This window comes from Halorubrum sp. CGM5_25_10-8B, from assembly GCF_005435095.1.
GTDB classification, from domain to species: domain Archaea; phylum Halobacteriota; class Halobacteria; order Halobacteriales; family Haloferacaceae; genus Halorubrum; species Halorubrum ezzemoulense.
Genome location: NZ_SGTY01000008.1, coordinates 111,272 through 166,853, shown reverse-complemented (window position 1 = coordinate 166,853; position 55,582 = coordinate 111,272). Strand labels below are relative to the sequence as shown.

The window sequence follows — 55,582 nt, the reverse complement described above, 5'->3', positions numbered from 1 at the left end:
CTCCAGCGGACCCCAAGTCGGACGACCCGTCGACGGTCCGCGTCCTCCACGTCGACGACGACCCGGCCTTCCTCGATCTGACCGCGACATATCTCGAACGGATCGACGAGACGTTCGAGGTCAGCTCCGAGACGAGCGTCGAGGACGCCCTCGACGCGCTAGAGTCGGCGCCGATCGACTGCGTCGTCTCCGACTACGACATGCCCGAGACCGACGGGTTGGCCTTCCTCCAGCGCGCCCGCGACAACGGCGTCGACACCCCGTTCGTCCTGTTCACCGGGAAGGGGAGCGAGGAGATAGCGAGCGAGGCCATCTCCGTCGGCGCGACCGATTACATCCAGAAGCGCGGGGGAAACGACCAGTACGAGGTGTTGGCCAACCGCGTCCGCAACGCCGTCGACCAACACCGGTCGCGGGCCGCGCTCGCCGCGAGCCAGGAGCGGCTGTCGCGGTTCATCGGCCAGTCACCGCTGGGAACGATCGAGTACGACGACGAGTTCCGGATCGTTCGGGTGAACCCCGCCGCCGAGGAGATCCTCGGCTACGAGGAGTCCGAACTCCTCGGCGGGACGTGGCTCCCGTTCGTTCCCGAGACGGAACGCCGACACGTCGCGGTGCTCGAACGCGACCTGCTCGCGAATAAGGGCGGGTACCAGAGCGTCAACGAGAACGTCCGCAGCGACGGGGAGCGGATCCGTTGCGCGTGGCACAACCAGGTGGTGACCGACGAGGACGGAGCGGTGATCGGCGTCTTCTCACAGTTCGAGGACGTCACCGAGGCGGAGGCCCGGAAGCGCGAGATCGAGCGGACGAACGCCGTCCTGTCGACCGCGCTGGACGCGCTCCCCGTCGGGATGCTCGTCGAGGACGGGGACAGGCGCGTGATACGCGCGAACGAGCGGGTGTACGAGCTGTTCGACATCGACGGCGACCCGGAGGCCGCCGCCGGGCGCGACTGCCGGGAACTCGCCGTCCAACTGAGCAGGCGGTTCGCCGATCCGGAGGGGTTCGTCGACGGGATCGAGCGGATCGTCGACGCCCGGCAGCCGGTCGACGACGAGCGGCTGGCGCTCGCCGACGGAACCGCGCTGATTCGGACGTACCGACCGATCGATCTGCCGGACGGCGGCGGCCACCTCTGGGCCTATCGGCTGGCGAACGGGCCCGACTGAGCCGCGGTTCGTCCCCACCGTCGGGGGGCGGCGTCGCGGGACCGGCTCAGTCGTTCGCGGAGTCCGCCTCCGGGCTGTCGAACGGTCGCTCCGCGTCGGGGCGGTCGCCGGTCAGGAGGACGTGACAGTCGCGGCACCGCGCCTCGTAGGACTCCTCGGCGCCGACGAGTATCGTCGGGTCGTCGACGTGGGCGGGATCCCCCTCGATGAGCCGCTGGTTCCGAGAGGCGGGCTCGCCGCAGACCGAGCAGATGGCCTGGAGCTTGTCGACGTACTCGGCGGTCGCCATGAGCTGCGGGAGCGGCTCGAACGGCTCGCCGCGGAACGTCTGGTCGGTGCCCGAGACGATCACGCGGCTCCCGCGGTCCGCGAGGGCGTTACAGACCTCGACGAGCGCGTCCGAGAAGAAGTTCGCCTCGTCGACCGCGACGACCTCGGCGGGGTCGTCGTCGAGGATGTCGAGCGGCCCGTCCCCCTCGTTGTCGACGACGGTCGCCTCCCACTGCCGGCCCGTGTGGCTCCCGATCGTCGCCTCGCCGTAGCGGTCGTCGATCGCGGGCGTGTAGACGGCGACCGACTGGCCGGCGATCTCGGACCGCCGGAGCCGGCGGAGCAGCTCCTCCGTCTTGCCCGAGAACATCGACCCCGAGATGACCTCGATCCACCCGGATCGAGTGATTGCGTGCATACCCGATCCGGCCGGAGCCAGCGACTAAACCGTTTCTCTCCCGGGACGCGGCCGCCGCGTCGCCGCCGGCGACCGCCGCTCAGATCCCGGTCGCGACCCCGACGATCGCGGCGGCGACGACGACGTACGCCGCCGCGGAGACGGCCCAGTCGCGCCGGACCCGACCGAGCCGCTGACGCGGGAGCCCCGACGCGCGCGGCAGCGGGACGAGCGCGAAGAAGCCGACCATCAGCGCGAGCTGGACGACCCCAGCGACCGCGACGGCCACGAGTGGACCGAGACCGAGCAGCGACCCGGTCGCGGCCGCCAGCCCGACGAACAGCAGGCCGGAGCCGCCGCCGGCGACGTAGTGGACCCACGTCGCCAGCCGCTCGGGCGCGTCGTCGACCGGCGTGTCCGTGAGCACGCCGGCGGCGACCTTCGGGGCCGTCGTCCCCTCGGGGAGCCGAGGCATCACCTGATCCATCGCGAGCGTCGCGACGAGACCGACGATCGGTCCAAGCGCGAGTCCGGCGAGCAACGAGAGCGTCGTCATCGCGCGGTCGTACGCTCGGAAGCCATTTCATCCCGTCGGCGCGGTGCAGAATCGGACCGGGAGCGGAGCGAGCGAGGAGTCGCGGCGGAAGGCGAGAGCGCGATTCAGTCGTCGCGGGGGACGACCTGCCTGCCGCCGATGACGACCCGCGAGACGTCTGCCTGTCCGGCCCGCCTGACGACCGCGCGGACGAGGTCGCGAGCGCCGCTGAGGTTGTCGGAGTCGCCGTCGAGGACGAGCAGATCGGCGTCGGCACCGGGCTCTATCACGCCGCGGTCCACCCCGGCTATCTCCGCGCCGTTGGCCGTCGCCATGCGCAGTATCGCTCGGGCCGGGAGGTCGGACAGCTTCGCCGCGAACTCCATCTCGCGGAACATCGAGGGCGAGTCGGTCATCACGTTGTCCGTGCCGAGGGCGACGGTCGTTCGCTCGCTCAGCTCGCGGATCGGCGGCACGCCGACGTTGGTGACGAGGTTCGACCGGGGGCAGACGACGACCGGAGTCCCGCGGTCGTCGAGCCGTTCGAGGTGGATCGGCTCGGCGTGGACCATGTGGACGAGGAAGTCGGGCGCTAAGTCCATCGCGGCGTTGATGTCGTCGGCGTCGCGCTCCCCGGCGTGGATCCCGAAGGGCTTGCCTGCGTCCCGCGTCGCCGTCCGGACCGCGTCGAAGTCGGCGTCGCGGGCGCCGGAGGCGCCGTACCCGTCAGCGACGGAGAGCACGTCGGGGTCGTCGCGCCCGAAGACCACCGGGTCGATCGCCCGCTCGCCGAACGGAACGCCCGCTCCGGCGACCGCGTCGCGGAGCGCGGCGACGCCGTCGACGCCCCCCTCGCGGAACTCGAGGAACGTCCCCGTGCCGGTCGACTCCATGTACCGCAGCGTGCGCGCCATCGCGGCCACCTTCTGCCCGCGGTCGGCCGCCCGGAGGAGCCGGTGTTTCAGCCCGTCCGGCGGCACGACCAGCTCGTCGAGTGAGAGGCCCGCGCCCGCCTCCTTGGCGATCGAGTCGCCGATGTGGGTGTGCGCGTTGACGAACGCCGGGAGGATCACGTCGTCGCTCTCGACGGTCGCCTCCTCGACCCGGACGACCTCGCCGTCCGCGACGACGACCCGGCCCTCGACCGGCTCGAAGTTGGGGCCGACGAGGATCGTCCCTTCAAGATACATACCGGAGGCTCGTCGCGCCGCGGGGAAAACGTCGTGGGAGCGGCACCGAGCGGCGGCACCTCCGAGGAGGGGCGTCAGGGCGCGTCGAGCCGCGCCCAGAACCCGAGCGTGTCCGGGAGGAGCGCCCGTGGCTCGGCGGCCGACGCGGCGTCGCCCTCGCTCGTCGTCTCGCCGCCCGCGGGCTCCGGCTCCACGACGCGCTCGACGTCGAACCCCGCGTCAACGAGGGCGCGGTGGAGCTCGGAGACCGACCGGTCGAAGGCGACGAGGTCGGCATCGTACGACTCGTCGATCTCGATCTCCCGCCGCGGCGGCGCGTGATACCCCCTGTCGATCGTTCCGGTCTCCGGGTCGATCAGCTCCCGGAACGGGTGCATCACCGACAGGTAGAACGCGCCGCCCGGCCGGAGGACGCGACGCGCCTCGCGCACCGCGGCGTCGAGGTCCGCGACGAGTTGGAACGCCGCCTCGGAGAACGCCGCGTCGAACGCGTCGTCTGCGAGCGGGATCCGGGTCACGTCACCCTGGAGGAACCGGGCGTCGACGCCGTAGTAGTCGCGGAGCCGGCGCGCGTGATCGAGCTGCCCCTCGGCGATGTCGACGCCGACCACGCGGTCGGCGCCCGCCAGCGCCGTCCCCACGCTCCCCTGGCCGCCGCCGCAGCCGAGTTCGACGACGTCCGCGCCCGCTATCGGCGGCGGGAACTCCGAGCCGGCCGCCGCGTGGCTGTCCGGGTCGAAGGGCGTCGGGACCGGCGGAACTCCGGACTCGTCCGTGTCGGCGTTCCACAGCGCCTGGAACGCGTCGCTCCACTCGTTCCAGAGCCGGCGGTTCTCGCGGTGGTCGTCGGTCACGCCGGCGGATCGGTCGGCGACGGCATAAACCTCACTCGAACTCGTCGAGCGTCGTCGGCATCGCGCCGCGCACCTCGGTCACGAGCCCGTCCGGGTCGAGGCCGAGCACGTCCGCGGCCGCGCGGCCGACGCGGTCGGTGGCCGGTGCCGGGGCGTACACCCCGAGGCGCCACTGGTTGCGCTGGGCGGTCCGGAGCGCGGAGACGAGCGGCGACTGGCGCTCCAGCCGCCGGATCTCGCCGTTGACGGTGACGCGCGCGGTCGACTCCCGCATTGTCGGCTCGGGGGGCACGTCGAGGATCACGTGGTCGCGGGCGACGCCCGCCTCCGCGGCGATCTCGCGTTCGAGCGCCGTCTCGGCCGCGCGGTCCGCCTCGTGGACCCGCTCCGGCACGTCGTCGTACTCGGCCCACACCGCCAGCTTGTACAGGTCGCGCTCGTCGTACCGCCGGGAGAGCTCCGCGGTCCCCGGGCAGTCGCGGATCGCGGCGAGGAAGTCGTGGTCGTCCATCCGGCGCAGCTCGGCCGCCGTCGTCGCGGTCGCGTCGAGGAGTTCGCTCGCGGCCCGACGCAGCATCGCCTTCGATATCCGCGCGACGTGATGGGTGTAGACGACCGGGTTCATCAGCGCGCGGGCGAGGAGCAGGCTCTCGGCGGTCTGGACGTTCCCCTCGTCCAAGACGAGCTCCGGGCCGCGGCGGTCCGGGGTGTCGCCGTCGGTGGCGGCGCTCTCCCCGCCGTCCGCGACCTCGCCGCGCTCGACGAACGTCAGCTCACGGACGAACCGCTCGGTGTCGATCGTGCCGTACGGGACGCCGGTGTGGTAGGCGTCGCGCACGAGGTAGTCCATGCGGTCCACGTCGAGCTCGCCCGAGACGAGCCCGGCGTAGGGCCCCTCGCCGGCGACGATGTCGGCGATCCGGTCCGGGTCGAGGTCGTGGTCGCGCAGCACCTCGCCGACCGCGCCGGTCGCGAGCAGCTCGTCGACGTCGTCGTGGTACTTCCCGGTCCGGCGGTGGGTGAGCGATTCGAGGTTGTGGCTGAACGGGCCGTGCCCCACGTCGTGGAGCATCGCCGCCGCCTCGATGCGGTCGGCGCGCTTCCCCTCGATCCCGAGGTGGTCGAGCGCGCGGCTCGCGAGGTGGTAGACGCCGAGGCTGTGTTCGAACCGCGTGTGGTTCGCGGAGGGGTAGACGAGCTGGACCGTGCCGAGCTGTTTGACGTGGCGGAGCCGCTGGAGGGCGGGGGTGTCGACGAGGTCCGCGGCGACACCGTCGATCTCGATGTGGTCGTGGACGGTGTCCTTGACCGTGATCATGCGTCCGGCTTCGGCGGCAACCGGTAAAAGGCTGTGAGTGTCGCTCCCGCCGCGGCGGCGCCGGAAGCCGCCGGTCGGCTCCCGTCAGCCGCGAATCTGTGGCACGGTTTATGAGGCGACCGTGCGAAGTGTCGCGTATGTACGACGTGTTGCTCGGCATCGGACTCGACGACGAGCCGCGAGCGATCGCACAGGCCGAGGCGGTGATCGACCTCCCGGGCGATCCCGACGAGGTGACCGCGCACCTCTGTCACGTGTTCCGAGACAACCCGGAAGGCGCGTCGGTCCACCAGATCGGGACGGTGCGGCGCGCCCGGGAGATTCTGGAGGACGCCGGCGTGAACTGCGTCCACTACGAGGCCAGCGGCGATCCGGGCGAGGAGATCCTCGCGGCCGCGACCGACATCGACGCAGACCTCATCTGCGTGTCCGGGCGCAAGCGGAGTCCGGCCGGCAAGGTGGTCTTCGGCAGCACGACGCAGGCGCTCGTGTTGAACGCCGACCGACCCGTGTTGGCGGTTCCGGGACCGAACGAGGAGTGACGCCGGCGGTGAGCGATCAGGGGTGGCGAAACTGAGCGCGCGGTCGCGGCGGAAGCGAGAGCACGCCGCGGCGCCCGAACCCCGGGGCGTCGCTGTCCGCGAGGGTCAGGGAGCGGGCCGCTCCGTCGCGCGCAGTCCCAAGACTTCCCGCGCCGCGGTCGCGACCGGGTCGACGCGTTCCGCGGGACAGTAGACGCCGAGCGTCCAGCGGCGGCGCTCGGCGGCGCGGAGCCCGGTGACGAGTTCGGAGGCGTCCTCCAACCGCTGCGGGACGCCGTCGACGACGACGGCGGAGCCGGACTCCTTGAGGGTCGGTCGCGAGGGAATGTCCACGATCACCGCGTCGCGGTCGACCCCCGCGGCGTCCGCGATCTCGCGTTCGGCGGTCCGCTCCTCGGCGCGCCCCGCGTCGACCGTGCCAGCTGGCACTTCGTCGATCCCCGCCCACACCGCCCGCTTGTAGAGGTCGCGCCGCTCGATGCGCTCGCCGAGCGCCGGCACGCGCTCGCGGAGTTCGACGAGGAGGTCGTGGTCCGCCATCCGGCGGAACGCCGCCGCGTCGGTGTCGGTCCGGTCGAGGTAGCGCTCGCAGGCGCGCTCCAGCATCGCGCCCGCCACGCGGGAGACGTGGTGGCGGTAGACGACGGCGTTCATCAGCGAGCGCGCGACGAGCAAACTCTCCGCGGTCGCAACGTTCCCCTCGTCCAAGACGAGGTCGACAGCGTGGCCCGGATCCGAGACGAGGTCGGCCGACCCGCCGGCCCCGTCCCCGCCGACCAGCCGGAGCTCCGTGACGAGCCGGCCGGTGTCGACGGTGCCGTACGGGACGCCCGTGTGGTGGGCGTCGCGCACGAGGTAGTCCATGCGGTCCACGTCGAGCTCGCCCGAGACGAGGGGGCCGAGCGCGCCCGCGCCGTCGATGAGGCCGGCGACGCGCTCAGGGTCGAGCCCGTTTCGTTCGAGGACCTGACAGACCTCGCGGTCGGCGTCGGTGAGCAGCCACCCCACGTCGTCGTGGTCGCGGCCGGTCGCGCGCCGGATGATCCCCTCGGTCTGGTGCCCGTACGGGCCGTGTCCCACGTCGTGGAGCATCGCCGCGGCGCGGACGTGCGCGGCGGTGTCGCCGTCGACGCCGAGTCCATCGACCGCGCGGCCCGCGAGGTGGTAGACGCCGAGGCTGTGTTCGAACCGCGTGTGGTTCGCGGAGGGGTAGACGAGCCGGACCGTGGAGAGCTGCTTGATGTGTCGCAGCCGCTGGAACGCGGGGGTGTCGACCAGCTCGGCGGCGAGGTCGCCGAGCCGGACGTGCCCGTGGACGCTGTCTTTGATCGCCTTCATCCGCGCGTCTCGGTCAGAGTCACTCGTCGACGACGTCGATCCCGAATCGCTCTTCGAGCGCGCGCACGACAGAGCCGCCGACGTTGGCGGTCGCGGCCCGGCCGTCCTCGACCGCGAGGAGGTCGTCCTCGTCGACTTCCAACTCGGCCGCGACCTCCTCGACCGTCAGCCCGGCGTCCTGCCGCGCCTCGGTGACGACGTCCCCGTAGCCGGAGACGAGGTACGGCAGCCGGTCCGACTCGTAGCTCGTCCCCTCCTCCTCCCAGCGCTTCGAGTCGCCGGTCGCGGAGTCGTACATCTTCGCCTGTTTCCGGGCGAGCTCCTTGTTCCGGCTCTCCGTCGGCTGTGACTCGGAGCCGGCGCCGCCGGGGCTCCCGCCCCGCGACCCGCCGCTCGGACCGCCGCGGTCGCTGGGGGCGTTGCCGGCGTCGTCGTGGGGGCGGCAGTTCGAACACACGAGCAGCTTGGCGCCGGCGACCGTCGCCTTGCGGAGGTCCGCGGTCTCGTGCCCGCAGAGCTCGCACGCGTCGCCGTCGTCGCCGCCGCCGCCGCCGCCCGTCGAGTACTTCGGCATACCACGTGTAGTTGCGCCGGACCGTTAAAAACTCGTGGAGCCTCGCGGCCCCGTCTCGGGCGCCGGTCGGACCGACCCGCGCGTCACGGGCCGAGGTACCCCCACGCCTGAAGCCGGTCGCCGTCGATCCAGCGCTCGCCGATGTCGTCGCGGTAGTACATTTCGGCATCACGACGTCGTCGATGCGCCCGTACGCCCGTTTGCGCGCCGCCCCCATTGTCTCTCCCTTCCCGGTGACGACGATCGGCATCCCGCTCTCGCCGGCGACGCGCCACTGGCCGTCGACCCGCTTCGCGTCCTCGATGTGGATCCCCGCTCTGTCCGCGGCGTCGAAGACGACGGCGGCGTTCCGCGAGTTCTCGTCGTACGTCTGCTCGTCGTCGAACGGGAACGGCGGCAGCACGACTCGCACGGCGATCTGGTAGCCGTCGTGGAGGTCGGGCTCGGGCTTGTCGCCGTGCGCGAGGTCGTGGAAGAACTCGGCCGTCGACGACTCGATCGACTCCTCCTGGAGGGCGATCGTCGGGTATCCGAACCGCGGCGTGAACTCCAGCGGGTAGATCCCCGTCTCGTTGACGATACAGTTGATGTCGATGCTCCCGACGTACCCCTCGTCGGCGAGCCACCCTTCGAGCTTCCCGAACGTCTCTCGAAAGAGCCTGTTCCGTCCCGCCCAGAACATCGAGGCCCCCATCTCGTCGGTCGAGGGCCCGATGTTCCCCGGGAACAGCTTCTTGTGCTCGAAGTTGAAGTTGACGCGGTCGACAAACTCGTTCCCGTCGAAGAAGCCGCAGATCACCACCTCGGCGCCCTCGACCTTCCGCTGGAGCTGGAACCCCTACATCTGGTTCCCCCACGCCTCCTTGTACGCGCGGAGGACGTCGACCACGTCGCCCCCGTCGTCCTCGTCGCCGACGTACAGCAGGCGCTTGACGTTTTGTACCTCGCCGAGCGGTTTGATCACGTAAGATCCGGGGTTCCGTTGGACCTGCTGGATACCGGCGTCGAACTCGCGGAACACGTGGTGTTCGACCGTGTTGACGCCGTGGTCTTCGAGCACCTCCGTCGCGTAGCCGCGGTCCTCTTCGAGGCGGTCGGTGTTCGGCGTCCCGCCGACGACGGCCTCCCCCTGTTCGCGTCGTTCCTAGGCGGGTTCGCACGTACCGACGCCGGAACCGACCCAGATGTCGTCGAAGACGGTCACGTCGGCCCAGTCGACCTCGGCGCGCCAGTCGTCAGTCTTCGGGACGAACCCGTCGCCGATCTACTGGTCGCTTTCGGCCTCGACGTAGTACTTCACGTCGTGGCCCTCGCGGTGAACCTGCCACGCCAGATCGGCGATCAGCGCGGCGTCGGCCGAGACGAAGAGGAAGGCGGCGTCGTCCATGCGGGGCGGTCGCCCGGGAGGGACTTGAGTGTGTACCGCGTCGCTCGCGCCGGTCCGACCGGGAGACGGTTGAAACGTTAACGCCCGGGTTGATGAGGGACGGCGTGGTCGATCCGAGTATGCCAACCGTGACACGGGACGGCGTGACGATAGACTACGCCGTCGACGGGGATCCCGGGGAACCGACCGTGCTGCTGCTCGAAGGGCTCGGGTACGGCCGGTGGATGTGGCGGTGGCTCGCCGAGGCGCTGGCCGACGACTACGAGGTGCTCCGGCCGGACAACCGCGGGACCGGAGACTCGGACATGCCGGACGGGCCGTACACCGTCGCCGAGATGGCGGCCGACGCGGCCGCGGTCCTCGACGACCGCGGCGTAGAGGCGGCCCACGTCTGCGGCGCGTCGATGGGCGGGATGATCGCGCAGGAGTTGGCCCTCTCCGACGACCGAGTCGCCTCGCTGACGCTGCTGTGTACCTCTCCCGGGGGCGACGACGCGGCACCGACCCCGCCCGAGGTGCAAGAGCACATCTTCTCCGCGCCCGAGGACGCCGACGCCCGCGAACGGATCCGCTACCTGATGGAGCCGGCGGTCTCCGACGGCTTCTACGACCGCGAGCCCGAACTCGTCGACCGGATCGTCGACTGGCGGCTGACGGGCGACGCGACCCCGACCGGCCGCGAGGCGCAGGCGGCCGCGGTGGCGGCGTTCGACGCGAGCGACCGGATCGGCGACCTGTCCGTCCCGGCGCTCGTCCTCCACGGGACGGCGGACCGCGTGCTGCCGGTCGAGAACGCGGAGCTGCTCGCCGAGCGTCTCCCGCACGCGGAGGTCGACCTGTTCGACGGCGGGCCGCACCTCTTCTTCATCGAGGAGCGCGAGCGCGTCAACGACCGAATCCGGGCCTTCCTCGGCGGGGTCGCCTGAGATGGCGACCGGAAACGATCCGCGGGGAGACGACCGTACGGAGGAGGTCGGCGCCGAGTCCGACCCGCGACCGCACCCGCACGGCGACCGGGGGTACGACTGGGTCGGCTCGCTGTCAGCCCGCCGCGCGCGGCTCTCGCCGGACCGCGTCGCCGTCACCGACACGGCCGCGAACGCCGAGTACACCTACGCGGAGCTGGACGAGCGCGCCAACCGGACCGCGCGCTTCCTCCGCGACGCCGGCGTCGAGGCGGGCGACCGCGTCGCCGTCGTCTCCCGGAACCGCGTCGAGCTCGTCGACCTGTACTTCGCGACCGGGAAGACCGGGTCGGTGCTGGCGCCGCTCTCCCACCGCCTCGCGGAGCGCGACCTCGCCGCGGTGTTGGGCACCGTCGACCCCGAGTTGCTCCTCGTCGAGGCCCCGTTCGGCGGCGACGTCATCGACGCGTTAGAGCGGGCGGACGTCGAGCCCGCGGTCCGCTCGATCCCGACCGACGGCGACGACGCGTGGCGCCCGTACACGCGGGATCTGCCCGGGGACGGCTCGCCCGTCGAAACCGCCGACGTGTCGCTCGCGGACCCGCACCTCCTCTTACACACCGGGGGCTCGACGGGCACGCCGAAGGAGACGGTCATCAGTCACGGCGCGATCCGCTGGAACGCGTTCAACACGATCACCGCGTGGGGGCTCCGCGAGGACGACGTGACGCCGATGGTGTTCCCGATGTTCCACACCGGCGGCTGGAACGTGCTGACGGTCCCCTTCTTCCAGATGGGGGGGCGGATCCTCCTGAGCCCGGAGGTCGACCCCGGCCGCGTCCTGCGCGACGTCGAGCGCGAGTCGGCGACGACGCTCGTCGCGGTCCCGGCGGTGTTGCGGATGATGGCCCGCCACGACGAGTGGGACGCCACAGACCTCTCCTCGCTCCGCTTCGTGAAGAGCGGCGGGGGCCCTTGCCGCGAGAGCGTCATCGCCGCGTGGCGGGACCGCGGCGTCGAGATATCGCAGGGGTACGGCCTCACCGAATGCGGACCGAACAACTTCGCGATGCCCGACGACTTCCCGCCGGAGAAGACCGGGAGCGTCGGCGTCCCGGCGCTCGCGGTCGACGCGCGCGTCGTCGACGAGGACGGTCCCGTGCCCGACGGCACCGTCGGCGAACTGGAGCTCGCCGGGCCGGCCGCCGCGGACCGATACTGGGACGAACCGGAGGAGACGGCCGAGACGTTCGGCGACTGGGTGTCGACCGGCGACCTCGCGCGCGTCGACGAGGACGGCTACTACCACATCGAGGGGCGCAAGAAGAACATGTTCGTCTCGGGCGGCGAGAACGTCTACCCGCCCCGCGTCGAGGACGCGCTCACCGACCACCCGCGGATCGAGGAGGCGGTCGTGATCGGCGTTCCGAGCGAGCGCTGGGGGACGGTCGGGAAGGCGATACTCGTCGGCGACGAGTCGCTCTCGCTCGACGACGTGGAGTCGCACCTCGCCTCGCGGGTCGCCCGGTACGCGGTCCCGAAGGCGCTGGCGTTCGTCGACGAGATGCCGACCTCCGGCCCGTCGAAGATCGACCGCGCGGCGCTGAAAGAGCGGTTCGGCGAGTAGGCGAGGCGAGGAGATCGGCGCGGAGCGGGGCTGGCGGGCGGAGAGCGCCTCGATCGGAGTGAGCAGTAACAATTTTTTTTGAAACTCGGAGTAGACAACCGGTGTATGTCCTCCACACGTCGTGCCCTCCTTGCGACCAGCGGACTCATCGCGACCGCGGGGTGTGTGAGACCGATATTCGGGCCCGCGCACGACAAGATCGGATCGCTGTCATTGCGCGCCCAGACCCCCTCGACCGTCGCCGAGCGGACCACCACGCCGGTGACAGTTCGTGCGCTCGGCCCGTACGGACACACCCTTGTTCGGCGTGTACTCGACGACGGATCGGCGTCCTATACCGCTGCCGACACGCTGGTTGCCGAAGGAGAGATCGTCCAGCAGGACGGAGCGTTCTACGAACTCACTCACGAAACGACGGGGCATACGCCGGCGATGGCCTATCTGATCGAATTCGAGGCGACAGTCCCGGCGACGACCTCGGTCGACGACGATGAGACGGTCTCTTTCGATGCCCTCCCGGCGGTTGATCGAAGCGCCCTCCGAACCGGTCTCATAAACGAACTCTGGCGGAGACTCTCCCGGACCGAAGGGCGCGTCTCCGGCGATGGGGAACTGGTCTATCCGGCGACACCAAGCGGACCAACGGAGTCGCTGGTCGCTCCGACTCCCGAGTATGATACCGTCCGCTACGGAGACGGACAGCTCCGGCTCTCGGTTACCGGCGAGGTGACCGAGACGCGCTTACACAGCTACAGACTCGAAGGCTCGACGGTCGCCACCTCAGAAGAGGCCTATGTATCCGATGTCCTTACGCGGTCTCGGACGGACGCCGTAAAACTCGAAGCGTCGACGCTCACCGACCGCCAACACGATATTCTTCAGGGGGCAATCGATCAAGAGTACGGCCACGATCAGCCGATCGACGACGCGTCATCGGCGTACCGGACGCTCGTTGTGCGCCTGTTCGCCTCTGATAGCGACCCCGAATCGGTTGATCTCGTTGACCTGTCGGGTAGTGAGGCAATGGTCGTCTACGACGGGACACTGTATCGGGCGAGCTACACTGTCAGTACCCCCTGATCACGACCTACCCGGTCGTTCAGGAATCATCGTAGTACTCGCCGCGGGGCTTCTGCTCGCGATCAAGTTGACCGTCGAGCTTGTTGATCCGTGGACCGCGGCTTCGTGCGTCCCGTCGGAAGCTGATGCCAAGCGCCTCAAGGAAGGCGTTCACACCCTCGCGCATCGGCTGTGGGGCCCCGACTGTCCGTGTTCGCCCGACGTGTCTCGAAGACGATCGGTCGGTCGGCGACCCGATCGGTGACAGAGGGGTCGCGATCAAACAGCGTTTCAGGCTCCTCGGGCGCAATCTGCGTCTGCGAGGGGTCGCGCGTACGCAGTGACGAGGTCGACCGAGACACCGGGGGCGACGGCTGTTATGACGTGCCAGACAAGGTTTTGAGTCTTCACCGAGCGTTCCACAGGAACAACCGTTATATACGCGGGGGATAAGGTCGTGTCATGCTCGACGTCACGATGGATATGGAGCAGTTCGACTGCCCGTTCATCGACACCTCCGCGGACCACGACGTCTCCTTCTCCGCTATGCACTGGCAGCTGGACACCGCGGCGGAGCAGCTGGAGACGCGGCTGCTCGTCGAGTCGCCGGACCGCTACGAGCTCGGCGAGGGGCTCACCGCCCTCCGCGACCACGAGAACATGGCCGAGTACCGGCTGTTCTCGAAGCAGGACGGGACGGCGATCATCCGGACCGTCATCGAGGAGACGAACGCGATGTCGACGATAACCGACCACGGCGGCTACATCACGGGCCCGTTCCTGATCGAGGACGGGTCCGAGCGCTGGCAGGTCGGGTTCGACGACGAGGCGACGACGGAAGCGGCGCTCCACGACTTAGAGAAGGGCAACGAGTTCGTCGTCGAGGACCGGTCCGAGCTCTCGATGGAGGCGCTGTTCGACACGATGCGGAACGCGAACGCGGCCTCGACGATGCTGGACGCGTGCCGCGACCTGACCGACGTCGAGCGCGAGACCATCGAGACGGCCGCCGACGCGGGCTACTTCGAGTCGCCCCGCGAGGCGACGCTGTCGACGCTCGCGGACGAGTTCGACGTCTCGACCGCGGCCGTCTCGAAGAACATGCGCCGCGGCGAGAAGAAGTTGCTCCGCAGCGTCGTCGCCGCGCTCGACGGGCTGGAGTAGACCGGGGACGCGGCGACACGACCGAGGCGCCGCGGTCGTCGGACCGACGGCTCGTCGTTCGGAAACCGCGGTTTCGGCGCCCGTTTTCGGCGTATTCCCTCGACACCCCGCGGTCTGTTAACATCTTAACTCGGCCCTTCATGGTGGTGTCCGGTGTCGAACACTGTATGCGAGACGAACACACACGGCGAGCGTATCTGCGACGAACCGGCGCCGCGGTCGGCGCGGCCGGAATCACCGGGCTGGCCGGCTGTTCCGGCGGAGACGGCAGCGACCTCTCCGGCGAGACGGTCCGGATCGGGGCGCTCCAGCCGACCTCCGGCGACCTCAAGTACTACGGGCAGATCAGCCTCCGCGGGTTCTACTCCGGGTTGGCGTACAAGCACGACCTCGACCCCGTCGAGGAGGCGACGCCGGGCACGTACACGGTCGAGCCCGATGGCGGCCCGACCTACGAGATCATCGTCGAGGACACCGGCTTCAGTCCGGATACGGCCCAGAGCGTCGCGACCGACCTCGTCTTGGAAGAGGAGGTCGACATCCTGTTCGGCGGGACCTCCTCCGACAGCGCGCGCCGGCTCATCAACACCGTCGTCGACGAGACGGACATCCCCTACCTGATCGGGCCGGCGGCCGACGCCGGCATCACGGTGAGCGACGAGTTCTGTCACCCGATGGCGTTCCGCGCGAGCGAGCACACCGCGATGGACGCGCGGGCGGGCGGCACGTACGTCGCCGAGAACTTCGACATCGACACGGTCGCGGTGTTCGCGTCCGACAACGCGTTCGGGCAGAGCGTCGCGGAAAACTACACTCAGGTATTGGAGAACAACGGGGTGGAGGTCTTGGAACCCCGCTTCGTCGAGGTCGGGTACTCCGAGTTCGACGGGCTCTTCGAACAGGCGATGTCGGACGGCGCGACGGGCGTCGTCGGCGGCTTCACCGCGTCCACGCTGCCGCAGTTCCTCACCTCCGCGATCTCCTACGACGTCCAGGTGTTCGGCGGGTTCGCCGCCCTGCTGACGACGCAACTCATCGGCGGGACCATCGAGTCGGCGCTGGGCGAGGGCTTCACCGAGCAGGATATCAAGGACGCCGGGCTCGGACCGTTCACCAGCCGGTACCACTGGAACCAGTACGAGAACTCGATCAACGAGGAGTTCCGGCAGCTACACATCGACGCGTACGGCATCGTGCCGGACCTGTTCAGCGCCGGGACGTTCACCGCCGCCTCGGCGCTCTCGCAGGCCGTCTCGGAGACCGGCTCCACGGACGGCGCCGACATCGCCGAGGCGCTGCGCGGCATGACCGTCGCTGAAACGCCGAAGGGCGCGGACGGGTACACCTTCCAGGAACACAACAACCAGGCCGCCTCGCAGATGACGGTCGCGTGGCCGGTCCCGACCAGCGACGAGTACGCCGACACCTGGGGCGCGCCGATCATGCCCGGCCAGCCCCTCGAACGGCTCGACGCCGAGGACGTGATGGTCCCCGAAGAGGACGCGAGCTGCTCGCTGTAATGCTGCTGGAGACCGAGGGGCTCACGAAGCGCTTCGGCGGCATCACCGCCGTCGACGGCGTCGACTTCGCGTTGGAGACCGGCGAGCTCTGCTCGATCATCGGCCCAAACGGCGCGGGGAAGACGACGTTCTTCAACCTGCTCACGGGCGTGTTGGAGCCCTCCGACGGGAGCATCCGGTTCGCCCCATCGGGCGGCAGAGACGCGGGGGCGGCCTCCGCCGGTGCCGACGGGACCGGCTCCGCGATCGACATCACGACGGCCTCGCCGGACGAGACGGCGCTCGCGGGGATCCACCGGTCGTACCAGATCACGAACCTCTTCCCGACGCTGTCGGTGCTGGAGAACGTCCGCGTCGCCGCGCAGGCGAGCCGCGGGAACGACTCGTGGAAGCTGTGGCGCAACGTGACCGACTTCGAGGACCACTACGCGGAGGCGACCGCGATCCTCGAACGGATCGGGCTGGCCGAGGAGGCCGAGACCGTCACGCAGAACCTGAGTCACGGCGAGAAGCGTAGCCTCGAGATCGGGGTCGCGCTCGCCGGCGACCCGGATCTGCTCCTGCTCGACGAGCCGACCGCCGGCGTGTCGAGCGAGGGCGTCGACGAGGTCGTCGCGCTGATCGAGGACGTGGCCGAGGATCACTCGGTGATGCTCATCGAACACAACATGGAGGTGGTGATGGACATCTCCGACCGTATCGCCGTTCTCCACCGCGGTGAGCTGATCGCCGACGGGCCGCCCGAGGACGTTCGCGGCGACGAGGACGTTCAGGAGGCGTACCTCGGCGGGTACGGCCGCGAGGGATCCGCCGACGGACGAGAGCGCTCCGCCGACGAGGGAGGGCGCTCGGACGGCGACGCGGCCGCCGACGGCGGCCGACGCGTGCGCGCCGGGGGTGAGTCGCCGTGACGACGCTCGAACTCGACGGCGTCCACACCTACTACGGCGAGAGCCACATCCTTCAGGGGTTGTCGCTGTCGGTCGAGGCGGGCGAGATCGTCGCCCTCGTCGGCCGGAACGGCGTCGGGAAGACGACCACGCTCCGCACCGCGCTCGGGCTCACGCCGCCCCGCGAGGGGACGGTCCGGTTCGACGGGACGGACGTGACGGGGATGGAGCCCCACGAGATCGCCGCCCGCGGCATGGGGTGGGTGCCGGAGGAACGACGCGTATTCTCGCATCTCACGGTCGAGGAGAACCTCCGCGTCGCCGCCCACTCGGCCGCCGATCCCGGCGCTCGGATCGCGGGGGCGTACGAGCTGTTCCCGGCGCTCGACCGCTTCGCCGACAAGGAGGCGGGCGACCTGAGCGGCGGGCAACAGCAGATGCTCGCGATCGCCCGAGGGATGCTCGGCGACAACGACCTGCTGCTCGTCGACGAGCCGAGCGAGGGGCTCGCGCCACAGATCGTCGAGGACGTGGTGGAGGCGCTGCGCGCGGCCTCCGCGGACACGACGATGGTCCTCGTCGAGCAGAACTTCCGGCTGGCGATGGATCTGGCCGACCGCTTCTACCTCATCGACCACGGCGTCGTGGTCGAGGAGGGAGAGACCGCCGGCGTCACGAGCGAGGACGAACGGATCCGGAGGTACCTGACCGCATGAGCCTCGGACCGCTCGCGGGGACCGCCGCGCAGGTCGCCCCGCTCGTCGACCCGGGCGCGCTGCTCGCGACCGGCGGCGCGGTCGACGGCCTCCAGACGGCCACTCGCGTGCTCGCCGAGGGGATCGGCAAGGGCGCGGTGTACTTCACCATCGCGGTCGGCCTGACGCTTGTCTTCGGGCTGATGGGCGTGCTCAACTTCGCGCACGGCGCGATCGCGATGGTCGGCGCGTACCTCGGCGGCTTGGTTCTCGTCCTGCTCGTCGGGGCGAACACCGGGACGGTCGCGACGATCCTCGTCTTCTTCGTCGCGCTGGCGCTCGTGTTCGCGGTCACCACCGCGGCCGGCAGCGCGATGGAGGTGACGCTCATCCGGCCGATCTACGACCGGACGCCTACCTACCAGATCCTGTTGACCTTCGGCGTCTCGCTCATCATCGAGGAGGTCGCCCGGATCGTCTTGACGCTCCGGGGGATCCAGCCGAACCCGCAGTGGCAGGCGCCGATGGGCACCGCGCCCGACGTGCTGCTCGGGCGGACCGAGCTGCTCGGCGTCGGCGTCAGGCGGCTGTACCTCTTCGAGGTCGCTATCGGCGCGGTCGTCGCCGTCGCCGTCTGGGCGTTCCTGACGAAGACGCTGTACGGCCTCTACATCCGGGCCGGCAGCGAGGACACCGAGATGGTCCAAGCGCTCGGCGTCGACGTGCGGCAGGCGTTCACCGTCGTCTTCGGCGTCGGGACCGGCCTCGCCGCGGTCGGCGGCGTCCTGCTGATGTGGGACCCGATCTGGGGCCCCAGCGTCCTCCTGAGCATCGACGTGCTGCTGTACGCGTTCGTCGTCGTGATCATCGGCGGGCTCGGGAGCTTCACCGGGACGCTCGTCGCGGCGGGCATCGTCGGGATCGCCGACTCGGTGACGACGTGGTTGTTCACCACCGGGATCGTCACTTTCCCCGGCCTCTCCGAGGTGACCATCTTCCTCCTGCTCGTGGTGATGCTGATACTCCGCCCGCAGGGGCTCTACGGCGTCGAGGAGGTGGGAGGCCATTAGCGACCCCGACTCCGGTGTCGACGCGGACGCCCCGGCGGACTCCGACGGGTCGGTCGGCGACGCGGGCGCACCGGTCGACGGTTCCGGCGCTCACGTCGACGAATCGGACGCTCCCGTCGACGAGACGGATCCGGTTCCGCCGTCGAAGGCAACCGGCGGCCTCCGCGAATACCTGCGAGACCACGCGGTTCACGCGGCCGTGATCGTCGGGTTCCTGCTGTATCCGCTCGGCTACGAGGCGCTGCTCGCGACGCCGGCGGCGCCGCTCGCGGAGACGTTCCTCCCCGCGATCACGTTCATGGTCGTGGTGCTGTACATGGGGCTGTTCGCGATGAGCTTCGACTTCGTCAGCGGCTACACCGGCTACCTCTCGTTCGGGCACGCCGCCTTCTTCGGGACCGGCGGCTACTTCGTCGTCCTCGCCGCGAACGGGCAGGTGCCGGGGATCCCGGGCGGGACGCCGTTCATGATCACACTCCTGCTCGGCGCGGTGGTGGCCGGCCTGCTCGCGCTCGTCATCGGGTCGGTGTCGTTCCGGCTCACGGGCGTCTACTTCGCGATGATCACGCTCGGGTTCGCGCAGGTGATCTACGAGCTGATCCGCTCGTGGGGGTACGTCTCGACGAACCCGACCGAGGGCGCGACGGTGAGCGGCGACGCGCTCGCCATCGGCGTCCCCTTCGTCGACGCGCTGAGCCTCGACGTGGGGCGGCTCACGGGCGAGAGCGTCGAGAACCTGCTCGGCCTCGGGATCGACCTGTCGGCGACCGTGGTCTCGTACTACGCGCTCGGGATCGTAGTGGTCGTCTGCTACTTCGCGATGCAGCGGATCATCCACTCGCCGTTCGGGCGCGTGATGATCGCGATCCGCGAGAACGAGGAGCGCGCCCGGGCCGTCGGCTACGCGACCTACCGGTTCAAGCTGGCCGCGTTCGCCATCAGCGGCTTCTTCGGCGCGGTCGCCGGCGGGATCTTCGCCGCCTACTCGCGCTCCGTCGCGCCCGACGGGACGTTCTACTTCCTCGTCACCGCCGACGCGCTGATCACGACGATCGTCGGCGGGTTCGGCACCCTCGCGGGACCGGTGTACGGGACCCTGTTCACGCAGGGGTTAGAGGACGTGCTCTCGACCGAGAGCGGCGGGATCGCGACGCTGCTGCGCGAGGAGCTCCCGGCGAGCGTCCTCGAAGCGGATCTGTTCGGGATCAGCGTGGAGCTGTTCGTCAACACCGCGGTCGACGGGCGCGCCCCGCTGTACCTCGGGATCATCTTCGTGCTGTTCGTGCTGTTCGTCCCGAACGGCATCCTCGGGACGCTACGCGACCGGCTCGGCGGCACCGTCGGGAAGCGGCTCCCGGACCACCTGCGGCGCTACCTCCGGTAGCGTCGCGGGCCCGCGGCTCCGCGGCCTCCGTCGCACGTCCCGCGACGGACCGCGACGTAGACACACGACACATGACCGATATCACGCGATACGACGGAGCGAACCGAACGCGGCGCGGCGAACCGGACCGAACGCGGCGCGGAGGAGACGGATGACCGTCTCGATCACCGGACTGGGGACGTACGTCCCGGACGAGACGATCACCGGCGAGGCCATCGCAGCCGAGAGCGGCATCCCGGAGGAGGTCGTCGTCGAGAAGATGGGCGTCCGTGAGAAGCACGTCTGTCCGCCGGACGACGACCACGCGACCGACATGTCGGTGACGGCCGCCGAGCGCGCGCTCGCGGACGCCGACGTCGATCCGGCCGACCTCGACGTGGTCGTCTACCACGGATCCGAGTACAAGGACCACGTCGTCTGGTCGGCCGCGGCGGCGATCACCGACCGACTCGGGGCGACGAACGCGTACGCGACCGAGAGCTACACGCTGTGTGCGGGCGCGCCGATCGCGCTCCGACAGGTGACCGCCCAGCTGGAGACCGAGCCGATCGACACCGCGCTGCTCGTCGCCGCGAGCCGCGAGGAGGACCTCGTCGACTACGGCAACGAGGACAGTTCCTTCATGTTCAACTTCGGCAGCGGCGCGAGCGCGTTCGTCGTCGAGGTGACCGACGGCGGATCGGTCAACGACGAGGCCGATCGCTTCGACGGTCGAGCGCGGGCGACCGTCCGCGCCAGCGCGGCCCAGACCGACGGCTCGTTCGCCGGCGACGTGGTGATGCCGGCGGGCGGGTCGAAGCGCCCGCCGAGCGAGGAGACCGTGCGCGAGGGGCTTCACACCCTCGACGTGCCCGACCCGGACGGGATGAAAGAGCGGCTCGGGCCCGTCTCGCTGCCCGCGTACCTCTCGGTCGCCGACACGGCCCTCGAACGGTCCGGGTTCGACCGCGACGACCTCGACTTCGTCGCGCTCACCCATATGAAGCGGTCGTTCCACGAGCGGGTCCTCGACGAGCTCGGCCTCGATCCGGGGAGCGACGGCTACTACCTCGACGAGTTCGGCCACGTCCAGAGCGTCGACCAGGCGCTCGCGCTGGAACGTGGCGTCGAGACCGAGCGCCTCGAACCGGGCGACCTCGGCTGCCTGCTCGCGGCCGGGACGGGGTACACGTGGTCCGCGACAGTGATCCGGTGGCGAGGCTGACCGCTTGTAAACAGCGGAGCGTCTCACGGTTCTCCAGAACTCGCAAGACAGGGGGCTCGACTGATCTCTGTGCGGTTCCGTCCGAGACGGGCGATTCGATTACTTACACTGTTACGTCGCGGCTGCCCCTTTGAGTTCCCGCCCCGCACAGCACCTCACGCCTCCCCAGCCTCGTCGCTCACGCCCTCCGGGCGTTCGCGACTCCCTCGCGCACTCCTCGCGGTCGCCTCCGGCGCCCGCTCGGAGGCACGCGCCACCGCTTCGACGCGTCGTCATTTACAAAATGGCTCGGCCGAGCGTCCGCCTCCGTCGGTCAGTCGCTGTCTCCGTGCGGGACGGACAGCACCGTCGCCTCGCCGGAGAGGACGCGCTCGTCGCGCTCGGGGACGGTCGCGGTCGTCTCGACCGCGACCCGGTCGCCGCCGATGTCGTCGATGACGCTGACGCTCGCTTCGACCGTCTCCCCCGGGTACACCGGCTTCTCGAACGACAGTTCCTGCGAGAGGTAGACGATGTCGCCGGAGAGCCGCGCGAGCGCCGCGGAGACGACCGCGGCCGAGATGATTCCGTGCGCGACGCGGCCGCCGAACATCGTGTCGGCGGCGTACTCGTCGTCGAGGTGGATTGGGTTCTCGTCGCCCGAGAGGGCCGCGAACGCCTCGATCGTCTCCTCGGTGATCGTTACTTCGTGCGTCGCCGTCTCGCCGACCGTCGCGACTGGCATACCGATCGGACGCGCGCCCGCCGCCTCAATCCCGCGGTTCAGCCTCGAACCCGTGCGGCGTCGGGGACTACCTCCGGCGTGGATCAGTCGTCCGCCGGCGCGTCGACCACGTCCACGTCGGTGGGGTTCGCGCCGCCGTACGCCTCGACCAGCTCATCCAGTCGGTCCGGATCGTCGGCGTGGGCCAGCGGCTCCGTCGCCGTCTCGCAGGCGGCGTCGACGCCGAGGCGGTCGCAGACCTCGTCGACGGTCGTCTCGGCCATCTGGCGGTAGGTGGTCAGCTTGCCGCCCACGACGCTGTACAGCCCGGCCGCGCCGTCGCGGTCGTGGTCGAGCAGCGTGAACCCGCGCGAGATCCCGCGGCGGTCCGACCCCGCCTCGTCGGGCGAGTAGAGGGGGCGGACGCCCCACCACGTCCGGACCGTCGGCGCGTCGGCGACCGCGGGGAGCATCGCGGCGCACTCCTCGACGGAGCGCTCGATCTCCCAGTCTTCCGTCTCGTAGTCGTCGGGGTCAGAGACCGGCACGCTCGTCGTCCCCAGCACGACCTCGCCGTCGTGGGGCACGACGATGTCACCGTCGTCGGGGTCGCGACACCGGTTCAGCACGGGCGGCGCTCCGTCGTACTCCACCGAGACCATCACGCCCCGGCTCGGGGCCATTCCGACCTCGACGCCGGCCATCTCGGCGATCGAGTCGGCCCACGCACCGGTGGCGTTGACGACGATGTCCGGGGTCAGGGTCGCATCGACCGCGCCGCCGACGCGGACGGACTCGACCGCGCCGTCGCGGACCGTCACGTCCTCGACCGGCGCGTGCGGGTGAACGGTCGCGCCGCGGCGCTCGGCGTCAGCGGCGTTGGCGGCAACCAACCGGGACGGGTAGATGACGCCGTCGGGCACGCGGAACGCCTCTTGGACCTCGTCGGCGAGGCCCGGCACCGCCTCGCTGGCGGCGTCGCCGTCGAGCCGTTCGGTCTCGATGCCGATCGCCTCGCAGGCCGCGATCTTCTCCTCGAAGTAGTCGGGGTCGTCGCCGTCGAGCCGGACGAACAGGCCGCCCGTTTCGCGGACGCACGCCCCGGCGATATCGCGGAGCGTCCGGTTCTCGACGATACACTCCTCGGCCCCCTCGGCGTCGGCCTCCGCGTAGCGGGCCCCGCTGTGGAGGAGGCCGTGCGACCGACCGGAGGTGCCGCTACCCAGGCCGCCGCGGTCGACGAGCGTCGCGTCGACGCCGCGCATGGCGAGGTCCCGAGCGATGCCCGTTCCCGTCGCGCCGCCGCCGATCACCAAGACCGTCGAGTCGTCGCTCACGCGACGGTCACCCGGGTTGGCGCGGGAGCGTGCTCCGCCGCGAGACGCCGTCGATTCCGGTCACTGTCGATCATGCCATATATACGCATTCCGCGCACTTGAGACTGCCGTCGAACGAGGGAGAAAACCGGTTTCGAAAGGGTGTTACCGGCCGAATTCCGGATCCGGCCGCGACGGCGGCTCAGCGCGGTCCGCCGGCGTCGGCGGGGCAGGTGTCGACGCCGAGCACGGAGTAGAGGCCGCAGGTCCCGGTCGCGGCGGTCGCGAGCATCGCGAGGGCGACGACGCCGAGCACCGGGGCCGCGACCGCGGGGAGGGGCCCGGAGCCCGCGAGGGTGGCTAACGAGGCGGCACCGGCGACGGCACCGACCGCAGTCCTGACGCGCTTGTCCATCGCACCGACGTTTTGGTTCATGCGTCACAATACGGCTCACGGCCGTATGAACCTTTCCACCGCCGACTCGCCTCTCGCGTTCACCCGAACTCGTCGAGGCCGGTCTGCGAGGTCGCGTCGGCGTCGTCCCCGTCCGCCTCGGCCGGCTCGCCGTGGTCGGCCGCGATCGACCGCGCGGCCCCGACACCCCCCGACAGCGACGCGCGTCGCGCGATCTCTTCCTCGCCGAGGCGGGCCGCGGCCGCGCCGTGGACCGCGCCGTAGCGCTCGCGGAACTCCTCCCGGGCCGCCTCGTAGTCGACGACGGGGTACGGGTACGCCTCGCCGATCTCGATCCCGACCTCGCGCTGGACCGCGAGCGGCGTCTTCTCGGGGGCGTCGAGGTGCGCGGCGGGGAGCGGGTCGAGCTCGGGGACCCACCGCCCGACGAACTCGCCGTCGGGGTCCTGATCGCGGACCTGCTTGCGGGGATCGTACAAGCGCAGTCCCGGGCGGCCGACCAGCCCGCACTGCGACTGCCACTGGGTGTAGTTGATCGCGGGGTCGCCGTCGATCAGGTGCTCGTAGAAGTGGTCGGCGCCGATCCGCCACGGCTGTTGGAGGATGTGAAAGTAGAACGACGCGCACAGCGCCCGCATCCGGAAGTTCAGCCACCCCGTCTCGCGCAGGCAGCGCATGCTCGCGTCGACCATGGGGAACCCCGTCTCGCCGCGCTTCCACGCCGCGACGAGGTCCGGATCGTGGCGGTCGCCGTTGAACCCCTCGTACACCGGGTTCACTGCGCGGTCGAGCCACCCCGGCCAGTCGAGCAGCTTCTGCGTGTAGTGGCGGTTCCAGAACAGCCGCGAGACGTACATCGACTTCCCGCGCCCGTCCGGCGCGCGCTCGTCGACGTGGCGGTGGACCTCGCGGACCGACAGGCAGCCGAACCGGAGGTACGCCGAGAGGCCGCTCGTCCCCTCGCGGGCGTCGACCGGCGAGGATATCGACCCCGGATACTCGGCGATCCGCTCCGCGAACGCGCGGAGTCGATCTTTCGCCGGACCGCGTCCGCCCGTCGGGACGCGCGTCTTCGTCGGGGCGACTCCGTAGGCGTCGCTCACCCGGTCCGGGTCGACGCCCGTCTCGACGCGCTCAACCGCGACCGACCGGGGGTCCCAGTCGAACGGGTCGGCGGCGAACCAGGACTCGACGCGGTCGCTCCAGTCCTCGCGGGGTCGGTCCGCGTCGCGGACGAGCCCGTCGCCCGCGACGAAGCGGACGCCGAGCCGCTCGCGGGCGCGCTCGTCGCGCCGGCGGCCGTACCGCCCGCTCGCCGTCGCGCTCGCGACGACCTCCCAGCCGGCGTCGACGAACCGGGCGAGCACGTCCAGCGGGTCGCCGTGGCCGTACGTCAGCCCCGCCCCGCCCACGTCGCGGTACTGGCGGTCGAGGTCCCGCAGGCAGTCGTGAAGGAACTCGATCCGGGCGTCGCAGGCTGCGCCGCGCTCGTCGTAGAAGCCGGGGTCGAAGACGAACAGCGGGAGGATCCGGTCGGCGTCCGCCGCGGCTGCCGCGAGCGCGGGGTTGTCCGCGATCCGCAGATCGTCTCGGTGCCAGACGACGGTGCCCGGCTCGTCGGGAGCGTCGTCGGACCGAGAGATCGACCGAACCGCATCCGGGCTGGGAGCCCTCGGAAGCGGCGCGTCCTCGCCGGGAGCCATGGGTTAGCTCTGTTACGAGTTCCCGTCGCATGGGCCTGTCGGCCGGGCTCGGACGCGGCGCGGGCTCGGGGACGGGAAACGTTGAATAGGGTTCCGCCACCGTTACTTCACGGATGTCTGACACAGACGAGACCGACGTACTGCGCGAACTCGCCTCGCTGCCGACGATCGCGAGCCCGCGCGTGTCCCCGGACGGCGAGACGGTCGCCCTCTACTACGACGTCACCGGCCGCAACGAGCTTCACCTCCTCAACCCCGCCGACGGCTCGTTGAAGCAGCTCAGCGACGGCGACGTGCCGCGCTCCGTCCGCGCCGGCTTCGAGTGGGACCCGAGCGGCGACCGGCTCTTCTATCACCGCGACGAGGGCGGCGACGAGCAGCACGACGTGTGGGCGATGTCGCTCGACGGCGAGAGCGAGCCCGTCGTCGAGATGGACGGCCAGATCCGGCTCCACGACGTGGGCGAGGACGGCGAGACGCTCCTGCTCGGCTCCAGCCGCGACGGGCAGATGAACCTCTACCGCCACGACGTGTCGACCGCCGAGACGACGAAGCTCACCGACTACGAGCGTGCGGTCGCAGCCGGCGAACTCTCCCCCGACGGCGACCGGATCGCGTACACCACGAACGAGACCGACGCCTACGAGAACAGCGACGTGTACGTCGCCGACGGCGACGGGTCGAACGCCGTGAACCTGGAGATCGGCGATGTCGGCGCCGAGGCCGCGCCGGCGGACTGGGGTCCTGACGGTGACCGCCTGCTCGTCGTCGACAACACCACCGACCTCGGGCGGGCCGGGATCGTCGACCTCGCCGACGGCGTCGAGGACGCGACGGTGACGTGGTTCGGCGAGGGCGAGTTCGAGGAGTCGCCGAGCCACTTCCTCGAGGGCGGCGACCGGTTCGTCGTGAGCCGGACGCGCGGGGCGGTGACGGTGCCCGTCGTCTACGATGCCGACACGGGCGAGAGCGAAGAACTCGACTTCCCCGCGGGCGTCGCGAGCGTCACTGAGGGCCGGCTGGCCGACGACCGCCTCCTCGCGTACCGGACCACGTCGAGCCGGCGGCCGGAGCTGGTGGCGTACGATCTCGCCACCGACGACGCCGAGACGGTGTTCGACGCGGAGTACGGCCCGTTCGACCCCGACGACTTCGTCGAGCCCGAGACGGTCTCGTTCGTCTCCGACGGGGTCCCCGAGACGCCGGCGCGGGCGGTCGACCACGACCCCTACGAGGAGTTCGAGATCGAGGGGCTGCTGTTCGACTCCGGTCGCCGACCCTCGCCACTGGTCGTCAATCCGCACGGGGGGCCGCGACACCACGACATGCGGCGGTTCAGCTACCGCGTCCAGTTCCTGCTCTCGCGCGGCTACTCCGTGCTTCAGGTGAACTACCGCGGCTCCACGGGGCGCGGCCGCGAGTTCGTCGAGGAGCTGTACGACGACTGGGGCGGCGCCGAGCAGGGCGACGTGGCGACGGGCGCCGAGCACGTCCTCGACGAGTACGATTGGCTCGACGAGGACCGCGTCGCCGTCTACGGCGGCTCCTACGGCGGCTACTCCGCCAACTGGCAGATGGTCCAGTACCCGGACCTGTACGCCGCCGGGATCGCGTGGGTCGGCGTGAGCGACCTGTTCGACATGTACGAGAACACCATGCCCCACTTCCGGACGGAGCTCATGGTGAAGAACCTCGGCGAGCCGGACGAGAACGAGGCGACCTACCGGGAGCGCAGCCCGGTGAACTACGTCGAGAACGTCGGCGCGCCCCTCCTAATCGTCCACGGTGTCAACGACCCGCGGGTGCCCGTCTCGCAGGCGCGGATCCTCCGCGACGCGCTCGACGAGGCCGGCTTCGAGGAGGGCGACGACTACGAGTACGAGGAGCTCGGCGAGGAGGGCCACGGCTCGGGCGACATCGACCAGAAGATCCGCTCGCTGGAACTGCTCGACGACTTCCTCGACCGTCGGATCGGCGCGGAGCGCACCGCCGTCGCCTCGCTGGACGACTAGCGAGGCGCGGTTCGGGCATTAGCGACGCGGCGTTCGACTGACGCCGGCGGTCGGCTGGTGTCGGCGGGCGGGACCGATTACGCCGTGGTTTAACACGCGCTCGGTCGAACGGGGGGTATGGCACTCGCGGACCCCGATCTCTCGGACTCGACGGCGTTCATCACCGGAACGACGCGCGGCATCGGCAAACAGATCGCGCTCGCGCTCGCTGACCGCGGCTGTAACGTCGTCTCGACCGGCAAGACGACGGACGACGACGACTCCGAGCTGGCGGGGTCGATCGAGCAGACGGCCCGGGAGGTGCGCGAGCGCGGGCCGGAGGCGCTCGCGCTCGAACTCGACCTCCGCGACGAGGACCGCGTCGAGGCGGTCGTCGAGGAGGCGATCGACCGCTTCGGCGAGGTCGACATCGTCATCAACAACGCGAGCGCGATCCAGCTGGCGAACGTCGCGGACCTCCCGGCCGACCGGTTCGACCTCCTGACCGACGTGAACGTCCGCGGGACCCACCTCGTCGCGCACGCGTTCGCCGACCACCTCGCGGGGCTCGACGAGGCGTGGCTGTTGTCGAACTCGCCGCCGATCGTGACCGACCGCTCACCGGGGAAGGCGCCGTACGCGTGGTCGAAGCTCGGTATGTCGTTCATCACGCTCTCGCTCGCCGAGGAGCTGGCGAGCGACGACGTGGGCTGTAACACCTTCTGGCCGGTGACGACGATCGACACCCGCGCGACGCGCTACTTCGGGCTCGGGACGGAGGACGACTGGCGCACCCCCGAGGTCGTCTCCGACGCCGTCCTCGAGATCCTCGCGCGCGACCCCGCTGAGTGTACGGGCAACAGCTTCTACGACGAGGACCTGCTCCGCGAGGCGGGCGTGACAGACTTCTCCGCGTACAACGTCACCGAGGGCGACCCGGCCCCCATGTCCGCGCGGCTGTTCGCGCCCGAGTTCGAGCGCGAGGACTGAGCGGGTCGACTCACTCCGCGACCGCCGCCCGCAGCGCCGCGGTCGCCGCTTCCGGGTCCTCGGCGGCCGTGATAGCCGACAGCGCCGCCACGCCGGTCGCCCCCGCCTCGACCACCGGCGCGGCGTTCCCCGCGTCGACGCCGCCGATCCCGATCACCGGGAGGTCGACCGCGTCGGCGACCGCGGCGATCCGCTCCGTCCCGATCCCGTCGCGGTCGCCGGAGACGTCCTTCGAGTCGGTGCCGTAGACGGCGCCGACGCCAAGGTAGTCGGCCTCAGCGGCCTCGGCCTCGCGCGCCTGCTCCACCGTCGAGGCCGACACGCCGACGACGGCGCCTTCTCCCAGCCGCTCGCGGGCGACCGACACCGGGAGGTCCGTCTGCCCGAGGTGAACCCCGTCCGCGTCTATCGCGGCGGCGAGGTCGATCCGGTCGTTCACGAGCAGGGGGACGCCGGCCGCCGCGGTCAGCTCCCGGAGCCGGAGCCCCGTCTCGTACCGCTCGCGGTCGGTGGCCGCCTTGTCTCTGAGCTGGACGACATCGACGCCGCCGGCGAGCGCGGCCGCGACGACCTCGGGGGTCGACCGCCCCGCGGACCGGCTCACCGCGGTGACGAGGTATGTTCGCCACTTAGTGATATTCATGCGTAATTATCGGCCGCGAGTCGGTGAAAACGGTTGCGCTCCGACCGCGTCCCCACCCGCGACGGACAGACACAAGCCCGCCCGGCCCCTACGATAGTTCCATGTTCCCCCGGCTCCGGCGGATCGTCGCTCGCGTCGCGGAGGCGGTGGCGGGCGCGCTCGACCGGGCCGGCGTCATCGACCGGTCGCGGCTCGACGAGACGATGGGGCTCGCGTGGCCCCGGATCGTGACTGGGTTCGCGATCATGTCGAAGAACACCGTCGACCTCGCGGTGATCGGCTACGCGGTCGGCGTCTCCGCGGTCGCCGGGCTCGGGTACGCGTTCGCGTTCTGGCAGCTCGCGAAGTTCGTCTCCATCGGGCTCGCCGGCGGCACCGTTTCGCTCGTCTCGCAGAACTACGGCGGCGACGAGCGCGGGCGGGCGGGGCTCGTCGTCAAGCAGTCGCTGATCGTGGCCGCGCTGCTCGTCGCGCCGATCGTCGCGGGGTACGTCCTCGGCGCGGAGCGACTGGTCGCGCTCGTGGGCGGCGACGGCGCGGCGCTGTCCGCCGGGACGACCTACCTCGTCGTCACGGCGCCCGCGCTCGCCTTCGAGTTCTTCAACATGATCGCGAGCCGGACGTACGCCGGCGTCGGCGACACGGTCACTCCGATGGTCGCGCGAGCCGGCGGCGCGCTGTTGAACGTCCTCCTCACGACGTGGCTCGTCCTCGGGGCCGGCATGGGCGTGTTCGGGGCCGGGCTCGGTACCGCGGTCTCCATCGCCGCCGTCGGGCTCGTCCTCGCGTGGGGGATGTCCGGACGGTCGTACTTCGGCCGCGGCGCCTCGGCGGTCCCAGTCGGGCGCTCCGGGCCGTGGTTCGACCGCGGACTGACCCGGCAGCTGCTCCGCGTCTCCGCGCCGCTCATCGCGCGGCGCGTCGCCGAGGGGATCGTGGTCTTCCCGCTCCTGTGGATCGCGTCGTCGTTCGGCTCCGCGACGGTCGCCGCCCTGGAGGTCGGCCGCCGGGTCAGAGCGCTGCTCGGCAGCTTCAGCTGGGGGTTCTCGATCGCCGCGAGCACGCTCGTCGGCCAGCGGCTCGGCGCGGGCGAGGAGTCGCTCGCGACCGCGTACGGCCGCGACGTGATCGCGCTGTCGGCGGTCGTCTACGTCCTCGCGTCGGCCGCGGTGATCGCCGCCGCCGGCCCGATCGCCGGCGTGTTCGTCGACGATCCGGCCGCGGTGAGCGCGACCGCGGCGTTCGTCGTCGCCGCCGCGGTGAGCGCGGTGCCGCTCGGCGTCGACGGCTCGATCACGGGGTCGCTCCGCGGCGCGGGCGACACGCGCTGGCCCTTCCTCGCGTCGATGGTGGGACTGTACGTCTTCGCGCTTCCCGTCGCGCTGGTCGGGCTCGTCACGCCGCTCGGCGTCGGCGGCCTCTACGCGGCGCTGGTCGCGGAGAAGCTCGTCCCCGCCGGACTGAACGGCTACCGGTTCCGGTCGAACCGGTGGCAGGCCGTCAGCCGGCAGTACCGCCCCGACGCGGGCGAGGTGGAGGAAGAGGTCGGATAGGGCCGCGGGCGGATCGGGAGCCTACTCGTCGGCGACATCCTCGATCACTTCGACGCTGCCGGTGAGCTGCCGGTGGACGTACGGCATGTCAATCCCGGCGTCGTCGAACGCCTCCTTCACCGCGGTGACGTACTCGGAGCGCACGCGGACGAAGTCGCCGCGGTCGGGGTCCGCGATCCACCAGCGCGACTGGAGCCCGACGGCGGAGTCGCCGAGCTCGACGAGCCGGACCGAGACGCCCGGGTCGTCGAGGATCTCCTCGTGGGCCTCGGCCTTCTCGACGATGATGTCGGTCGCCGTCTCGATGTCGTCGTCGTAGCCGATCCCGAAGACGAACTTCTGGCGGAGCGTGTCGTAGGCGACGGGGTTCGTCACCGCGCTGTTCGCGAGATCACCGTTCGGGACGGTGACCAGTTCGTTGTCGAAGGTCCGGACCCGCGAGACGCGGAGATCGATCTCCTCGACGCGGCCGGACATGTCGCCCCACTGTATCCAGTCGCCGACCTCGAACGGCTTGTCCTTCAGGATGAACACGCCGGCGACGAAGTTGCCGAGGAGGTCCTGCGCCGCGAAGCCGACCGCGAGCGCGATGGCGCCGCCGAACACCGCGAACGCCGAGAGGAAGCCGCCGTAGCCGGCGACGGCGAAGCCGATGGCGATCGCCGCCACCCAGACCACGGCGTTGAGCACGTTCGTCCCGAGGCTCACAACCGCCTCGTCGAAGCCGCGCGACCTGACGATCCGTCGGAGCCCCGGAATGACGACGTACTTGCCGAGCAGCAGCACGGCCAGGAACCCGGCGACGAACCCGACCACCGAGGTCGCTATCGCCGCGACGTCGACCGCGGTTGTGACCGCGTCGAGCTGTAAGAGAAGCATCACCCGCCCTTTCACGAGGATATATAAAGAAGCTACTGGCGGCGCGGTTGTTTACGTCCGGTGGACGGACGGCCGCGTGGGAAACCGGTCGCTCGCACGGGGCAGCGGTCGCCGGCGGGAGACCGCGTCAGTCGCTCCGTACCGCGAGCGGTCCGTCGCCGCGGGCGACCGCGCGCAGCCGTCGACCGTGGACGTCGTCCGCCGCGATCCGCTCGCGGACCGCGGGCGGGATCCACGCCTCGCGACCGTCCGGTTCGGGCGCCGGCTCGACGCCCGCGGGGCGAACGTCGTCCGGGAGGTAGCGGGCGTACGTCGGGAGCCGCTCGCGGAGCGGGACGCCGCCGGCGTCGGCGACCGCCTCGAGCCCGCGGAGGTCGGGCCACTCGTACGCCGGGTTGATGTAGTCGTCCGTCACCGGCGAGACGCCGCCGAGGTCGTCGATCCCGCAGTCGACGAGGTCCGCCGCCGGCGAGAGGTTCGGCGGTACCTGAACGGACACCTCCGGCGGGAGCGCCGCGCGCGCCATCGCGACGACGCGGCGCATCGTCGCGAGGTCGGGCTTCGGGAAGTCCGAACGCTCGTTGGGGACGACGTTCTGTACTATCACCTCCTGGACGTGGCCGTGTCGCTCGTGGAGCTCGCGGATCGCGAGCAGGCTCTCGGCACGGTCGCGCCAGTCCTCGCCGATCCCGACCAAGATGCCGGTCGTGAACGGAACCCTCTGTCGACCCGCAGCGCGGATCGTGTTGAGCCGCTGGCCGGGCGTCTTCCGTCGCCCGCCGCTGTGCGCGTCCACGTCGGCGGTCGTCTCCAGCATGACGCCCATGGACGCGTTCACCTCGCGGAGGGCGGCGAACTGCGACTCCGTCAGGTCGCCGGGGTTCGAGTGCGGGAGCAGCCCCTCCTCCAAGGCGATCTCGCAGGCCCGGTGGAGGTACTCGTGGATCGAGTCGAACCCCCACTCGGCGAGCGTCTCGTGGACCTCGGTGTACCGGTCGTCCGGCTCGTCGCCGAAGGTAAACAGCGCCTCCGTACAGCCCGCGTCGGCGCCGACGCGGCACTGCTCGCGCACCTCCTCGGGCGACAGCAGCGACGCCTCCCCGGGCGCGTCGTAGTAGGTACAGTACGTACAGGTGTACCGACACGCGGTGGTGAGGGGAATGAAGACGTTGCGTGCGAAGGTGAGCCGGTCGGCCGCGTCGACGTCGCCCGGGCGGACGGAGAGCAGTCGCTCGACCGCCCGCTCGTCGACCGCGACGTCGACCCCGTACTCGTCGGCCCCGGCGAACACGGGCGTGACTCGCGGTCGATGTTTAAAAAGGATCGCGGTTGCGGATCCCCCGGCGACACCGCGAGTGGTTACGTTGGCGCCCCCTTCGGTCGCACGACCAATTTCGACGGCGCTCACTCTCGGACGACGCTCACGCGACCCTCGGACGCGTCGAGCGCGAAGCCGGCCTCGCGGAGCCACGTCGCCGCGCGCCCCTCGCCGTGGATCAGGACCTCCGCGAGATCGGCCGGCTCGTCGACGTCGGTGCCGAGCCGGTGCGAATCGACCGTCTCGAACGCCGCGCCGACCGCGGCCGCGATCTCGCGGTGGTCGAGGTACGACGCGCCGTGGTAGTCCACGCGGAACTCGGGGTGGGAGGCGACGAACGCGTTCGTGCCGCCGCCGCGACCCGGGGCGACGGCCACGTCGGCGTCGCGGCCGGCCGCGAAGAGCCGGTCGAGCGTCGCCGGCGTGGCGAGCGCGAGGTCCGCCATCACGACGGCGGTCGGCTCGTGCGGGCCGTCGGACTCGTCGTCGGCTCCCAGTCGCGTGTCGAGCGCCCCGTTGACCGCGTCCGTCAGCGGGCGGTCGTCGACGGTGACCGGCCGGTCGAGGTCGACCGCGTCGGTCGCCAGCACGCGCGGCTCACCGCCGGCGGCGGCGACGGCGTCGAGCACGTCGTCGAGCATCGCCCGCGCAAATGCCACGCGCTCCTCGGGGGCAAGAACGCTAGAGAGCCGCGACTTCGGGCGGTCGGTCGAAAAGGGAACGATGACCTCCATCGCGGGGAGCGGCGCGCCTCAGAACAGGGATTCCAGCTCGTCGCTGTCGTCGCTGACGAGCTCGTCGAGGTTGTCGTCGCTCTCCTCGCGGATCTCGTCTAAGTTGTCCTGCGCCTCGATGGCGACCTGCTGGAGCTCCTTGATCCGCGGGACGTTCGTGACCCCCGCGAGCAGGATGACGGTCGCGACGAAGCCGGCGCCGCGGTACGGGTAGTCCCCGCCGCGGACCTCCATCGAACCGGTCTGCTCTTCGAGCCACTTCCGCCCGCGCTCGATGCCCTTCCGGTTGAGGTACTCGGGCGGACCCGCGAGCACGAGCAGCGCGCGCTCCGCGCCCTCGATCTCGCAGGGGAGCGTGAGCCGGCCGAGCGCCGCCTTGCGGACGAGGCTGGTGATCCGGTTCGTGGTGTGCGCGCTGTCGAGCTCGTCGTCGTCGCCGTCGTCGCGCAGCCGCGAGAGCAGGCCGCCCGAGGAGCGCTCCTCGACCTCCTCCTCCGCGTAGCCGACCGTGGAGACGCCGCCGCCCGAGAGCGTGTTGATGATCTCGGAGGAGTCGACAACGCTCTCGGCGACCTCCTGGCCCTGCTGGATCTCGCCGGCGCCGAAGAGGATGCCGAACCGACGGACGATCTCCTCGTTGATCTCCTCGTAGCCGCCCTGAACGGACTCGCCCGTCTTCCGCCAGGCGTCGTTGTCGAACACCATGAGGTTGTCCACCTCGCGGACGAACGTCTGGAACGACCGGGCCGCGTTGAGGGTGTAGATACCACCCTCGTCGCTGCCCGGCAGGATGCCGAGCCCGTAGACGGGCTCGGTGTAGATCCGCTTGAGGTGCTTCGCGAGCACCGGTGCGCCGCCGGAGCCCGTCCCGCCGCCGAGACCGGCGACGACGAGGAACGCGTCGACCTCGTGGACCGGGATCGAGTCGATCGCGCCCTGAACCTCGTCGATGTCCTCCTCCGCGATCTCCGCGCCGAGCTCGTTGTCCGCGCCGACGCCGTGGCCCTTCACGCGCGACTGGCCGATGAGGACGCGCTGGTCCTCGGAGATGTGTTCGAGCCCCATGAGGTCCGCCTTCGCCGTGTTGACGGCGGCGGCCGCTCGAACGATCTCGGAGCCCGTCCGCTTGTCGTACTCCAAGAACTTGTCAACTACTTTACCCCCCGCCTGGCCGAATCCGATCATTGCGAGTTTCATCGTGTGCTCCCTCCGCGTTTGAACTGAACAGAGCGTGATCTCGTATATAAGCCTTCGGTTGGCGTTACCAGCGTTGAGATTATGACAGTTGACATGTTCGCGCTCCGCGTCATCTGACCCCGAGGTGCTCCCCGAGCGTGGTCAGGTCCGCGGCGTCGACGCCGAACGCGCCGACGTCGCTGTCGGCGGTCGTGTTGTCGAACTTCAGCGACCGATACTGGTCCGGCCCCATCGGGAACCCGGGGACCGCGCCCAACACGGAGAGCCCGACCTTCGCGAGCGGCATGGGGAGCGGGACGATCGTGACGCCCTTCTTTTCGGCGTCGTAGACGAGGTCCGTGACCTGCCGGAGCGTGAGCACCTCCGGGCCGCCGATCTCGTAGGTCTCGCCGACGTGCTCGTCGTCGGTCACCGCGGCGGCGATCATCGGGACGAGGTCCTCCACGTGGATCGGCTGGAACCGGGTCTTCCCGCCGCCCGGGAGGGGGTACAGCGGGACGCCCGGCGCGAACATCCCCTTCAGGCGCTTGGTGAACGAGACGAACTCGCCGCCCTCGCCGAAGACGACGGAGGGGCGGAAGATCGTCCAGTCGAGGTCGCTGTCGCGGACGATTTCTTCCGCCTCGCCCTTGGCGCGGATGTAGGCCGTGTCGCCGTTCGGGTCCGCGCCGAGCGCGCTCAGCTGGACGAACCCGTCGACGCCGCCGTCCTCGGCGGCGCGGACGAGGTTCTCCGTGCCGCCGCGGTGGATCCTGTCGTGCATACGGTTGCCGCCCTCGGGTTCGAACAGGGGCGAGAGCGCGACCAAGTTCACGACCGCGTCGTGACCGTCGACGGTCGACGCGATCGAGTCGTAGTCGGTCACGTCTCCGCTGGCGCCCGTCACCCCGTCCGCCGTCCCGTCGGGCGAGCGAGAGAGCGCGGTCACCGCGTGACCGTCGTCCGCGAGCGCGCGACAGAGGTGCGAGCCGATAAAGCCGGTCCCCCCGGCTACCAACACTTTCATGCGATCCGTATCGCGTGGAAGGCCCGTAAACCTACCGCGGCGTCAGACGCGCCCCCGAAATCCGGCGCAGAGGCGACCGAAACGGACCCGAGCGCCCGGATCACTCCTCGTCGGGAACCGGGACCGTCAACACCGGAACGGGCGCGCTCCGCAGGGTCCGTTCGGCGACGCTCCCCAGCAGGTATTGCCCCACGCCGGTCCGGCCGTGGGTCCCCATCGCCACGAGGTCGACCCCGGGGTCGTCGACGTACGCCCGGATCCCGCGGGCGGCGGAGGTGGCGACCTCGACCGCGCCGACCGCGTCCAGTCCGGCGGCCTCGACGCGCTCGACGCCCTCGGCGACCGCGTCGTCGGCGTACTCGGAGAGGGTGTCGACGTGGTCTCCGATGCCCACGTCGCCGGTGTCGACGACCGAGAGGACGTGGACGGTCGCGCCCGCTCGCTCCGCGACCGGCAGGGCTCGGTCGAGCGCGGCGGTCGCTGCGGGGCTCCCGTCGGTCGGCACCAGAATGTCCTCGTACGGGTACGGGACCGTTTCGTCGCCCGGACGGAGGGCCAACACCGGTACCGGCGACTGGCGGACGACGCGCTCGGTGGTGCTCCCGACGAGGTGTTCGACCCCCTGCCGCCCCCGCGTCGACATCGCGACGAGGTCGGCGTCGACCTCCTCGGCGTACGCGGTGACCGTCTCCGGGACCCCACCCTGCCGGACCGCCGTCTCCGCGTCGACGCCGCGGTCGGCGGCGCGGGCGGCCGCCTCCTCGACAATCGATTCCCCCTCACGCTCTAACACGTCGACCACGTCGCCGCCGATCCGCGTCACGCTGTCGCGGGTGGTGTCCGCGACGTGGAGCACCTGGACCGTCGCGCCGTGGTCGGCGGCGATCGCGAGGATGTGGTCGAAGGCCGCCGCGGCCGCGTCGCTGCCGTCGGTGGGCACGCAGATCCGTTCGAACATACGGCCATGGTCGCGGCCGCGCGTGAAAAACGCTCGCGTCGTCTCGGCCGTTCCCGGAACGCCGTCTCGCGGCGTGTGTCGCGTCGCCCTGCGGCGTGCGTCACGTCGTTACGCGGCGTCGTCGTCCGGGTCCGCGCCGGTCGCGGCGTCCGCACCCTCCTCATCGTCGCGTCGCTCCACCCGGACCGTCGAGATGCGCGCGCCGTCGACGGCGGTGACTTCGAAGGAGAATCCCGCCGCTGCGGCGACGTCGCCGATTTCGGGCGAGCGCCCGATCCGATCGAGGACGAACCCGCCGAGCGTCTCGTAGCCGTCGCCGCTGAGGTCGGTCCCCAGCGCGTCGTTGACGTCGGAGAGGGCGACCGACCCGTCGGCCTCGTGCGCCCCGTCACCGGTCCGCCGGATCGTGTGGCGGTCGTCGGCCACGTCGAACTCGTCGCGGAGGTCGCCGACGAGCGCCTCGGCGACGTCTTCGACCGTCGCGATCCCCTCGAAGGCGCCCCACTCGTCGATCACCGCCGCCACCTGTCGGCGCTCGTCGCGGAACTGGACGAGGAGGTCGCTCGCGCTCGTCGTCTCCGGGACGACGAGGATCTCTCGGGCGAGGCCGCCCGCGGTGGCGCCGTCGTCGCCCTCGGCGGTCGCGCGCAGCACGTCCTTCGCGTCCACGAAGCCGACGACGCGGTCGGCGTCGTCGCGGTCGACGACGGGATACCGCGTGTGGCCGGCCTCGAAGATCGTCTCGCGAATCGCCGCCAGCGACGCGTCCGCCGGCAGCGAGACCACGTCGGGACGCGGAACCATCAGCTCGCGGGCCGCGGTGTCGTCGAGCTCGAAGACGCCCTCGATCATCGCCACCTCGGACTCGTCGACGTGCCCGGCCTCGCCGGCGCGGGCCAGCACACGACGGATCTCGCGCTCTTCGAGGGTCTCGTCGCTCTCGGAGGCGGGCGGGACCCCGATCAGGCTCGTGAAGGCGTTCGCGGTGCCGTTGAACACCGCGATGCCGGGCGAGAAGATCAGGTACGCCAGCTTCATCGGCGGCGCGAGCAACAGCGAGATCCGCTCCGCCTGCGCGATCGCGATCGTCTTCGGCGCCAGTTCGCCGAAGACGACGTGGAGGAAGGTGATGAACGAGAACCCGACCGCGAACGCGACGAGGTGGACCAACCCCTCCGGCAGGAGCGGGCCGAGGACCGGCTGGATGAGCGCCGCGACCGCCGGCTCGCCGATCCACCCGAGACCGAGCGACGCGAGCGTGATCCCGAGCTGGGTCGCCGCGAGGTAGTCGTCGAGGTTCGTCATCACCTCCCCGAGCGTCTCCGCGCCCGCCTGCCCCTCCTCGACCAGCTGTTCGACCGAGGTGGCACGGATCCTGACGAACGCGAACTCCGAGGCGACGAAGAAGCCGTTCAGGACGACCAGAAACAGCGCGGCCGCGACCCGCGAGAGTGAGACGGCGACGGCTACCATTCGCGCCTCCCGGGCCCGCGGCGAGCCGGTGAGCCGACGGCGGTGCGTGAGTCCACGTTCATGGCGGCCGTTCGCGGAGGGGTCACTAAAAAGACATGCGAACGCCGCACGCGAGGGAGAAGGGCCGGTCCCTGGACCGGACCCGCGCCGTTTATTCCTCGCCGCGGCGGAACGCCACCATGCTGATCACGCTGGAGGGGCTCGACGGGAGCGGCAAGACGACGGTCTGGGAGGCGCTCCAAGACGTGTACCCCGACGCGACGTTCACCCGCGAACCGACCGACAGCTGGTACGGAGAGGCGGTGGCCCGATCGATGGGCGACTCGGAGGCCGACCCGCTCGCGGAGCTGTTCCTCTACACCGCCGACCACGCGAACCACCTCTCGGAGACAGTTCGACCGGCGCTCGCGGACGGCGACCTGGTCGTCTCCGACCGGTACTCGGACTCGCGGTTCGCCTATCAGGGGGCGACGCTCGCACGGACCGACGCGGATATCAAGCGGCCGCTGGAGTACGTCCGCGGGATCCACGCCGCGTTCTCGCACCCGCCGGACGCGACGATCTACCTCGACCTGGACCCCGAGACGGCGGCCGAGCGCGCCGGGCGAACCGACAAGTTCGAGCGCGACGGCTACCTCGCGGCCGTGCGCGACAACTACGAGCGCCTGATCGACGCCGAGCCCGGGCGGTTCCACCGGGTCGACGCGACGCGGGCGCCAGAGGACGTGGTCGCTCGGGTCGAGGAGGTCGTGACCGGGCTCGTCGACCGCTGACGGCGTCGCGGTCGAGCCCTCTCAGCGCGTGTCCGGGAGTTCGTACTCGTCGGGCGGCGTGAGGTAGAGGTAGTCGATGGCGGCGCCGAGCGCCATCGGGAGCGCGATCAGAAGCGCCAGCAGGATCGTCGAGCTCCCGACGTTGATCCCGGTCCCGACGCCGAGCGCGCCGGTGAAGACGAGCGTCGAGACGAGCAGCAGGATCGGTGTCAACACGAGCGTGTACAGGATCGACCCCCACGACGTCGAAAGCTGAATCCGGAAGAACCGGGTCGCGACCCCGGCGAGGAACGTGTGGAACGCGACCAACGCGAGGAGGCTGCCGAACCCGAACAGCGCGAGCATAGTCGCCGTACGATCCCCCGACACTTCCCCCTATCGACCTCAGACGGGCCCGCCGCCGCCCTGCTGTCGCGCGGCCGAGAGCAGGTCCGAGACGGGTGCCGTGTACTCGTAGCCCGGGATCACACCTTGGACGTACGTGCCCTCGACGAAGTCGATCAGGGCGCCCGCGTCGTCGACGCCCCGCCGCTCGTTGATGTCCGAGAGCGCGTAGGTGATCGCGATCTCGTCGTCGTCGCGCTCGACGGCCGGATCGAAATCCCGATCCTTGCGGGTGACGCCGCCGACATCGACGGCGCGGCGCTCGAACGTGTCGACCCAGCCGTCCTCGACCACGTCCGCGACCTCGTCGGCGGTGGCGGCGGAAAGCATTGGCACGCGAACGGTAACGGTGAACCGGATGCGCCCCTCGCCGGCCGGCTCGGCCCGGACGCGCCCGTCGAACGCGGTCGTCGTCGACACCCAGCCGTCGCCGTCGCGCTCGAACGAGCCGTGGTCGCCGAACGCGCGCCGGACTCGGCCGGGGAGTTCGTCGGCCGCGTCGGCGTCGTCGTCCTCGGTTTCGGTCATACTTATCCGGAGGTGACGCGGCCTGAAAAGCCGCTCGCGTCGCCCGCGCGAGCCGGGCATCGCCCCGTCGCCGACGGCCCCGTCGCACCCGTCACCGATACGGGCACACCGAGCCGGTACGTCGGGCGCTTTTATGCGTCGACCGACGAGACGAGGTATGGCTGACCGGTTCCGGTCCACGGAGGGACTGATCGACGCGCTCGCGACCGCCGAGTTCGACCGACCGCCGGCGCTCGTGAGCAACGCGCACATCACCGGGCTCGGGGTCGCGCGCGCCCTCGATGCCCACGACGTGCCCGTCATCGCGCTCGACCGCGCGGGCGACGGCGCCGACACCGAGGCCGAGACCGTCGCACACGACGGCCTCGCGCCCCCCTCTGGCGCGGTCGACTACGCGGGGGCGGTGACGTACCCGCTCGACGACCTCGACGGGTTCCGCGAGGACGTGGAGGCGATCGTCGACGCGGCGGGCACCGAGGCCGTCGCGTTCGGCTGCATGGACGAGTGGGCGCTATCGTACGCCGAGGCAGACCCCGATGGCGTCCGGCTCCCGTTCGCCGGGAGCGAGACGCTCGACGACGTGCTGAACAAGTCCGAGCTGTACGCGACCTGCGAGGAACTCGGCGTGCCCTACCCGGAGACGTACCGGCTCGAAGCGACCGCGGCGAGCGGGACCCGCGAGGCGGACGCCACCGTCGACGAGGCCGCGGCGGCGCTCGGCTTCCCGCTGGTGGTGAAACCCGAACTCAAGCGCGACTTCGAGGAGGCGTTCGGTACCAACGTGATCGAGGTCGCGGACCGCGAGGAGTTCGCGGACGTCGTCGCGGCCGCGGCCGACGAGGGCATCGCGGTGATGGCCCAGAAGCGCGTCGACATCGCGACGGGACGGGACCACTCGCTGGCCTCCTACGTCCCCCCGTCTGGGAGCGACGACGCGCTCGCGGTGGTCGGCAACGCAGCGGTCCGGTACCCGCGAAACTTCGGCACCTCCTGTCTCGTCGAGACCGCGAACGAGCCGGCGATCCGGGAGCACGCGCTCGCCGTCCTCGATGACGCGGGCTACCACGGGATCAGCGAGGCGGAGTTCGTCTACGACGCCGACCGCGAGGAGTTCCTGCTGCTCGACGTCAACACCCGGCCGTGGAAGTGGATCGGGATGCCCGTCGCCGCGGGCGCGAACCTCCCGATGGCCGCCTACGCGGCGGTCACCGACGCGACCTACGAGTCGTCCGGAATCGAGCCGATGCGGTGGGTGTACCTTCGCGACTACCTCTCGCTGCTCGCGGGCGACGACGCGTTCTGGGACCAGCTGTCGGCCGCCGACTGGCGGCGGCTCGTCTCCGGCGCGTTCGAGCGCGAGGGCGACCTGACGGCGGGCGTCTACCGCCCCTCGGACCCCGATCCGGCCGCGAAGCTGCTAGAGACCGAGTTCGTCGACCGCGAGTACTACTGCTCCTGTTGAGGCGCCCCCGACCGGGAGACGCGTGAGCGACCGCGGAACGCAACGATTAGTTCGCCCGCCGACACAGGGCGCGTATGGACTTCTTCGAGGCGCTCGCGGACCGGATCGAGGCCGTCGACAGCGTCGTCTCGGTCGGGCTCGACCCCGACCCGAGCCGGCTCCCCGACGCCGTGGCCGACGCCGATCTACCGCGGTGGGCGTTCAACCGCCGGATCATCGACGCCACCCACGAGCACGCCGCCTGCTACAAGCCGAACGCCGCGTTCTACGAGGATCCGGACGGCTGGCGCGCGCTGCGCGAGACCGCGGCGTACGCCGAGGGGAAGGGCGTCCCCGTCCTGCTCGACGCGAAGCGCGGCGACATCGGCAACACGGCGCGGCGGTACGCCGAGGTGCTCGACCACGTCGACGCGATCACGGTGAACCCCTACCTCGGGCGCGACTCGCTCCAGCCGTTCCTCGACCGCGCTGACAAGGGCGTGTTCGCGCTCTGTCGCACCTCGAACCCCGGCGGCGCGGACCTCCAGGATCTCGAACTCGCCTCCGGCGAGCCGCTGTACGAGCGCGTCGCGGCGCTCGCGGACGTGTGGAACGCGAACGACAACGTCGGACTCGTCGTGGGGGCGACGACGCCCGAGGAGCTGGAGACGGTCCGCGAGATCGTCCCCGAGATCCCGTTCCTCGTTCCCGGCGTCGGCGCGCAGGGGGGCGACGCCGAGGCCGCGGTCGAACACGGGCTCGCCGAGCGCCCGGACCTCCCGGTCGACGTCGGGCTCGTGAACTCCTCGCGCGGGATCATCTTCGCAGGCGAGGAGTCGAGCCGGCCCGGCGACGAGGCGACGTACTTCGGGGCCGCGGGCGACGCGGCGAAGCGACTCAAGAAGCGGCTGAACCGGCACCGCTGAGCCGTCGCGTCGCGACGCGTTAGCGCCGCCCGGCGACGCAGGCGGTACAGGCTCGGGCCGTCTCGTCCCAGTGGTCGTCGCAGACGGCGCGGCCGCAGCGGTCGCAGGCGCGGCTCGCGGTAGCCGCCTCGCAGATCTGGCACAGTCCAGTGCGGCTCACGGCGGCGGTTGGGTCGGACGGCTTATGACGATCGGGGGCGACCGCCCGGTATGCGCCAGTTCGTCGTCATCGGCCGCGACGTGCCAACCGATCCGGACGCGATATCGCTGTCCGACATCCCCGGGGCCGGCCGGCTCGACCTCCTCTGCCGGTGCGTGAGCGCCGGCGTCTTCCTCTCGCACGGCATCCGCGAGTCCGTCCGGGTCCACCTCGCGATCGCCGACGAGTTCACCGTCTCCTTCGACTCCGACGCGCTCCGGCACCTCCACCCCGACGAGCGCAACGTCGCCGCGCGGGTCCGCGACGCGCTCGACGCGCGAGACGAGGCGATCGGCCACATGCCCGCAGACGTCTCTCCGGGCGTCGAACTCCGCCGGATGGGGCTCGACGCGACGCTCGACCGGCTCGTCGGCGCGGACGGCCGCGGCCCGGACGGGACGCTCGTCCAGCTCCACGAGGACGGCGCCCCGCTCATCGACGCCGAACCGCCGGAAGATCCGGTGTTCGTGCTCTCGGACCACCACGACTTCGCGCCGGACGAGGCGGCTGCGGTCGACGAGCGCGCCGACCGCCGGCTCCGGGTCGGCCCCGAACTGCTCCACGCGGACCACGCGATCACGGTGGTCCACAACTGGCTCGACACCGACGGGTACGCCAGCTACTGACTGCGGGACGGATGACCGCACCACCCCCCGGCAGCGACCCGTCGCCGCCCGACCGAGAGACCACGACCGCGCCCGACGCGGACTCCCGATTCGCGGTTCCACTCCGCGGGGTGGCCGTCGACCCCGAGACGCGCTGCGCCCACTGGGACGACCCCGTCGACGTGGTCGCGCTCCGGTTCGGCTGCTGCGAGGCGTACTACCCCTGCGACGCCTGCCACGACGCCGCGACCGACCACGAGGCGGTCCCGTGGCCCCGCGACCGCTTCGACGATCCGGCGGTCCTGTGTGGCGTCTGCGAGACGACGATGACCGCGAGCGAGTACCTCGACTGCGACGATACGTGCCCGGCGTGCGGCGCCGCGTTCAATCCCGGTTGTCGGAAGCATCGGAGCCGGTACTTCGAGGTGGCGGGCTCGGGGGACGAGGACGGTGACGACGGTTTATAACTGATGGCGCGGCAGCGGTGGCGTGTGCCTGCGAGCGCCCGACGGGCGCGAGTCAGGACGCGCGAGGGAGTCAGGCGCGACGAGGGCGACTGAAGGGAGCCCGCAGGACGCGCCTGACGAGGCTGGGGAGGCGTGAGGTGCGGTTGCGGTGCGGGACGGGACTCGAAGGGGCAGTCGCGAGGACGAAGACGCGCGACGTAAGGACCGCAGGGAGCGAGTGAAACGAGCGACTGCGGACCGCAACGAGCGCATCGAGTCCTCGCGACTGGGGCTTCGTGGTACCCGCGTCTGGCGTCGATGAACTGGATATTCTATCGACTCCTCCCCCCTCCGGTCCGTCTTGATCGCCCCCCTTTCGGAAGGATTAAAAGAACGAACGACTTTCTGTCGAGTGCGGGCCGGTGGGGTAGCTTGGTATCCTTCGGCCTTCGGGTGGCCGTAACCACGATTCAAATTCGTGCCGGCCCACTTCTCCCGCATTCTCCGCCGACTACTGACGCGTACCTACCTTCGGTGAAGCCGCGGTGTTCCGCCGCGGATGTCACCCGACCACCGCGTTCCGAGACGTGTGTTTCCCGGGCGCAGCGGGGAGGCCGAAACGGCGGAAATCGCGGTCCCGTCGCCGGTGATCTGAAGTGTAAGGTATCCGGGACGATCGGTCGAACAGCTCCCCGATCGGCTTCTCGAAACGAGACACTACAGCCAGATATTTTTCCGTTTAGAACCCCTTTTGATCGGTAGTTGGAATGTCGATCGATAACCCGAATGAAGCCGCCACTGCGTCGATCGAAGTCTTACATGTCGACGACGATCCCGCGTTTCTCGACCTGACCAAATCCTTCATCGAGCGGGAGCTCGGCGACGTCGAAATAACCACGGTGGCCAGTCCGGACGCGGTGCTCGACACGCTCGACGAGCGGTCCGTCCACTGCGTCGTGAGCGACTACGAGATGCCCGGGACGGACGGACTCGAACTGCTCGACGCCGTCCGCGATCACTACGCCGACCTCCCCTTCATCCTCTACACGGGGAAGGGCAGCGAAGAGATCGCGGCGCAGGCGATCAACGCCGGCGTGACCGGGTACCTCCAGAAGGGCGGCCCCGACCAGCACCGCCGCCTGGCCAACCGGGTCAAGCACGCCGCGACGGAGTACCGCGCCCAGATCGAGTCGGAGCGGTACTCGACGGTCCTCCGGGCGCTCGACTATCCGATCTACGTCGTGAACGCCGAGGCGGAGTTCGAGTACGTCAACGAGGCGTTCCTCGACCTCGTCGGCTACGACAGGGAGGCGATCATCGGCAGCCCGCCGGGCAAGATCAAGACCGACGAGGGTGTCCAGCGGGCGAACGACATGCTCGCGACGATCGTCTCCAGCGCGGGGCCGGAGACGCAGCAGTTCCGGGTGGACATCCACACGAAAGACGGCGAGACGGTGCCGTGTTACGACCACATGGCCGCGCTCCCGTTCGACGACGAGTTCCGCGGGTCCGTGGGGATCCTCCGTGACGCGACGCGCGAACAGCGGCAGCGCGAGGAGCTGATCAGACAGAACAAGCGGCTCGACGAGTTCACGTCGATCGTGTCGCACGACCTCCGGACGCCGCTCCAGAACGCGAAGACGGCGGCGGAGATGGCTCGCGCCGAGAGCGAGGCGACGCACTTCGAGGCCCTCGAACGGGAACACGAGCGGATGGAGCAGATGATCGGCGAGCTGCTCACGCTCGCGAAGGAGGGCGAGTCGGTGTCCGAGCCGGAGCCGGTCGACGTCGGCGCGCTCGCCGCGGAGGCCTGGAAACCGTTCGGCTGTCCGGCCGACACGCTCGACGTGGTGGACGACGAGATCACCGTCTCCGGCGACCGCTCCCGGATCCGGCGGCTCCTCGAGAATCTCTTCCGCAACGTCGACGACCACTGCGGGTCGCCCGTGACCGTGACGATCGGTGCGTCCGCCGACGGGTTCTACGTCGCCGACGACGGGCCGGGGCTCGACGAGACGGAGTGCGAGAGCGTGTTCGAAGCGGGGTACACGACCGCCACGGACGGGACCGGGTTCGGGCTGACTATCGTCGAGCGAATCGCCGACGCCCACGGGTGGGACATCTCGGTCGGCGACAGCGCGAGCGGCGGCGTCCGGTTCGACGTGACCGTCGACCCGGCGGTTCCCGTGACAGACGACGTACCCGTCTCGCCGTAGCGGGCCACGCCGCGGCTTCGACCGCACCGCGCAGGGCCCTGTGCCCCGAGCGATCGGTCCGCGGACCGGGCCGATTGAATAGGCACGGGAACGAGCGATCGATCGATGACACCCGACACCGTCGCGGGCGTCGACTGGGCGGGCGGCGCGTGGCTCGCGGTCGTGTTCGACGGGACCGGCGGGCCGGACGCGCGCCTCGAACGCGACCTCGAAGCGCTGTGGAACGACGGCGTTGATCGGCTGCTGGTCGACGTGCCGATCGGTCTCCCCCACGACGCCGAGACGCTGGTGAAGCGCGAGGCCGTCGACTCGGCCGCGCGGTCGGCCGCCGAGCGTCCGAGCAGCGTGTTCCCCGTCCCCTCGCGGGGCGCGTGCGAAGCGGCCAGAGACGGCGCTGACTACGAGGCGGTGAGCGAGCGGAACCGGGCCGACCTCGGCAAGGGGCTCAGCCGACAGTCGTACCACATCGCGCCGGCGGTCGGCGAGGTCGACGCGTTCCTCCGGCGGGACGAGGCGGCGCGCGAGGCGGTCATGGAGGCGCACCCGGAGGTGTGCTTCCGCGGGCTCAACGGCCGGCGGCTCGACCACTCGAAGACCACGGCCCCGGGCGTCGGCGAGCGGCTCGGCGCGCTCGACGGGCACCTCGACGACCCGGGCGCCGCGCTCGGTCGGGTCTGTCGACGGCTCGCAGACGAGCCCACCGACGCCGTGAGGGAGGCGGACCCCACCGCCGACGACGCCGTGGACGCGCTCGGGCTGGCGGTCGTCGCCCGCCGGCCGGTCGACGAGCTACGGTTCCTGCCGGGTGACGCGGATCACCGGGACGACGAGGGGGTCCCGATGCGGATGGCCTACTGGAGCGCGGGCCCGTTGGCGTGAGGATCCGCCGGGTGGTAAGGTTGAAGTCCCTCTGTCACCCGCTACGACACGAATGAAACTCTTCTCCTCGCGGGCGGACCGCCGGCGAGGGATCGCGGCCGCGGTCGGCGTCGCGGTCCTCGCGGTCGGGCTCTACGTCCTCGTGAGCCGCTACGCAGGGTTCCTCACCAACGCGGAGGCCCTCCGGACGTGGCTCGACCAGTTCGGTATCTTCGCCCCCATCGTCTTCATCGGCCTTCAGGCCCTCCAAGTCATCGTCGCCCCGATCCCAGGGCAGGTCGTCGCGCTGGTCGCGGGGTTCCTCTTCGGCCCGCTCGCGGGCACGGTGTACAGCCTCACCGGCGTGCTGATCGGGAGCGCGGTAGCCTTCTCGCTCTCGAAGCGGTACGGGCGCACCTTCGTGGAGCGGGTCATCCACGAGGACGTGATCGCCCGCTTCGACGGGTTCGTCGACACAGTCGGCGTTCCCGGGCTGTTCGCGTTCGTCATCATTCCCGGCCTCCCCGACGACGCGATCTGCTTCCTGAGCGGCCTCACCAAGTGGTCGCTACCGACGTTCATGGCCGTCATCGCGGTCGGTCGCCTTCCGGCGTACGTCCTCACCGTGTACGCGGGGGGCCAACTCGCGAGCGGCCGGTTCCTCTCGGCGATGGCGCTCGTCGCGCTCGTCGTCGCCGCGTCCGCGGTCGGGTACTACAAGCAGGAGGCGGTCCGCGACCTCGTCGAACGCGTCGAGCCGCGGCTCCCCTTCTGAGGGCCCGAGACGAGCGATCCGGGGTCAGCCCCACGTCCAGTGCGCGTCGAGGACGAACCGGTAGAGTCCGCTGACGAGGATCGCGGCCACGTTCGCGATCAGGTACATCACCCCGGCCCACTCGACGAGCGCGGCGAGCACGCCGAGCTGGATCGGGATCGCCGTGCCGCGGACCAGGTTCGTCTTCAGCAGTCCGGCGAGGTACTCAGAGGCACCCGTGTTCCGGCTCGCCCGGAACGTCCACGCGTTGTTGAGGACGTACGAGCAGACGATCGTGATCTCGATCGCGATCGTCGCGCCGACGATGTAGTTCAGTCCCGCGGTGTCGACGAACAGCCAAAGCAGGGCGAGCTGGAGCCCTGCGGTGAGCGCACCGACGACGACGAACCGGCGCATCTGGACCGCGATTGGTCCGCTGGCGAGGTCGCGGAGGACTGCTCGAAGCATCACTTATACCCGAGCGCTTCGAGGCGAGCTTCGAGGTCTTCGTCGACCTCGTCGTCGCCGCGCTCGGCGGCGGCCGCCTCCGCCGCGGCGCCGCGCTCGCGGAGCAGTTTCGCGTGGGAATCGACGACCGGGGCGAGCCGGTCGATGACTGCCTGTCCCTCCGCGTCGGGGTCGACCGCGAGGTTCTCTTGTTGGGTTGGATCCGTGGGACGGTGGTACAGCTCGCGGTCGCCGGCGTCGACGTTCTCGATGTACGTCCAGTCGTCGTCGCGCGCGCTGACGAACAGGTCGCCGTCGGACAGTGACCGGGGGATCGGCTGCTGGGTCACGTCCTCGCCCCGGACGGTCACCGAGACGACGGGGTCGGCAGCGTCGCGGTCACCGTCGCCGCCGGACTCGGACGGCGCATCGCCGACGGTGTCGGAGGGCGTCTCCTCTCCGGCGGCAGAGAGCGTCTCCTCGCCGCCGCCGGAGCGCCTCCCCTCGCCGCGGAGCGCCGGCAGGAGCGACTCGCCGTGCCACTCGGGCACCGGATCGACGCCGAGGAGGTCCGCGACCGTTGGGGGGATCGCATCGAGGCCCACGTGGCCGTCGACGTGGCCGCCGTCGAGCCCGGGCACGTCGGCCACGAACGGAACGTGGATCAGCTCGTCGTACAGCTTCGGGTAGTGGGCGAGGTGGCCGTGTTCCTGGAACTCCTCGCCGTGGTCCCCCGCGAGCAGCACCGCGGTGTCGTCGCGGACGCCCGCGGCGTCCAAGGCGTCGAGCAGTCGCCCGACGCTGGCGTCGACCTGCCGCACCGTCGCCTGGTACAGCGTCCGCAGTTCGCTGAGCGTCCGCTCGCCGACTTCGAGGCCGAGGCTCGTCCGGGCGTGCGCGTGGAGCATCTGGTGCGTGCCGACGATACCGTCGGACACCTCGCGGATGTAGCGCGGCGCGGGGACGTACGGCGTGTGCGTGTCCATGTAGTGGACCCAGAGGAAGAACGGCTCGTCGGTGTCGTCGACGAACCCGGTCGCGGCGTCCTCGACGTCGAACATGCGCGAGGCGTCGAGGAACGGGCGGTCGTCGCTGTCGCCGCGGAACTTCGAGCCGAGCCGACGGACGGGCGAGGTCGCGAGCTGGATCCACGCCTCGACGGTCGGGTGGGCCGCGAGGTACCGGCTGTAGACGCTGGATCCGACGCTGGTGACGAACGGCTCGAACTCGTCGAAGCCGTCGGGATACCCCCAGTGGTCGGTGAGGAATCCGTTCGCGGCGTTGAAGCCGCCGGTCGCGATCCCGGCGTCGGAGAGCACCTCCGCGAGCGTCACCGACTCGTCGACGCCGATGTCACCGGCCCGAGCGAACACCGGTTCCGAGGCGAGGATCGACGGGAACGAGAACGGCGTCCAGTTGCCGGTCGCGAACGCGCGGTCGAACACGGTTCCCCCGTCGGCGAGCCCGTCGATCACCGGCGAGCGTCGCTCCGGGTCGTACGGGGAGACCGCGTCCGCCCGCAGCGAGTCAACCGTCACGAGGACGACGTTCGAGACGGCCGCGTCGTCGCTCGGCGTACCGGGGTCTGCGGCCGTCCGGGTCGACGAATCGGATGTCATAGAGTACGCGGCGGACCCCCCGCGGCCGCGCCTCGGGCGGCGGCGCGCGGAGCGTCACGAGTATACTTAAATGCGGTTTGCCAGCGGTTTGAGGATTTCGATCCCTCCCATCTCCCGGAGCGCGGCAGTCCGTGGGTGCGTGTGCGCCCGCGTCGAGCGTAGCTATTTGCCCGTCCCGCTCCTCGACCCGACCATGCGCGAGACGCCACAGAGCGGACCGGTCGACGCCGCGGCGCTGCCGGAGTCGGTCCCCGACGACGAGATTCCCGAGTCGATCCCCGCCGAGTCCAGGGCGATCGAGACCAGCGGTGCGACACTTCACGCCGTCGAGGCCGGTCCGGAGGACGGGAAGCTCCTCGTGCTGCTCCACGGGTTCCCCGAGTTCTGGTACGGTTGGCACGAGGCGGTCGTCCCGCTCGCGAACGCCGGCTACCGCGTCGTAGTCCCCGACCAGCGCGGCTACAACCTCTCGGCGAAGCCGTCGGCGGTGCGCGATTATCGGATCGGCGAACTCTCGCGCGATGTCGTCGACCTGATCGACGCATACGACCGCGAGACGGCCGCCGTCGCGGGGCACGACTGGGGGGCCGCGGTGGCGTGGTGGCTCGCTCTCCACCACGAGGACCGTCTCTCGGAGCTGGTCGCGGTCAACGTCCCGCATCCGACGGTGTTCGAGGAGGCGCTCCGGGGGTCGTGGGACCAGCGGCTCAAGAGCTGGTACATGCTCGCGTTCCAGCTCCCGAAACTGCCCGAGGCGGTCGCCAGCGCGGGGAACTGGCGGCTCGCGACGAACGCGCTGCGGGACACGAGCGCACCCGGCACCTTCACCGACGAGGACCTGCGCCGGTATCGCCGGGCGTGGAACCGCGACGGCGCGTTCGAGGCGATGGTGAACTGGTACCGCGCGATCGTGCGCGACCGCCCCGAGCCGATCAAGAGGGAGGTGGCCGTCCCGACGCTCGTGATCTGGGGCGCGCAGGACCAGTTCCTCGCGCGCCGACTGGCCAACGAGAGCGTCGACCGCTGCGCCGACGGTCGCCTGCTCGCGATAGAGGAGGCGAGCCACTGGGTCGTCCACGAACACCCGCACCGCGTCGCCGAGGCGATCGCGGACCACGCCGACCCTCTCCCGCCGGGCGCGCGCGAGTGAGACCGGCCGTTTCGAATACTGTCCCCGCCGAGTCGCCACAAAGGTTATATCTGCCCTCGGCCAAGGGACAGATATGAGCAAACACTTCGAAGACGCGCGGTACTACCTGGGTCGGGCGACCGAACACGCGAAGGCGGGCGTGGTAGAAGAGTTAGAGCCGGTCGAAGCCCGCGTGAAGGAGCTCGTCGGCCGGGAAGACGAGGAACCAGAGCCGGAGCCGTCGCGGCTGGACAAGCTCCAAGCGGACCTGAAGGACCTCGAAGAGCGCGCCGAGGGCGAGGCCCGCGAGGCGGTCGCGTCCGCCCGGAAGCGCGTCGCGGAGTACCGCGGCAAGGACACCGCCGCCGAGTAGTCGCGCCGCGTCCTATCGGGTCGGCGGCTCCGCTCCGGCGGTTTCGTCCCCACCGATCCGTTCGTCAGCGGGAACCACCGCGTACTCGATGCCCGCTTCTTCGAACAGCGACCGCACCCGTTCGATGCCCCGCTGTGCGTCGACCTCCGTCGCGCGGTAGTGCCGGACCGGGTGGCGGATCCACGACGGCTCCCAGTGGGCGTACACGTCCGTGGTCGAGCGGTCGGGGCCGACGTACAGCGCGAGGTGGAGCTGGTCGTCGCTGGCGAGCGCCCCCTCGGGGTACCACGCCCAGCTCGCGACGGTCGTCTCGGGCGGCGTCTCGTAGTCGCGGTACTTCAGCGAGGAGACGAGGTTGCGGACGAACCCGAGCCGGTGGAGCTGCGCTTCGACGAGGGGAAACGGCTGGCGGAGCGTGAACGCGTACTGCTCGCGCGGCGTCTCGCGCTCGGCGTAGAGCCCGAGGAGCGACAGGGGCGCGTGGAGGAGGCTCGCGACGCTCTGTCGGACCCGTTCGAGGAACCGGAGTTCGTGGGTCACGGCGGGGGATCCGAGCGGGTCCGGGATGTACTTTCCGCGTAAGGTAACTCTTAAGTCCGGAGGTCGGATACCTCGAGGTGAGCGGGTTGGTGGTCTAGCTAGGTTATGACGGCTCCTTCACACGGAGCAGGCCGGCGGTTCGAATCCGCCCCAACCCATGCGTCTTCCTGCGGTTTCTGAAGTAGACAGCCTTCGCTGTGTCATTCAGTCTGGGGAGATAGCTCTCTTTCCAGCTATCTGTGTTCAGTGTACTGGGTCGGTCAGGCCCTTCGATCAAAATAAGTCTGTAATTCTTGTCAGCACAAAGTCACAAACCGACAGTAACAACCAATGATCGGTCACAGCCGCCATGGTCCTCTATCAGCTAGCAAACGTGGCTCTGTTGAATGCTTCTAAAGACGAAGTGGATATCGTACTGTCGCAAACGCCCAGTTCATTCGGCACCCTCTGCGAGGGGCGTAGCTATCCCGAGCAGATCCGCGCTCGCATTCCAGAGACGCTGCGCCGCATAGGTGCCCTGTGCCGGAGCGGACGGCTGTGTCGGCCGTTGATCGCTGAAGTATCGTCCAGAGATCGTCGCTGTCCGCGGCGAGAGGGCGGGCACCAGAATCTCGGCCGCCCCCTCGGCAACGCTCGTGACGATCGGCAGACCATCGAGCGCTTCGAGGACGCGGGGGATCGGTCCAGGGAGGAACCGACTGAACCCGCTTCCCGGGATCGCACCGGGATGGATGCTATTCGAGACAACGTCCCGGTCGGCGGCGTCGAGCCGTCTAGCGAGTTCACTCGAGAAGAGAATATTCGCGAGCTTCGAGTGGCTGTACGCCCACATGCCGGAGTACTCGTCGAGCGTCTGAACCCGCGAGAGGTCCAGTGACGTCCCCTGGTGCGCGGCCGAGGCCGTCGTGACGATTCGACTGCCGGCGGTGAGATGGTCGAGCAGCTCCGCGGTCAACAGATACGGGCTGAGGTGATTGACGTGGAACGTGTACTCGACGCCGAGGTCGGTGAGCCGCCCGCTTCGGAAGAAGCCGCCCGCGTTGTTGATGAGGAGGTCAAGGCCGTCAGTCGTCCGGCGGACGGTCGCGGCCAGTTCTCGGACGGCGTCGGGGTCAGCGAAATCGGCCCGAACGAACTGACCGTCTGACCCGAGCGCGTCGAGTTCGTTCACGACCGCCGCCCCGGCCTCCTGATCGCGACCATGGACGATGACATCGGCACCGAGACGCCCCAACGCGAGCGCCGCAGCGCGGCCGATGCCGCTCGTCGAACCGGTCACGAGCGCTCGCGTTTCGGAACAGTCCACGTCCGCAACGCCCGCGATAGCTTCGGGCTGCGTAGTCATACGAACCATTCGTCCTATAGGCACTTGAGGCCGTCTGCCCGGGGGCTGGCGACACGTCCAATCATGTTGAACTTCATCGCGGTCGGGGTGGTGGGGTGGCTGGTCCAGAACCCGTTCCGTGGCGAAGGCAACGCGGCCCCGAACACGGAGCGAATTCCGGAGTACGTCTCCCTACCCGGCGTCGTGTTCGACACTTCTGGCTTCTCGATCGTCGGGCCCGGAATCGCGCTCGCGACCGTCGTCGTGATCTCCGTCGTGGTGGAGCGCAGCCGATTCGGATACGACATAGTGACGAGCGGCCACCAGGAGTCGGCGGCGACGTACTCGGGCGTCGACGCCGAACGGACCGTCGTCTCGACGATGACCCTCTCGGGGATGATGGCGGGAATCGCCGGCGCGGTGTTCGCAATTATGATCCAAGGCTGCTACACCGACCTGAGCGGCATCGGGACGTACGGGTTCGACGCGATCGCCGTGAGCCTGCTCGCCGCGAACAACCCGATCGGCATCGTCCCGGCGGGACTACTTTTCGGCGGCCTCGAGTCCGCCGGATCCCACATCGGGATCTACACCGACCTTCCGGTACAGCTCATCGACGGGGTCATCGGGCTCGTCATCCTCTTCGTCGCCGTGCCGGAACTGTTCCGGACGGCCGCCGTGCGGACCGGGGTAGGGGGTGACCGCCGATGAGTCTCGCGGGCTACGCAGACGGCAACCGACTCCGGATCGGGGACGGTGCCGCCCTCGTCGCCGCGGCCGTCGCGGTGGCCGTCGCGCTGGATCTACCGATCGTCGAGATCGTCACGATCGGGTTCGTGGAGCGCTCGCTTCAATCCGCGACACCGATCGCGCTGACGGCCATCGGCGGTCTCTACGCCGAGAAGAGCGGCGTCTTCAACATCGGCGTCGAGGGGTTCATGATCTTCGGGGCGGCGACCGCGGCAACGACGATGTGGATCATCAGCGGGGGCGATCCGGGGCAGAGCGATATCTGGCTCGCGATCCTCGCCTCGGTGCTGGTCAGTCTCGCGTTCGCAGTGCTGTTCGCGATCCTGTTGATCAGATACGAGGCGGACCAGATCGTCGCCGGGTTGGCGCTCTGGTTCGTCGGGCTCGGCTTCGGGCCGTTCATGGCGGTGCTCGTCTGGGACAGCCGAAACAGCCCGAGCCTCGAGAGCATCGACAACCTGGCTATCCCCGTGCTCGCAGACGTCCCCGTGCTCGGTCGGATCCTCTTCGACGCGTCACCGCTCGTGATGATCACGGCCGTCGTGGCCGTGGCCGCGTGGAAGTTCCTCAACGACACGAGGTACGGATACTGGATCCAAGCGGCCGGGGAGAACCCGGAAGCGCTCGACACGGCCGGCGTCGACCTGACGCGTGTTCGATACGCGGCAGTGATCTTCTCCGGCGTCATGGCCGGCCTCGGCGGCGCGGTACTGCTCGCACAGGCGGGGTCGTTCACCGGCACCGGTGACACGATGGTCAGCGGCCGCGGCTGGATCGGCATCGTCGCCTACCTGTTTGGGAACTACAACCCGCTCGGAGCGGCCGCCGCAGCGCTCGTGTTCGGGTCTTGGACATGTTACAGATCCAGCTACAGACGGTCGGCATCAACGTCCCGAACAGGCTGGTTAATCTGTTCCCGTACGCCGGCGTGATCCTCGTCCTGACGATCTGGGGCTCCACGCGGACCCCCTCCGCCGTCGGCGAGACGTACGAGAGCGAGGAGTGAGCACCGACGGGCGAGTGCCCGTTCTCGGTGTCTGATCACGGTTATAGAGACGGCAAGGCGAATACACCCGCCTTTAGGCGGGTGATGAAGCCGACATGGTGGGAAGCTATCCACTAGCCGAACGTCTGTACAGAGTTTCACAGACGGAGATTTAACTGACAGGCCGCTCTATCTGAAGGTAGGAATCGGTCGGAACGGAGCGGATTCCGGACCGTCCTTCAGAGGCGGCCTGTCCGCCCGCGTAACGAGACAGTATCTGAAAGGGTAGTCGGTGAACGCTACATCCTCGAAGGGTGTGTCTGTGCCGACCGCTCAAAGCACGCGACACGATATCCCCAACTCCGCTGACGCCTGCTGGCGCCCCCGTGGCAAAAACAACATTGGGACGCCATACATGGTCGAGGATAGGGGTAACGGCGGCTTGGCACCGCCAGCAGTCCACCACATCGACGCTGTGGGACTACCCGTGCCCGAAAGGTGTGGTAGTCCGGTGATCGGACTGGAAACCTGAAACTCCCACCGCTCGGGATTCCTCCGCGTTTACGCGGAGGAGGATGTCAATACCACGGTCGAGACCGGAGGCGCGAGGCCGACATTCGCTCATAAACACTACCCGAGTGCTGCGTCTTGGTTCACGTTCAGTTACATTTCTATAGGGTACTTATTACTATGTAATTATATATCTAACAGTAAGGCGTCACATGAGCGAGAAAGTGAACTCAATCCGCATTTTACATGTCGACGATGATCCCGACCTTGCGGAATTGGTCAGTACCTATCTTCGAAGAGAGGACAGTCATTTCGAGGTCGTATCCGCGGGGAGCGCGAGTGACGGACTCGACACACTCGCTGAAACGGACATCGACTGCGTTGTTTCCGACTACGACATGCCGGAGCGGAACGGGATCGAACTTCTCGAAGCCGTTCGCGAGCGGGACGCCGATCTTCCATTTATACTGTTCACGGCGAAAGGAAGCGAGGACATCGCGAGCGATGCGATTTCGGCGGGCGTTACGGATTATTTACAGAAGGGAGTCGGCACCGATCAGTACGCCGTTCTGGCCAATCGGATCCGAAACGTTGTCGACAAGTGGCGAGCCGAGCGGGAGGCCGAACGGACCAAGCGGCGCCTCGAGGCGATCGCCAAAAACTCAAGCGACGCCATCCTCACCGTCGACTCCACGAACACGATCCAGTTCGTAAACCAAGCGACCGAAGACCTGTTCGGGTACGACCCGGAGACCCTCAGAGGCGACTCGCTGTTCACCTTGATACCGGAGCGGTATCGAG

At 70.0% G+C, this 55,582-nt stretch carries 52 protein-coding genes, 2 tRNA genes and 3 pseudogenes (2 of these 57 cut by a window edge); 30 read left to right on the top strand and 27 right to left on the bottom strand.

The annotated features are described in order from the left end of the window. Positions 1 to 1,172: the 3' portion of a PAS domain S-box protein gene (locus EXE51_RS09600; protein ID WP_137690983.1), read on the top strand. It extends 10 nt beyond the left edge of the window; the window shows 1,172 of its 1,182 coding nt (coding positions 11–1,182); its start codon lies off the left edge, out of view; the stop codon is at positions 1,170 to 1,172. Between the two features lie 46 nt (positions 1,173 to 1,218). Here EXE51_RS09600 and EXE51_RS09595 read toward each other — a convergent pair whose 3' ends face one another. The 5 genes from EXE51_RS09595 to EXE51_RS09575 form a co-directional block, all read right to left on the bottom strand. Next, positions 1,219 to 1,860 carry a thymidine kinase gene (locus EXE51_RS09595; RefSeq protein WP_137692585.1) on the bottom strand — a complete coding sequence of 214 codons (642 nt, stop codon included), beginning with the start codon at positions 1,858 to 1,860 and terminating at the stop codon, positions 1,219 to 1,221. Positions 1,861 to 1,939: 79 nt separating this feature from the next. After that, complete coding sequence (locus tag EXE51_RS09590) at positions 1,940 to 2,395, bottom strand: hypothetical protein (RefSeq protein WP_086216028.1); 456 nt, start codon at positions 2,393 to 2,395, stop codon at positions 1,940 to 1,942. Positions 2,396 to 2,499: 104 nt separating this feature from the next. After that, a complete protein-coding gene (locus EXE51_RS09585) occupies positions 2,500 to 3,564 on the bottom strand; it encodes an amidohydrolase family protein (protein ID WP_094495381.1) in 1,065 nt (354 codons plus the stop codon). Between the two features lie 74 nt (positions 3,565 to 3,638). After that, positions 3,639 to 4,418, bottom strand: a complete 780-nt coding sequence (locus tag EXE51_RS09580) for a class I SAM-dependent methyltransferase (protein WP_049933116.1) — start codon at positions 4,416 to 4,418, stop codon at positions 3,639 to 3,641. Between the two features lie 31 nt (positions 4,419 to 4,449). Next, complete coding sequence (locus EXE51_RS09575; RefSeq protein ID WP_086216030.1) at positions 4,450 to 5,736, bottom strand: HD domain-containing protein; 1,287 nt, start codon at positions 5,734 to 5,736, stop codon at positions 4,450 to 4,452. A 137-nt stretch (positions 5,737 to 5,873) separates the two neighbouring features. Here EXE51_RS09575 and EXE51_RS09570 point away from each other — a divergent pair, with 137 nt between their 5' ends. Further along, positions 5,874 to 6,278, top strand: coding sequence for a universal stress protein (locus EXE51_RS09570; protein WP_049933119.1), 405 nt, complete (start codon positions 5,874 to 5,876; stop codon positions 6,276 to 6,278). Between the two features lie 105 nt (positions 6,279 to 6,383). Here EXE51_RS09570 and EXE51_RS09565 read toward each other — a convergent pair whose 3' ends face one another. The 3 genes and pseudogenes from EXE51_RS09565 to EXE51_RS17940 form a co-directional block, all read right to left on the bottom strand. After that, a complete protein-coding gene (locus EXE51_RS09565) occupies positions 6,384 to 7,616 on the bottom strand; it encodes an HD domain-containing protein (RefSeq protein ID WP_100050303.1) in 1,233 nt (410 codons plus the stop codon). A gap of 19 nt (positions 7,617 to 7,635) precedes the next feature. Continuing rightward, on the bottom strand, positions 7,636 to 8,190 hold the full coding sequence (locus EXE51_RS09560) for a transcriptional regulator (RefSeq protein WP_137692584.1): 555 nt from the start codon (positions 8,188 to 8,190) through the stop codon (positions 7,636 to 7,638). Positions 8,191 to 8,273: 83 nt separating this feature from the next. Continuing rightward, a pseudogene (locus tag EXE51_RS17940) lies at positions 8,274 to 9,577 on the bottom strand (phosphoribosylamine--glycine ligase). Between the two features lie 119 nt (positions 9,578 to 9,696). On the opposite strand from EXE51_RS17940, the gene EXE51_RS09550 reads away from it, so the two are divergent. From EXE51_RS09550 to EXE51_RS09505, 10 genes are all read left to right on the top strand, one after another. Further along, positions 9,697 to 10,503 carry an alpha/beta fold hydrolase gene (locus EXE51_RS09550; RefSeq protein ID WP_241990615.1) on the top strand — a complete coding sequence of 269 codons (807 nt, stop codon included), beginning with the start codon at positions 9,697 to 9,699 and terminating at the stop codon, positions 10,501 to 10,503. 1 nt (position 10,504) lies between these two features. Continuing rightward, positions 10,505 to 12,109, top strand: coding sequence for a class I adenylate-forming enzyme family protein (locus tag EXE51_RS09545; RefSeq protein ID WP_080508618.1), 1,605 nt, complete (start codon positions 10,505 to 10,507; stop codon positions 12,107 to 12,109). A 105-nt stretch (positions 12,110 to 12,214) separates the two neighbouring features. Then, positions 12,215 to 13,189 (top strand): hypothetical protein, encoded by a 975-nt coding sequence (locus EXE51_RS09540; protein ID WP_137692583.1) that lies wholly within the window; start codon positions 12,215 to 12,217, stop codon positions 13,187 to 13,189. 441 nt (positions 13,190 to 13,630) lie between these two features. Further along, entirely contained in the window at positions 13,631 to 14,332 is a 702-nt protein-coding gene (locus EXE51_RS09535; protein WP_049932952.1) for a helix-turn-helix domain-containing protein, read from the top strand. 167 nt (positions 14,333 to 14,499) lie between these two features. Further along, positions 14,500 to 15,852: an ABC transporter substrate-binding protein gene (locus EXE51_RS09530; protein ID WP_137692582.1), complete on the top strand. Its 1,353-nt coding sequence runs from the start codon at positions 14,500 to 14,502 to the stop codon at positions 15,850 to 15,852. Beyond that, positions 15,852 to 16,763 (top strand): ABC transporter ATP-binding protein, encoded by a 912-nt coding sequence (locus tag EXE51_RS09525; RefSeq protein ID WP_137692581.1) that lies wholly within the window; start codon positions 15,852 to 15,854, stop codon positions 16,761 to 16,763. The genes EXE51_RS09530 and EXE51_RS09525 overlap by 1 nt, the downstream gene beginning before the upstream one ends. Then, positions 16,760 to 17,458, top strand: coding sequence for an ABC transporter ATP-binding protein (locus tag EXE51_RS09520; RefSeq protein WP_049932949.1), 699 nt, complete (start codon positions 16,760 to 16,762; stop codon positions 17,456 to 17,458). Before EXE51_RS09525 ends, EXE51_RS09520 begins: the two co-directional genes overlap by 4 nt. After that, positions 17,455 to 18,507: a branched-chain amino acid ABC transporter permease gene (locus EXE51_RS09515; protein ID WP_049932948.1), complete on the top strand. Its 1,053-nt coding sequence runs from the start codon at positions 17,455 to 17,457 to the stop codon at positions 18,505 to 18,507. The genes EXE51_RS09520 and EXE51_RS09515 overlap by 4 nt, the downstream gene beginning before the upstream one ends. A 199-nt stretch (positions 18,508 to 18,706) precedes the next feature. After that, complete coding sequence (locus EXE51_RS09510) at positions 18,707 to 19,891, top strand: branched-chain amino acid ABC transporter permease (protein ID WP_080508617.1); 1,185 nt, start codon at positions 18,707 to 18,709, stop codon at positions 19,889 to 19,891. Positions 19,892 to 20,042: 151 nt separating this feature from the next. After that, on the top strand, positions 20,043 to 21,095 hold the full coding sequence (locus tag EXE51_RS09505; RefSeq protein WP_094579729.1) for a 3-oxoacyl-ACP synthase: 1,053 nt from the start codon (positions 20,043 to 20,045) through the stop codon (positions 21,093 to 21,095). Between the two features lie 313 nt (positions 21,096 to 21,408). Here EXE51_RS09505 and EXE51_RS09500 read toward each other — a convergent pair whose 3' ends face one another. The 4 genes from EXE51_RS09500 to EXE51_RS09485 all read right to left on the bottom strand — a co-directional run bounded on the left by EXE51_RS09500 (position 21,409) and on the right by EXE51_RS09485 (position 25,232). Further along, positions 21,409 to 21,819: a MaoC family dehydratase gene (locus EXE51_RS09500; RefSeq protein WP_089308749.1), complete on the bottom strand. Its 411-nt coding sequence runs from the start codon at positions 21,817 to 21,819 to the stop codon at positions 21,409 to 21,411. 83 nt (positions 21,820 to 21,902) lie between these two features. Further along, the gene (locus EXE51_RS09495; protein WP_137692580.1) at positions 21,903 to 23,135 is read right to left on the bottom strand and encodes an FAD-dependent oxidoreductase; all 1,233 of its coding nucleotides are present in this window, start codon (positions 23,133 to 23,135) and stop codon (positions 21,903 to 21,905) included. Between the two features lie 181 nt (positions 23,136 to 23,316). Continuing rightward, entirely contained in the window at positions 23,317 to 23,550 is a 234-nt protein-coding gene (locus tag EXE51_RS09490) for a YgaP-like transmembrane domain (protein ID WP_049932943.1), read from the bottom strand. A 59-nt stretch (positions 23,551 to 23,609) separates the two neighbouring features. After that, on the bottom strand, positions 23,610 to 25,232 hold the full coding sequence (locus EXE51_RS09485; protein WP_137692579.1) for a cryptochrome/deoxyribodipyrimidine photo-lyase family protein: 1,623 nt from the start codon (positions 25,230 to 25,232) through the stop codon (positions 23,610 to 23,612). Positions 25,233 to 25,345: 113 nt separating this feature from the next. On the opposite strand from EXE51_RS09485, the gene EXE51_RS09480 reads away from it, so the two are divergent. Together EXE51_RS09480 and EXE51_RS09475 are read left to right on the top strand one after the other, a co-directional pair. Next, a complete protein-coding gene (locus tag EXE51_RS09480) occupies positions 25,346 to 27,244 on the top strand; it encodes a prolyl oligopeptidase family serine peptidase (RefSeq protein ID WP_137692578.1) in 1,899 nt (632 codons plus the stop codon). Positions 27,245 to 27,361: 117 nt separating this feature from the next. After that, the gene (locus tag EXE51_RS09475) at positions 27,362 to 28,213 is read left to right on the top strand and encodes an NAD(P)-dependent oxidoreductase (protein WP_049932940.1); all 852 of its coding nucleotides are present in this window, start codon (positions 27,362 to 27,364) and stop codon (positions 28,211 to 28,213) included. Between the two features lie 10 nt (positions 28,214 to 28,223). On the opposite strand, the gene thiE is transcribed toward EXE51_RS09475, so the two are convergent. Next, on the bottom strand, positions 28,224 to 28,856 hold the full coding sequence (thiE, locus tag EXE51_RS09470) for a thiamine phosphate synthase (protein WP_137692577.1): 633 nt from the start codon (positions 28,854 to 28,856) through the stop codon (positions 28,224 to 28,226). A gap of 101 nt (positions 28,857 to 28,957) precedes the next feature. Between thiE and EXE51_RS09465 the strand changes: the two genes are divergently transcribed. Further along, entirely contained in the window at positions 28,958 to 30,409 is a 1,452-nt protein-coding gene (locus EXE51_RS09465; RefSeq protein WP_137692576.1) for an MATE family efflux transporter, read from the top strand. A 21-nt stretch (positions 30,410 to 30,430) separates the two neighbouring features. Here EXE51_RS09465 and EXE51_RS09460 read toward each other — a convergent pair whose 3' ends face one another. The 7 genes from EXE51_RS09460 to EXE51_RS09430 all read right to left on the bottom strand — a co-directional run bounded on the left by EXE51_RS09460 (position 30,431) and on the right by EXE51_RS09430 (position 37,974). Next, complete coding sequence (locus tag EXE51_RS09460) at positions 30,431 to 31,288, bottom strand: mechanosensitive ion channel family protein (protein ID WP_089308744.1); 858 nt, start codon at positions 31,286 to 31,288, stop codon at positions 30,431 to 30,433. 127 nt (positions 31,289 to 31,415) lie between these two features. Then, positions 31,416 to 32,579: a 7,8-didemethyl-8-hydroxy-5-deazariboflavin synthase subunit CofG gene (gene cofG / locus EXE51_RS09455; protein WP_137692575.1), complete on the bottom strand. Its 1,164-nt coding sequence runs from the start codon at positions 32,577 to 32,579 to the stop codon at positions 31,416 to 31,418. Positions 32,580 to 32,692: 113 nt separating this feature from the next. Further along, a complete protein-coding gene (cofC, locus tag EXE51_RS09450; protein WP_137692574.1) occupies positions 32,693 to 33,340 on the bottom strand; it encodes a 2-phospho-L-lactate guanylyltransferase in 648 nt (215 codons plus the stop codon). Positions 33,341 to 33,358: 18 nt separating this feature from the next. Next, positions 33,359 to 34,537, bottom strand: a complete 1,179-nt coding sequence (locus tag EXE51_RS09445) for a tubulin/FtsZ family protein (RefSeq protein WP_176450647.1) — start codon at positions 34,535 to 34,537, stop codon at positions 33,359 to 33,361. Between the two features lie 109 nt (positions 34,538 to 34,646). Beyond that, positions 34,647 to 35,543: a complex I NDUFA9 subunit family protein gene (locus EXE51_RS09440; protein ID WP_049932933.1), complete on the bottom strand. Its 897-nt coding sequence runs from the start codon at positions 35,541 to 35,543 to the stop codon at positions 34,647 to 34,649. A 100-nt stretch (positions 35,544 to 35,643) separates the two neighbouring features. Further along, positions 35,644 to 36,501, bottom strand: a complete 858-nt coding sequence (locus EXE51_RS09435) for a universal stress protein (protein ID WP_086215995.1) — start codon at positions 36,499 to 36,501, stop codon at positions 35,644 to 35,646. A gap of 108 nt (positions 36,502 to 36,609) precedes the next feature. After that, on the bottom strand, positions 36,610 to 37,974 hold the full coding sequence (locus EXE51_RS09430; protein WP_137692573.1) for a hemolysin family protein: 1,365 nt from the start codon (positions 37,972 to 37,974) through the stop codon (positions 36,610 to 36,612). A gap of 179 nt (positions 37,975 to 38,153) precedes the next feature. Between EXE51_RS09430 and tmk the strand changes: the two genes are divergently transcribed. Then, the gene (tmk, locus tag EXE51_RS09425; RefSeq protein WP_137692572.1) at positions 38,154 to 38,747 is read left to right on the top strand and encodes a dTMP kinase; all 594 of its coding nucleotides are present in this window, start codon (positions 38,154 to 38,156) and stop codon (positions 38,745 to 38,747) included. A 21-nt stretch (positions 38,748 to 38,768) separates the two neighbouring features. On the opposite strand, the gene EXE51_RS09420 is transcribed toward tmk, so the two are convergent. Next, the gene (locus EXE51_RS09420; protein ID WP_049932929.1) at positions 38,769 to 39,092 is read right to left on the bottom strand and encodes a hypothetical protein; all 324 of its coding nucleotides are present in this window, start codon (positions 39,090 to 39,092) and stop codon (positions 38,769 to 38,771) included. A gap of 39 nt (positions 39,093 to 39,131) precedes the next feature. Continuing rightward, positions 39,132 to 39,659 (bottom strand): DUF5813 family protein, encoded by a 528-nt coding sequence (locus EXE51_RS09415; RefSeq protein ID WP_049932928.1) that lies wholly within the window; start codon positions 39,657 to 39,659, stop codon positions 39,132 to 39,134. A gap of 157 nt (positions 39,660 to 39,816) precedes the next feature. Between EXE51_RS09415 and EXE51_RS09410 the strand changes: the two genes are divergently transcribed. Together EXE51_RS09410 and pyrF are read left to right on the top strand one after the other, a co-directional pair. Then, positions 39,817 to 41,121, top strand: a complete 1,305-nt coding sequence (locus EXE51_RS09410; protein ID WP_137692571.1) for a carboxylate--amine ligase — start codon at positions 39,817 to 39,819, stop codon at positions 41,119 to 41,121. Between the two features lie 74 nt (positions 41,122 to 41,195). Next, positions 41,196 to 42,026, top strand: coding sequence for an orotidine-5'-phosphate decarboxylase (pyrF, locus tag EXE51_RS09405; protein WP_137692570.1), 831 nt, complete (start codon positions 41,196 to 41,198; stop codon positions 42,024 to 42,026). Positions 42,027 to 42,045: 19 nt separating this feature from the next. On the opposite strand, the gene EXE51_RS17740 is transcribed toward pyrF, so the two are convergent. Beyond that, positions 42,046 to 42,186 carry a hypothetical protein gene (locus EXE51_RS17740; protein ID WP_167373098.1) on the bottom strand — a complete coding sequence of 47 codons (141 nt, stop codon included), beginning with the start codon at positions 42,184 to 42,186 and terminating at the stop codon, positions 42,046 to 42,048. Positions 42,187 to 42,236: 50 nt separating this feature from the next. Between EXE51_RS17740 and trmY the strand changes: the two genes are divergently transcribed. From trmY to EXE51_RS09375, 6 genes are all read left to right on the top strand, one after another. Then, entirely contained in the window at positions 42,237 to 42,851 is a 615-nt protein-coding gene (gene trmY, locus EXE51_RS09400) for a tRNA (pseudouridine(54)-N(1))-methyltransferase TrmY (RefSeq protein ID WP_049932925.1), read from the top strand. Positions 42,852 to 42,862: 11 nt separating this feature from the next. Then, the gene (locus tag EXE51_RS09395; RefSeq protein ID WP_137692569.1) at positions 42,863 to 43,297 is read left to right on the top strand and encodes a CHY zinc finger protein; all 435 of its coding nucleotides are present in this window, start codon (positions 42,863 to 42,865) and stop codon (positions 43,295 to 43,297) included. Between the two features lie 395 nt (positions 43,298 to 43,692). Next, positions 43,693 to 43,765 (top strand) — tRNA-Pro (locus EXE51_RS09390). A 278-nt stretch (positions 43,766 to 44,043) separates the two neighbouring features. Further along, a complete protein-coding gene (locus tag EXE51_RS09385; protein ID WP_137692568.1) occupies positions 44,044 to 45,492 on the top strand; it encodes a response regulator in 1,449 nt (482 codons plus the stop codon). Between the two features lie 105 nt (positions 45,493 to 45,597). Then, a complete protein-coding gene (locus tag EXE51_RS09380) occupies positions 45,598 to 46,371 on the top strand; it encodes a DUF429 domain-containing protein (RefSeq protein ID WP_137692567.1) in 774 nt (257 codons plus the stop codon). Between the two features lie 52 nt (positions 46,372 to 46,423). Then, on the top strand, positions 46,424 to 47,125 hold the full coding sequence (locus EXE51_RS09375; protein WP_049932921.1) for a TVP38/TMEM64 family protein: 702 nt from the start codon (positions 46,424 to 46,426) through the stop codon (positions 47,123 to 47,125). A 24-nt stretch (positions 47,126 to 47,149) separates the two neighbouring features. Here EXE51_RS09375 and EXE51_RS09370 read toward each other — a convergent pair whose 3' ends face one another. Both EXE51_RS09370 and EXE51_RS09365 read right to left on the bottom strand, forming a co-directional pair. Continuing rightward, positions 47,150 to 47,572 (bottom strand): GtrA family protein, encoded by a 423-nt coding sequence (locus tag EXE51_RS09370; RefSeq protein WP_089308733.1) that lies wholly within the window; start codon positions 47,570 to 47,572, stop codon positions 47,150 to 47,152. After that, positions 47,572 to 49,170 (bottom strand): sulfatase-like hydrolase/transferase, encoded by a 1,599-nt coding sequence (locus EXE51_RS09365; protein WP_137692566.1) that lies wholly within the window; start codon positions 49,168 to 49,170, stop codon positions 47,572 to 47,574. The genes EXE51_RS09370 and EXE51_RS09365 overlap by 1 nt, the downstream gene beginning before the upstream one ends. Before the next feature lie 193 nt (positions 49,171 to 49,363). Here EXE51_RS09365 and EXE51_RS09360 point away from each other — a divergent pair, with 193 nt between their 5' ends. Next, positions 49,364 to 50,320, top strand: coding sequence for an alpha/beta fold hydrolase (locus EXE51_RS09360; protein ID WP_089308731.1), 957 nt, complete (start codon positions 49,364 to 49,366; stop codon positions 50,318 to 50,320). Between the two features lie 73 nt (positions 50,321 to 50,393). Beyond that, positions 50,394 to 50,672, top strand: a complete 279-nt coding sequence (locus EXE51_RS09355) for a hypothetical protein (RefSeq protein WP_137692565.1) — start codon at positions 50,394 to 50,396, stop codon at positions 50,670 to 50,672. A gap of 12 nt (positions 50,673 to 50,684) precedes the next feature. Here the strand turns inward: EXE51_RS09355 and EXE51_RS09350 are convergent, their stop codons facing one another. Next, positions 50,685 to 51,212: a hypothetical protein gene (locus EXE51_RS09350; protein ID WP_137692564.1), complete on the bottom strand. Its 528-nt coding sequence runs from the start codon at positions 51,210 to 51,212 to the stop codon at positions 50,685 to 50,687. 83 nt (positions 51,213 to 51,295) lie between these two features. Here EXE51_RS09350 and EXE51_RS09345 point away from each other — a divergent pair. Continuing rightward, positions 51,296 to 51,370 (top strand) — tRNA-Val (locus EXE51_RS09345). Between the two features lie 275 nt (positions 51,371 to 51,645). Here the strand turns inward: EXE51_RS09345 and EXE51_RS09340 are convergent. Beyond that, positions 51,646 to 52,557, bottom strand: coding sequence for an SDR family NAD(P)-dependent oxidoreductase (locus EXE51_RS09340; protein WP_086219278.1), 912 nt, complete (start codon positions 52,555 to 52,557; stop codon positions 51,646 to 51,648). A 60-nt stretch (positions 52,558 to 52,617) separates the two neighbouring features. Here EXE51_RS09340 and EXE51_RS09335 point away from each other — a divergent pair. The 3 genes and pseudogenes from EXE51_RS09335 to EXE51_RS09325 all read left to right on the top strand — a co-directional run. Next, positions 52,618 to 53,247: pseudogene (locus tag EXE51_RS09335) on the top strand (ABC transporter permease); the annotation flags it as partial. Beyond that, positions 53,244 to 54,292 (top strand): annotated as a pseudogene (locus EXE51_RS09330) (ABC transporter permease). The pseudogenes EXE51_RS09335 and EXE51_RS09330, both read left to right, overlap by 4 nt. A gap of 701 nt (positions 54,293 to 54,993) precedes the next feature. Further along, on the top strand, positions 54,994 to 55,582 hold the start of the coding sequence (locus tag EXE51_RS09325) for a PAS domain S-box protein (protein ID WP_137692563.1). 2,072 nt of this gene lie beyond the right edge of the window; 589 of the gene's 2,661 nt are visible here — the first part of the coding sequence; the start codon lies at positions 54,994 to 54,996; the stop codon falls past the right edge of the window.

Excerpts from the sequence above, each read along its gene's own strand:
- EXE51_RS09415 (WP_049932928.1), bottom strand. The coding sequence starts at position 39,659 with ATGACCGAAACCGAGGACGACGACGCCGACGCGGCCGACGAACTCCCC.
- EXE51_RS09420 (WP_049932929.1), bottom strand. The coding sequence starts at position 39,092 with ATGCTCGCGCTGTTCGGGTTCGGCAGCCTCCTCGCGTTGGTCGCGTTC.
- EXE51_RS09365 (WP_137692566.1), bottom strand. The coding sequence starts at position 49,170 with ATGACATCCGATTCGTCGACCCGGACGGCCGCAGACCCCGGTACGCCG.
- EXE51_RS09525 (WP_137692581.1), top strand. The coding sequence starts at position 15,852 with ATGCTGCTGGAGACCGAGGGGCTCACGAAGCGCTTCGGCGGCATCACC.
- EXE51_RS09460 (WP_089308744.1), bottom strand. The coding sequence starts at position 31,288 with ATGCTTCTCTTACAGCTCGACGCGGTCACAACCGCGGTCGACGTCGCG.
- trmY (WP_049932925.1), top strand. The coding sequence starts at position 42,237 with ATGCGCCAGTTCGTCGTCATCGGCCGCGACGTGCCAACCGATCCGGAC.
- thiE (WP_137692577.1), bottom strand. The coding sequence starts at position 28,856 with ATGAATATCACTAAGTGGCGAACATACCTCGTCACCGCGGTGAGCCGG.
- EXE51_RS09440 (WP_049932933.1), bottom strand. The coding sequence starts at position 35,543 with ATGAAAGTGTTGGTAGCCGGGGGGACCGGCTTTATCGGCTCGCACCTC.
- EXE51_RS09595 (WP_137692585.1), bottom strand. The coding sequence starts at position 1,860 with ATGCACGCAATCACTCGATCCGGGTGGATCGAGGTCATCTCGGGGTCG.
- EXE51_RS09435 (WP_086215995.1), bottom strand. The coding sequence starts at position 36,501 with ATGTTCGAACGGATCTGCGTGCCCACCGACGGCAGCGACGCGGCCGCG.
- EXE51_RS09360 (WP_089308731.1), top strand. The coding sequence starts at position 49,364 with ATGCGCGAGACGCCACAGAGCGGACCGGTCGACGCCGCGGCGCTGCCG.
- cofC (WP_137692574.1), bottom strand. The coding sequence starts at position 33,340 with ATGGAGGTCATCGTTCCCTTTTCGACCGACCGCCCGAAGTCGCGGCTC.
- EXE51_RS09465 (WP_137692576.1), top strand. The coding sequence starts at position 28,958 with ATGTTCCCCCGGCTCCGGCGGATCGTCGCTCGCGTCGCGGAGGCGGTG.
- EXE51_RS09585 (WP_094495381.1), bottom strand. The coding sequence starts at position 3,564 with ATGTATCTTGAAGGGACGATCCTCGTCGGCCCCAACTTCGAGCCGGTC.
- EXE51_RS09485 (WP_137692579.1), bottom strand. The coding sequence starts at position 25,232 with ATGGCTCCCGGCGAGGACGCGCCGCTTCCGAGGGCTCCCAGCCCGGAT.
- pyrF (WP_137692570.1), top strand. The coding sequence starts at position 41,196 with ATGGACTTCTTCGAGGCGCTCGCGGACCGGATCGAGGCCGTCGACAGC.
- EXE51_RS09370 (WP_089308733.1), bottom strand. The coding sequence starts at position 47,572 with ATGCTTCGAGCAGTCCTCCGCGACCTCGCCAGCGGACCAATCGCGGTC.
- EXE51_RS09340 (WP_086219278.1), bottom strand. The coding sequence starts at position 52,557 with ATGACTACGCAGCCCGAAGCTATCGCGGGCGTTGCGGACGTGGACTGT.
- EXE51_RS09575 (WP_086216030.1), bottom strand. The coding sequence starts at position 5,736 with ATGATCACGGTCAAGGACACCGTCCACGACCACATCGAGATCGACGGT.
- EXE51_RS09385 (WP_137692568.1), top strand. The coding sequence starts at position 44,044 with ATGTCGATCGATAACCCGAATGAAGCCGCCACTGCGTCGATCGAAGTC.
- EXE51_RS09430 (WP_137692573.1), bottom strand. The coding sequence starts at position 37,974 with ATGGTAGCCGTCGCCGTCTCACTCTCGCGGGTCGCGGCCGCGCTGTTT.
- EXE51_RS09565 (WP_100050303.1), bottom strand. The coding sequence starts at position 7,616 with ATGAAGGCGATCAAAGACAGCGTCCACGGGCACGTCCGGCTCGGCGAC.
- EXE51_RS09480 (WP_137692578.1), top strand. The coding sequence starts at position 25,346 with ATGTCTGACACAGACGAGACCGACGTACTGCGCGAACTCGCCTCGCTG.
- EXE51_RS09410 (WP_137692571.1), top strand. The coding sequence starts at position 39,817 with ATGGCTGACCGGTTCCGGTCCACGGAGGGACTGATCGACGCGCTCGCG.
- EXE51_RS09355 (WP_137692565.1), top strand. The coding sequence starts at position 50,394 with ATGAGCAAACACTTCGAAGACGCGCGGTACTACCTGGGTCGGGCGACC.
- EXE51_RS09590 (WP_086216028.1), bottom strand. The coding sequence starts at position 2,395 with ATGACGACGCTCTCGTTGCTCGCCGGACTCGCGCTTGGACCGATCGTC.
- EXE51_RS09500 (WP_089308749.1), bottom strand. The coding sequence starts at position 21,819 with ATGCCAGTCGCGACGGTCGGCGAGACGGCGACGCACGAAGTAACGATC.
- EXE51_RS09550 (WP_241990615.1), top strand. The coding sequence starts at position 9,697 with ATGCCAACCGTGACACGGGACGGCGTGACGATAGACTACGCCGTCGAC.
- EXE51_RS09380 (WP_137692567.1), top strand. The coding sequence starts at position 45,598 with ATGACACCCGACACCGTCGCGGGCGTCGACTGGGCGGGCGGCGCGTGG.
- EXE51_RS09515 (WP_049932948.1), top strand. The coding sequence starts at position 17,455 with ATGAGCCTCGGACCGCTCGCGGGGACCGCCGCGCAGGTCGCCCCGCTC.
- EXE51_RS09530 (WP_137692582.1), top strand. The coding sequence starts at position 14,500 with ATGCGAGACGAACACACACGGCGAGCGTATCTGCGACGAACCGGCGCC.
- EXE51_RS09395 (WP_137692569.1), top strand. The coding sequence starts at position 42,863 with ATGACCGCACCACCCCCCGGCAGCGACCCGTCGCCGCCCGACCGAGAG.
- EXE51_RS09545 (WP_080508618.1), top strand. The coding sequence starts at position 10,505 with ATGGCGACCGGAAACGATCCGCGGGGAGACGACCGTACGGAGGAGGTC.
- EXE51_RS09535 (WP_049932952.1), top strand. The coding sequence starts at position 13,631 with ATGCTCGACGTCACGATGGATATGGAGCAGTTCGACTGCCCGTTCATC.
- EXE51_RS09505 (WP_094579729.1), top strand. The coding sequence starts at position 20,043 with ATGACCGTCTCGATCACCGGACTGGGGACGTACGTCCCGGACGAGACG.
- EXE51_RS09490 (WP_049932943.1), bottom strand. The coding sequence starts at position 23,550 with ATGAACCAAAACGTCGGTGCGATGGACAAGCGCGTCAGGACTGCGGTC.
- EXE51_RS09540 (WP_137692583.1), top strand. The coding sequence starts at position 12,215 with ATGTCCTCCACACGTCGTGCCCTCCTTGCGACCAGCGGACTCATCGCG.
- EXE51_RS09560 (WP_137692584.1), bottom strand. The coding sequence starts at position 8,190 with ATGCCGAAGTACTCGACGGGCGGCGGCGGCGGCGGCGACGACGGCGAC.
- EXE51_RS09375 (WP_049932921.1), top strand. The coding sequence starts at position 46,424 with ATGAAACTCTTCTCCTCGCGGGCGGACCGCCGGCGAGGGATCGCGGCC.
- tmk (WP_137692572.1), top strand. The coding sequence starts at position 38,154 with ATGCTGATCACGCTGGAGGGGCTCGACGGGAGCGGCAAGACGACGGTC.
- EXE51_RS09445 (WP_176450647.1), bottom strand. The coding sequence starts at position 34,537 with ATGAAACTCGCAATGATCGGATTCGGCCAGGCGGGGGGTAAAGTAGTT.
- EXE51_RS09570 (WP_049933119.1), top strand. The coding sequence starts at position 5,874 with ATGTACGACGTGTTGCTCGGCATCGGACTCGACGACGAGCCGCGAGCG.
- EXE51_RS09475 (WP_049932940.1), top strand. The coding sequence starts at position 27,362 with ATGGCACTCGCGGACCCCGATCTCTCGGACTCGACGGCGTTCATCACC.